Source organism: Acetobacter tropicalis, from assembly GCF_001580915.1.
Taxonomy (GTDB): Bacteria; Pseudomonadota; Alphaproteobacteria; order Acetobacterales; family Acetobacteraceae; genus Acetobacter; species Acetobacter tropicalis.
In genome coordinates this window covers 57,672-115,342 of sequence record NZ_LHZQ01000221.1, presented here as the reverse complement: position 1 = coordinate 115,342, position 57,671 = coordinate 57,672, and the positions used below count along the sequence as shown (strand labels likewise).

46 protein-coding genes (2 of these 46 cut by a window edge) are annotated in these 57,671 nt (G+C 59.1%); 25 read left to right on the top strand and 21 right to left on the bottom strand.

Going from position 1 to position 57,671, the window contains the following annotated elements; genetic code table 11:
- From aroB to AD944_RS14530, 6 genes are all read left to right on the top strand, one after another.
- Positions 1-531: the end of a 3-dehydroquinate synthase gene (gene aroB / locus AD944_RS14555; protein ID WP_082741237.1), read on the top strand. The gene continues 1,203 nt to the left of window position 1, outside the view; the window shows 531 of its 1,734 coding nt (coding positions 1,204-1,734); the start codon falls outside the window, past its left edge; it ends in the stop codon at positions 529-531.
- Positions 532-867: 336 nt separating this feature from the next.
- Positions 868-1,998 carry an OmpA family protein gene (locus tag AD944_RS14550; protein ID WP_045542368.1) on the top strand — a complete coding sequence of 377 codons (1,131 nt, stop codon included), beginning with the start codon at positions 868-870 and terminating at the stop codon, positions 1,996-1,998.
- Positions 1,999-2,146: 148 nt separating this feature from the next.
- The gene (locus AD944_RS14545; RefSeq protein WP_045542369.1) at positions 2,147-2,605 is read left to right on the top strand and encodes a GtrA family protein; all 459 of its coding nucleotides are present in this window, start codon (positions 2,147-2,149) and stop codon (positions 2,603-2,605) included.
- A 207-nt stretch (positions 2,606-2,812) separates the two neighbouring features.
- Positions 2,813-5,458, top strand: a complete 2,646-nt coding sequence (alaS, locus tag AD944_RS14540) for an alanine--tRNA ligase (protein ID WP_045542370.1) — start codon at positions 2,813-2,815, stop codon at positions 5,456-5,458.
- A 73-nt stretch (positions 5,459-5,531) separates the two neighbouring features.
- Positions 5,532-6,221, top strand: a complete 690-nt coding sequence (locus tag AD944_RS14535; RefSeq protein WP_045542371.1) for a phosphatidylserine decarboxylase — start codon at positions 5,532-5,534, stop codon at positions 6,219-6,221.
- 209 nt (positions 6,222-6,430) lie between these two features.
- On the top strand, positions 6,431-7,267 hold the full coding sequence (locus AD944_RS14530; RefSeq protein ID WP_035379471.1) for a CDP-alcohol phosphatidyltransferase family protein: 837 nt from the start codon (positions 6,431-6,433) through the stop codon (positions 7,265-7,267).
- Here the strand turns inward: AD944_RS14530 and AD944_RS14525 are convergent.
- From AD944_RS14525 to AD944_RS14495, 7 genes are all read right to left on the bottom strand, one after another.
- Positions 7,228-7,749, bottom strand: coding sequence for an NADH-quinone oxidoreductase subunit B family protein (locus AD944_RS14525; protein WP_035379321.1), 522 nt, complete (start codon positions 7,747-7,749; stop codon positions 7,228-7,230). The two genes, AD944_RS14530 and AD944_RS14525, sit on opposite strands and share 40 nt — an antisense overlap.
- Before the next feature lie 36 nt (positions 7,750-7,785).
- Positions 7,786-9,348, bottom strand: coding sequence for a hydrogenase large subunit (locus AD944_RS14520; RefSeq protein WP_236709209.1), 1,563 nt, complete (start codon positions 9,346-9,348; stop codon positions 7,786-7,788).
- Positions 9,285-10,406: a hypothetical protein gene (locus tag AD944_RS14515; protein WP_045542372.1), complete on the bottom strand. Its 1,122-nt coding sequence runs from the start codon at positions 10,404-10,406 to the stop codon at positions 9,285-9,287. Before AD944_RS14515 ends, AD944_RS14520 begins: the two co-directional genes overlap by 64 nt.
- The gene (locus AD944_RS14510) at positions 10,403-11,128 is read right to left on the bottom strand and encodes a hypothetical protein (RefSeq protein ID WP_045542373.1); all 726 of its coding nucleotides are present in this window, start codon (positions 11,126-11,128) and stop codon (positions 10,403-10,405) included. The genes AD944_RS14515 and AD944_RS14510 overlap by 4 nt, the downstream gene beginning before the upstream one ends.
- Positions 11,125-12,144 (bottom strand): hypothetical protein, encoded by a 1,020-nt coding sequence (locus AD944_RS14505; RefSeq protein ID WP_035379327.1) that lies wholly within the window; start codon positions 12,142-12,144, stop codon positions 11,125-11,127. The genes AD944_RS14510 and AD944_RS14505 overlap by 4 nt, the downstream gene beginning before the upstream one ends.
- The gene (locus AD944_RS14500) at positions 12,141-13,880 is read right to left on the bottom strand and encodes a hypothetical protein (RefSeq protein WP_045542374.1); all 1,740 of its coding nucleotides are present in this window, start codon (positions 13,878-13,880) and stop codon (positions 12,141-12,143) included. The genes AD944_RS14505 and AD944_RS14500 overlap by 4 nt, the downstream gene beginning before the upstream one ends.
- A 153-nt stretch (positions 13,881-14,033) precedes the next feature.
- Positions 14,034-14,798 (bottom strand): methyltransferase domain-containing protein, encoded by a 765-nt coding sequence (locus AD944_RS14495; RefSeq protein WP_045542375.1) that lies wholly within the window; start codon positions 14,796-14,798, stop codon positions 14,034-14,036.
- A gap of 79 nt (positions 14,799-14,877) precedes the next feature.
- On the opposite strand from AD944_RS14495, the gene gloB reads away from it, so the two are divergent.
- Positions 14,878-15,603, top strand: a complete 726-nt coding sequence (gene gloB / locus AD944_RS14490; protein ID WP_045542376.1) for a hydroxyacylglutathione hydrolase — start codon at positions 14,878-14,880, stop codon at positions 15,601-15,603.
- Between the two features lie 115 nt (positions 15,604-15,718).
- On the opposite strand, the gene AD944_RS14485 is transcribed toward gloB, so the two are convergent.
- From AD944_RS14485 to AD944_RS14475, 3 genes are all read right to left on the bottom strand, one after another.
- On the bottom strand, positions 15,719-16,906 hold the full coding sequence (locus AD944_RS14485; protein ID WP_169794919.1) for a DUF2125 domain-containing protein: 1,188 nt from the start codon (positions 16,904-16,906) through the stop codon (positions 15,719-15,721).
- Positions 16,907-17,100: 194 nt separating this feature from the next.
- On the bottom strand, positions 17,101-17,790 hold the full coding sequence (locus tag AD944_RS14480; RefSeq protein WP_045542378.1) for a class I SAM-dependent methyltransferase: 690 nt from the start codon (positions 17,788-17,790) through the stop codon (positions 17,101-17,103).
- Positions 17,791-18,232: 442 nt separating this feature from the next.
- A complete protein-coding gene (locus AD944_RS14475; RefSeq protein ID WP_045542422.1) occupies positions 18,233-18,934 on the bottom strand; it encodes a lysophospholipid acyltransferase family protein in 702 nt (233 codons plus the stop codon).
- A gap of 175 nt (positions 18,935-19,109) precedes the next feature.
- Here AD944_RS14475 and ahcY point away from each other — a divergent pair, with 175 nt between their 5' ends.
- Both ahcY and AD944_RS14465 read left to right on the top strand, forming a co-directional pair.
- The gene (ahcY, locus tag AD944_RS14470) at positions 19,110-20,399 is read left to right on the top strand and encodes an adenosylhomocysteinase (RefSeq protein WP_061474878.1); all 1,290 of its coding nucleotides are present in this window, start codon (positions 19,110-19,112) and stop codon (positions 20,397-20,399) included.
- Positions 20,400-20,861: 462 nt separating this feature from the next.
- Positions 20,862-21,269 (top strand): DUF3597 domain-containing protein, encoded by a 408-nt coding sequence (locus AD944_RS14465; RefSeq protein WP_006558582.1) that lies wholly within the window; start codon positions 20,862-20,864, stop codon positions 21,267-21,269.
- 247 nt (positions 21,270-21,516) lie between these two features.
- On the opposite strand, the gene dld is transcribed toward AD944_RS14465, so the two are convergent.
- From dld to zapE, 6 genes are all read right to left on the bottom strand, one after another.
- On the bottom strand, positions 21,517-23,235 hold the full coding sequence (dld, locus tag AD944_RS14460; RefSeq protein ID WP_045542380.1) for a D-lactate dehydrogenase: 1,719 nt from the start codon (positions 23,233-23,235) through the stop codon (positions 21,517-21,519).
- A gap of 226 nt (positions 23,236-23,461) precedes the next feature.
- Entirely contained in the window at positions 23,462-24,469 is a 1,008-nt protein-coding gene (locus tag AD944_RS14455; protein ID WP_045542381.1) for a L,D-transpeptidase, read from the bottom strand.
- A gap of 64 nt (positions 24,470-24,533) precedes the next feature.
- The gene (gene lpdA, locus AD944_RS14450; RefSeq protein ID WP_045542382.1) at positions 24,534-26,285 is read right to left on the bottom strand and encodes a dihydrolipoyl dehydrogenase; all 1,752 of its coding nucleotides are present in this window, start codon (positions 26,283-26,285) and stop codon (positions 24,534-24,536) included.
- A gap of 78 nt (positions 26,286-26,363) precedes the next feature.
- Positions 26,364-27,605: a 2-oxoglutarate dehydrogenase complex dihydrolipoyllysine-residue succinyltransferase gene (gene odhB / locus AD944_RS14445; RefSeq protein WP_006558578.1), complete on the bottom strand. Its 1,242-nt coding sequence runs from the start codon at positions 27,603-27,605 to the stop codon at positions 26,364-26,366.
- A 115-nt stretch (positions 27,606-27,720) separates the two neighbouring features.
- Positions 27,721-30,597, bottom strand: coding sequence for a 2-oxoglutarate dehydrogenase E1 component (locus AD944_RS14440; protein ID WP_045542423.1), 2,877 nt, complete (start codon positions 30,595-30,597; stop codon positions 27,721-27,723).
- A gap of 284 nt (positions 30,598-30,881) precedes the next feature.
- Entirely contained in the window at positions 30,882-32,075 is a 1,194-nt protein-coding gene (gene zapE, locus AD944_RS14435; protein WP_006558576.1) for a cell division protein ZapE, read from the bottom strand.
- Between the two features lie 131 nt (positions 32,076-32,206).
- Between zapE and AD944_RS14430 the strand changes: the two genes are divergently transcribed.
- Positions 32,207-32,545 (top strand): carboxymuconolactone decarboxylase family protein, encoded by a 339-nt coding sequence (locus AD944_RS14430; RefSeq protein WP_045542424.1) that lies wholly within the window; start codon positions 32,207-32,209, stop codon positions 32,543-32,545.
- Between the two features lie 82 nt (positions 32,546-32,627).
- Here the strand turns inward: AD944_RS14430 and AD944_RS14425 are convergent, their stop codons facing one another.
- Together AD944_RS14425 and AD944_RS16870 are read right to left on the bottom strand one after the other, a co-directional pair.
- Positions 32,628-34,850 (bottom strand): ComEC/Rec2 family competence protein, encoded by a 2,223-nt coding sequence (locus tag AD944_RS14425; RefSeq protein WP_082741222.1) that lies wholly within the window; start codon positions 34,848-34,850, stop codon positions 32,628-32,630.
- Positions 34,847-35,005 (bottom strand): hypothetical protein, encoded by a 159-nt coding sequence (locus AD944_RS16870; protein ID WP_156477262.1) that lies wholly within the window; start codon positions 35,003-35,005, stop codon positions 34,847-34,849. Before AD944_RS16870 ends, AD944_RS14425 begins: the two co-directional genes overlap by 4 nt.
- Here AD944_RS16870 and gltX point away from each other — a divergent pair.
- From gltX to AD944_RS14370, 11 genes are all read left to right on the top strand, one after another.
- Positions 35,004-36,410: a glutamate--tRNA ligase gene (gene gltX / locus AD944_RS14420; protein ID WP_045542383.1), complete on the top strand. Its 1,407-nt coding sequence runs from the start codon at positions 35,004-35,006 to the stop codon at positions 36,408-36,410. The genes AD944_RS16870 and gltX overlap by 2 nt on opposite strands.
- Positions 36,403-37,344 carry an aspartate carbamoyltransferase catalytic subunit gene (locus AD944_RS14415; protein ID WP_006558571.1) on the top strand — a complete coding sequence of 314 codons (942 nt, stop codon included), beginning with the start codon at positions 36,403-36,405 and terminating at the stop codon, positions 37,342-37,344. The genes gltX and AD944_RS14415 overlap by 8 nt, the downstream gene beginning before the upstream one ends.
- Positions 37,341-38,633 (top strand): dihydroorotase, encoded by a 1,293-nt coding sequence (locus tag AD944_RS14410; RefSeq protein ID WP_045542384.1) that lies wholly within the window; start codon positions 37,341-37,343, stop codon positions 38,631-38,633. Before AD944_RS14415 ends, AD944_RS14410 begins: the two co-directional genes overlap by 4 nt.
- Positions 38,633-39,274, top strand: coding sequence for a glycerol-3-phosphate 1-O-acyltransferase PlsY (gene plsY / locus AD944_RS14405; protein ID WP_082741239.1), 642 nt, complete (start codon positions 38,633-38,635; stop codon positions 39,272-39,274). Before AD944_RS14410 ends, plsY begins: the two co-directional genes overlap by 1 nt.
- A gap of 10 nt (positions 39,275-39,284) precedes the next feature.
- Complete coding sequence (gene dprA / locus AD944_RS14400; RefSeq protein ID WP_045542386.1) at positions 39,285-40,502, top strand: DNA-processing protein DprA; 1,218 nt, start codon at positions 39,285-39,287, stop codon at positions 40,500-40,502.
- A 32-nt stretch (positions 40,503-40,534) separates the two neighbouring features.
- Positions 40,535-43,231, top strand: coding sequence for a type I DNA topoisomerase (topA, locus tag AD944_RS14395; protein WP_045542387.1), 2,697 nt, complete (start codon positions 40,535-40,537; stop codon positions 43,229-43,231).
- A 6-nt stretch (positions 43,232-43,237) separates the two neighbouring features.
- Positions 43,238-45,487, top strand: a complete 2,250-nt coding sequence (locus AD944_RS14390) for an RNB domain-containing ribonuclease (protein ID WP_045542388.1) — start codon at positions 43,238-43,240, stop codon at positions 45,485-45,487.
- Complete coding sequence (locus tag AD944_RS14385) at positions 45,477-47,339, top strand: S41 family peptidase (RefSeq protein WP_045542389.1); 1,863 nt, start codon at positions 45,477-45,479, stop codon at positions 47,337-47,339. Before AD944_RS14390 ends, AD944_RS14385 begins: the two co-directional genes overlap by 11 nt.
- Positions 47,336-47,674, top strand: a complete 339-nt coding sequence (locus AD944_RS14380; protein WP_035379364.1) for a DUF1491 family protein — start codon at positions 47,336-47,338, stop codon at positions 47,672-47,674. Before AD944_RS14385 ends, AD944_RS14380 begins: the two co-directional genes overlap by 4 nt.
- Before the next feature lie 203 nt (positions 47,675-47,877).
- Positions 47,878-49,026 carry an OmpA family protein gene (locus AD944_RS14375; protein ID WP_035379365.1) on the top strand — a complete coding sequence of 383 codons (1,149 nt, stop codon included), beginning with the start codon at positions 47,878-47,880 and terminating at the stop codon, positions 49,024-49,026.
- A 114-nt stretch (positions 49,027-49,140) separates the two neighbouring features.
- Positions 49,141-50,256 carry a THUMP domain-containing class I SAM-dependent RNA methyltransferase gene (locus AD944_RS14370; RefSeq protein WP_045542390.1) on the top strand — a complete coding sequence of 372 codons (1,116 nt, stop codon included), beginning with the start codon at positions 49,141-49,143 and terminating at the stop codon, positions 50,254-50,256.
- A gap of 231 nt (positions 50,257-50,487) precedes the next feature.
- Here AD944_RS14370 and cysK read toward each other — a convergent pair whose 3' ends face one another.
- Entirely contained in the window at positions 50,488-51,474 is a 987-nt protein-coding gene (gene cysK, locus AD944_RS14365) for a cysteine synthase A (RefSeq protein ID WP_035379368.1), read from the bottom strand.
- 148 nt (positions 51,475-51,622) lie between these two features.
- On the opposite strand from cysK, the gene AD944_RS14360 reads away from it, so the two are divergent.
- Entirely contained in the window at positions 51,623-52,072 is a 450-nt protein-coding gene (locus tag AD944_RS14360) for an RrF2 family transcriptional regulator (RefSeq protein WP_035379370.1), read from the top strand.
- A 250-nt stretch (positions 52,073-52,322) separates the two neighbouring features.
- Here AD944_RS14360 and AD944_RS14355 read toward each other — a convergent pair whose 3' ends face one another.
- A complete protein-coding gene (locus AD944_RS14355; protein WP_035379372.1) occupies positions 52,323-52,856 on the bottom strand; it encodes an Ig-like domain-containing protein in 534 nt (177 codons plus the stop codon).
- Positions 52,857-53,303: 447 nt separating this feature from the next.
- On the opposite strand from AD944_RS14355, the gene AD944_RS14350 reads away from it, so the two are divergent.
- The 3 genes from AD944_RS14350 (at position 53,304) to AD944_RS14340 (ending at position 57,017) form a co-directional block, all read left to right on the top strand.
- Entirely contained in the window at positions 53,304-53,837 is a 534-nt protein-coding gene (locus AD944_RS14350; protein ID WP_035379374.1) for a hypothetical protein, read from the top strand.
- A gap of 182 nt (positions 53,838-54,019) precedes the next feature.
- The gene (parE, locus tag AD944_RS14345; protein ID WP_045542391.1) at positions 54,020-56,059 is read left to right on the top strand and encodes a DNA topoisomerase IV subunit B; all 2,040 of its coding nucleotides are present in this window, start codon (positions 54,020-54,022) and stop codon (positions 56,057-56,059) included.
- Between the two features lie 55 nt (positions 56,060-56,114).
- Complete coding sequence (locus AD944_RS14340) at positions 56,115-57,017, top strand: EamA family transporter (protein ID WP_035379485.1); 903 nt, start codon at positions 56,115-56,117, stop codon at positions 57,015-57,017.
- Between the two features lie 407 nt (positions 57,018-57,424).
- On the opposite strand, the gene AD944_RS14335 is transcribed toward AD944_RS14340, so the two are convergent.
- Positions 57,425-57,671 carry the final stretch of a complex I subunit 4 family protein gene (locus tag AD944_RS14335; protein ID WP_006558541.1) on the bottom strand. Its footprint extends 1,271 nt past the window's final position, so 247 of the gene's 1,518 nt are visible here — the last part of the coding sequence; its start codon lies off the right edge, out of view; its stop codon occupies positions 57,425-57,427.

The window sequence follows — 57,671 nt, the reverse complement described above, 5'->3', positions numbered from 1 at the left end:
GCCCTGTTTGAATGGTGTGAAAAGCACGGGGAATCGGTCCTGAATTTTGATCCTGAATCCCAGACGGAAGCCGTACGACAGGCCTGCGCCTTCAAAGCCCGCGTTGTGGCGGCGGATGAGCGGGAACAACAAGGCTCGGATGGGCGCGCCCTGCTGAATCTGGGCCACACGTTCGGCCACGCTCTGGAGGCTGAACTGGGTTATGACGGCCGCCTTTTGCACGGAGAAGGAGTCTCCATCGGGCTGCGTCTGGCCTTTGCGCTCTCCGTTAAGCTGGGGGTATGCCCTCAGGCAGACCTGGAGCGGGTAACTGCCCATCTGGAGACGCTGGGCATGCCTGCACGCATTAGAAACCTGCCATACTCGTTCAGCGCAACTGACCTGATAGTCCACATGCAGCGGGACAAGAAAATGCAGGACGGTCGTCTCTCTTTCGTTCTGGTGCGCGGAATCGGCAAGGCTTTTACATCACGGGATGTACCGGCTGAACTGGTGCGCGAGGTACTGCTTGAAGATGGCTGCGCGCCCTAGAAAACCGCCACTTAACTTTACCCACCTGTGGCAATTAAGTATCCACGCCTCAATTCCGCCTTATTCAGACGGGAGAGAGGCGCGGCATTCGCTAATACGCAATGTTCATAGCAGGACGTTTAAAGCTGATTACTTCCATGCAACCACGACATCTTGGGAAACCGAAATGAACTGTTGCAAAGAAAACACGGTTATGGCTTCTAATCACCAAGAGTATGAAGCTTCGGGTTTCTATTTTGGAACCGATCGTTTTATACGGCTTTAGGCATCTTGCTGGGTCTGACCGATGAATGGTTGGCGGCAGAGTCGAACAGATGAAATATTGAGGACGAAAAAATGCGTCTCCGCACGGCGTTACTTGCAACGACATTGATGGCAGCGGCTCCGGCGGCCGCATCTGCCACCACAATTACAGGCCCGTATGTTGACCTGGGCGGTGGTTACAACCTGGTCCAGAATCAGCATGCTCACCTCAATGGTGATAACCTCGCTGGATCACCTCCAGGTGGTACATCTTCTCAGCTTCGCCATAACACAGGCTTCACTGGTTTTGGCGCATTCGGCTGGGGCTTCGGCAACGGCCTGCGCGCTGAAGTTGAAGGTGTTTACAACTATTCCAATATTGATCACCGACCGGGCACGTCTCTGCCTGGTCATACCCGTGGGTCTGACCAATCTTACGGGGGCCTGATCAACCTGCTGTATGATATCGACCTGAAGCAGTTCGGTATCGATGCTCCGGTTACCCCATTCGTTGGTATCGGTGCTGGCTACCTGTGGCAGCACTACAACCCGATTGATACTAATTATGCTCACGGTGCTGGCCATACCCGTATTGGGGGCACAAACGGTGGCTTTGCTTATCAGGGCATCGTCGGTGCGGCTTATGATGTTGGCGTTCCGGGCCTGCAGATCACCACAGAATACCGTATGATCGGCCAGCCTGGTTCCTTCACGGATGGCGCTTTCCATTATTCTGGCTCAAGGGGTACTGGTGGCAATGTAAGCTTCGATCATCGCTTCAACCACCAGTTCATCCTGGGTCTGCGCTACGCGTTCGATACGGCTCCGCCGCCGCCGCCGCCAGCTCCGGTTGTTGCTGCTCCGGCTCCGCTGCCGGCTCGCTCCTACCTGGTGTTCTTCGACTGGGATAAGTCTGTCCTGACGGCTCGCGCCCGCCAGATCGTTGCTGAAGCTGCTCAGGCTTCCACGCACGTTCAGACAACCCGCATCGAAGTTAACGGTTACACCGATAACTCCGCTGCTCACCCTGGCCCGCGCGGTGAAAAGTACAACCTGGGTCTGTCCCTGCGTCGTGCTGACAGCGTGAAGGCTGAACTGATCCGTGACGGCGTGCCGGCCACCGCGATCGACGTCCACGGTTATGGTGAATCCAAGCCGCTGGTGCCGACCGGCCCGAACACCCGCGAACCTCAGAACCGTCGCGTGGAAATCATCCTCCACTAATTCGGTCTGATCTTCGTGATCAAAAGAGGAGGCACCTTCGGGTGCCTCTTTTTTTGTCTTGTTTTCCCCTTCTCCTTTCGCGTAGGCCCATGGCGTGACCCAGACCGCCCCGTCTCCCCTCCCTTTTGGCCTGACCAGAACCAAGCTCATGCGGTTGCTGAAATTCGGCACCGTAGGCGGGTTAGGGTTTCTGTGGGATTCCGGCACGGTTTACGCGTTGCGTCCAGCAATCGGGCTCAGTGCTGCAACATTGGTCGCCTATTTTGTCGCCGCCACGTTGAACTGGCTGCTCAACCGGCTATGGACCTTCAAAGGTGTTGGCCTGCATGATCACCCGCTCCTGCAATGGCTGCGCTTCCTTACCGCCAACAGTTTTGGGTTTCTGCTTAATCGCGGCACGGTTTACACCCTGTTTTATACCGTGCCCCTGTGCGTAACCTACCCGGTGTTGGCTCTGGCAGCCGGTGCGCTGGCAGGCATGTTCGCCAATTTCAACCTCAGCCAGAAAATGGTGTTCAAGGAAAAACCACCTCAGTCCGCGCTGGAACTGGCCGAACTGAGCGTGGACGTGTCAACGTCACACAAAAACCCCACATCTGAGTCTTAATATGACGATAAGGCGGGGCTGAACGCTAACCCCTTCCGGTAACGCGCCGGGTGCGCTACATCTGGCAACGGGTTAAGGAAAGCTTGGGTGCTTTCTACCTGGCCGTGAGGACTTGTCCCTGAAGCAAACTTTTTTCGGAGCATCCGGAAAAGGCAGGCTTTTGGAATTCACGCGCCCAACCAGTTTCAGGACCGTCTGCCTCACGCCATGCTGACCACAAACGAAATTCGCACCACCTTTCTGGAGTATTTCGCCGGGAAAGGGCACCAGATTGTGCCTTCCTCTTCTCTGGTGCCGCGCAATGACCCCACCCTGCTTTTCACCAATGCGGGGATGGTGCAGTTCAAGAACGTGTTTACCGGGCAGGAAACCCGCCCCTACTCACGCGCTACCACAGCGCAGAAAGTTGTGCGGGCAGGCGGCAAGCATAACGATCTGGATAACGTAGGCTATACAGCCCGGCACCACACCTTCTTTGAGATGATGGGCAATTTCTCCTTCGGTGATTATTTCAAGCCCGAAGCGATTGAACTCGCCTGGACATTGGTGACCAAGAATTTCGGTCTGCCGAAAGACAAACTGCTGGTGACCGTCTTCTCTGAAGATGAAGACGCCGCCGGACTGTGGCGCTCCATTGCGGGGCTGGATGACAGCCGCATTATCCGTATTCCCACCTCTGACAATTTCTGGCGGATGGGTGACACCGGCCCCTGCGGCCCCTGCTCCGAAATTTTCTTTGATCACGGTCCTGATGTTCCCGGTGGCCCCCCTGGCTCCCCTGATGAAGACGGGGACCGGTTTGTGGAAATCTGGAATCTGGTCTTCATGCAGTATTTTGAAGATCCGCCGGGCGTGCGCTCTCCGCTGCCCCGCCCTTCCATTGACACCGGCCTTGGTCTGGAACGCTTTGCCGCCATCATGCAGGGCAAGCGCGACAACTACGATACCGACACGTTTGTGGCTCTGACCCAGGCTTCTGCGGATCTGACCCACCAAAGCGTTGATGGCCCGTTCAAAGCCAGTCATCGCGTAGTGGCGGACCATCTGCGCTCAACAGCGTTCCTGATTGCCGATGGTGTTCTGCCCTCCAAGGATGGCCGAGGGTATGTGCTGCGCCGCATCATGCGCCGCGCCATGCGCCATCTGCACATGATGGGCACGCGCGAGCCCGTGTTCTACAAACTGCTGCCCGTGCTCATCCAGCAGATGGGTCAGGCTTATCCTGAACTGGTGCAGGGTGAAGCCCTGATCCGTGAAACCATGCGTGGTGAAGAAGAACGCTTCAAAGCCATGCTTGATCGCGGTCTGGGCCTGCTGGCGGAAGAAACCGACAAACTCACGCCGGGCGCTGCCCTGCCGGGTGATGTTGCCTTCCGCCTGTATGATACGTTCGGCTTCCCGCTTGACCTGACACAGGACGCCCTGCGCGGCAGCGGTCACCCGGTGGACGTGGAAGGCTTTGATGCCGCCATGACCGTGCAGCGTGAACGCGCCCGTGCCTCCTGGGTAGGCTCGGGCGATACGGCGCTTGAAACTGTGTGGTTTGAAGCACGTGACAAGTTTGGTGCGTCTGAATTCCTTGGCTACAGCACAGAACAGGCTGATGGCGAAGTTCAGGCCGTGGTTGTGGGCAATGGCTTTGTGAAAGAAGCCCCGGTTGGTGCGGAAGTGGCCGTGTTGCTCAACCAGACCCCATTCTATGGAGAAAGTGGCGGGCAAGCCGGAGATACCGGCACCCTTACAGCGAACGGCCTGCGCATTGCCGTAACCGATACGCAGAAAAAAGCCGGCGATCTGATCGTGCATTATGGCACCGTGACCGAAGGCACACTGCGCCCCGGTCAGGCCGTAACCGCTACCGTGGATCATGACCGCCGCTCCGCCATTCGTGCGCATCACTCCGCCACGCATCTGCTGCATGAGGCTCTGCGCCGCAAGCTGGGCACGCATGTTGCCCAGAAAGGCAGCCTGAACACGCCAGACCGCCTGCGCTTTGACGTCAGCCAGCCGCGCCCCATCACGGCGGAAGAACTGGCGGAAGTGGAAGCCGAGGTGAATCGCCTGATCCGTGAGAACTCTCAGGTAGTCACCCGCTCCATGACGCCAGAAGAAGCCGTGGCTGAAGGGGCTATGGCCCTGTTTGGCGAAAAATACGGTGATGAAGTGCGCGTGGTTTCCATGGGCGGTGCCGATGGCAACAAAAGCGCATGGTCGATCGAACTCTGCGGGGGCACGCACGTAAACCGCACGGGCGATATCGGCCAGTTCCGCATTACGGCGGAAAACGGCGTTTCTGCTGGCGTGCGCCGTATTGAAGCCGTTGCAGGCAAAGCGGCTGAAACGCTTTCCCTCGCCAATGAGCAGCGCCTCAACCAGATGGCCGCCATGATGAAGGTGAGCGTTACAGATGCACCGGAACGTCTGGCCCTGCTGCTGGAAGAGCGCCGCACCATGGAACGGCAGATTTCCCAGCTTCAGCGCCAGTTGGCAGCAGGCAATGCCGCCTCCGCCGGTGTGGAAGACGTTGGTGGCGTAAGACTGGCCAGCCGCAACGTGGGGGACACCGCCCCGCGTGAACTGAAAGGGCTTGCAGAAACCATTCTGAAGCAGGGCAATGCGGATGTTGTGGTGCTGATTTCAACAGCGGGTGACAAAGGCAGTGTTGTCGCTGCCGTGGCGCCCGAAACTGTTGAAAAAGTGGACGCCGTTGCCTTGGTGCGTGCGGCCAGTGTGGCCATGGGAGGCAAAGGCGGTGGTGGCCGCCGAGACATGGCGCAGGCAGGCGGCCCGAATGCCGATGCAGCCGATGCGGCCTTCATCGCCGTGCGTGAGGCACTGGCAGGCGCGGCCTGACCCAGACCACAAACAGGGAACGGCTGGCAGCCGCCCCTGTTCATGCCCCGGCTCACTTCATAAGGACTTCCTGATGTCTCTTCTTGGTTCTCTTAAAATGGTTATGGCCCCTCCCCACCCGGAAGCGCGGCCTTTCCTTCTGGCATCTGGTGCCGCCACACTGGCTACGCGCTATCTGGCCAAAAAACTGTCCTGCCCCAAACTGAAGCTACTGGGCACGGCCAGCGGCCTGTTCTTTGGCTTCTGCCTATATTTCTTCCGTGACCCGGAGCGCATTACCCCTCCCCGTGCGGATGTTGCGGTCGCACCGGCTGACGGGCGCATTGTTTCTATTGAAAAAGTTGCTCCTCCGGCTGAACTGGGTAGGAGCCCGGTGCCTGTGTGGCGCATTGCCACGTTCCTGTCCGTGCTGGATGTACATGTGAACAGAATACCCGCAGCAGGGACTGTGACCCGCATTGCCTATCATCCGGGCCAGTTCCTGAACGCCAGTCTGGACAAGGCGTCTGAACTGAACGAACGCAATGCCCTCAGCCTCACGCTGCCGGATGGCCGCATGATGGCGGTGGTGCAGATTGCAGGGCTGGTGGCCCGCCGTATTGTGTGCAGTGTCACGGAAGGCATGCAACTGGAAGCCGGGGAACGGTTTGGCCTGATTCGCTTTGGCTCCCGCACGGACCTGTATCTGCCGCCAGGGGTTGAGCCTCTGGTCTCCGTTGGTCAGACCATGGTGGGCGGTGAAACCGTGATGGCGCGTCTCTGATCGCCGTGACAGTGCAGCCTCCTTCTTCCACATCCTCTTCTGACAGCAATCTGCCTGCCGGTGCCACAATTACTCCGGCAACAGGAGCGCTTCCTCCCCATGCGTCTGAGAACAGTGCAAACAGCACGTCCTCACTGGCGAATGGCACCCCCCAGACAGGCACGCCTGATGGCGCGGCTGCGGAAAATGCTCAGCCTCGTCCGCGTGGCCTGAGGCGCAAGCGGTTACGGCGGCGTGTGCGGAACAAGATCAAGGGACCATCCTTCAATCGCCTGATCCCGAATATTCTGACCATGCTTGGGTTGTGTGCGGGTTTGACCGGCATGCGCTTTGCTGTGGATGGCCGGTTTCAGGCTGCGGGAATTGCCTTGCTCATTTCGGCCTTCATTGATGGTCTGGATGGCCGCATTGCCCGTCTGCTGCGCGGCTCTACCCGTTTTGGTGCGGAATTTGACAGCCTTTCAGATTTTGTCTGCTTTGGTGTCGCTCCGTCCTTCCTGCTGTATTTCTGGGCCTTGCGGGATGGCGGACGCTACGCGTTTCTGCCGTGCCTGATGTTTACGGTCTGTATGGCGCTGCGGCTGGCCCGGTTCAACGCGACGCTGGATGAAGCCGAGGAAAAACCCAAATACGCCAGCAATTTCTTTACCGGTGTTCCCGCACCAGCCGGTGCTGGTCTCGCCCTGTTTCCAATGTTTCTGGGGCTGGAAGCGGAAAAGCTGGATATTGTCTGGCTCTACAAGTTCACCCGGCTTGCCTATCTGCCCAGCTTTACCTTGATCAGCACCGCGTTCCTGCTGGTGTCTACCTTGCCGGTCTGGTCTTTCAAGAACTTCAAGGTGCCTGCTCATTTTGTGCTGCCCGTTATGCTGGGCACTGGCGCTTATGCCGCCGTGCTGGTGGCAGACCCATGGGGGGCATTGGCTGCGGCTGGCGTGATTTATATGGCGCTGCTGCCGTTAAGCCGCCTGAGCTTCTTCAAGCTGAAAAAAGCAGCGGAAGACCTTCAGGAAGACGTGGAAGACGAACCCACTCCCTCATCCTGACCGGCTGAGGCATTCTCTTCCAACCGCTTCCCAAACAGGGAAAACAGACCTTCCAGCACATCGTGCGGTGAAGGCGGACAGCCGGGAATACGCAGATCAATCTGCACCTTCCGGTCCAGTCCGCCCATTACGGCGTAGTTTTCTGTGAACATCCCTCCATCCACAGCACAATTCCCCACGCAGATCAGCCCTTTTGGAGTCGGCATGGCCTGCCATGTGGCTTCCAGAACAGGCATCATGCTGCGTGTCACTGCACCCGTTACCAGCAAAACATCAGCCGCACGGGGAGACTGCACAAACCCGAACCCCGCGCCCTGAGCATCATAGGGGCCGGTTGCCAATGCCTGGAGTTCCATACCGCACCCACCACAGCCGCCCGTATCCACATGAAACAGAAGCAGGGGCCAGCGCGGTCCCACAGGCTTGAGGCGCGCACCTCCCTGACGAAAAGTGGCATCAAACACGGCGCGAATCAGGCCCATGGGTGTTTGTCTTTCTTCACGTCCTGCTCTCCGCCATCATCCATCTTGGGCTGCGGCATTTACGCCCAACGAGGCTTTTATGAGCGCAACATCCGCAACGTTCTGGCCGGGCAGCACGGTTTCAAATGCCATCAGTGCCGGATAGGAGGGATCGCGCAGGAAAACGTGCTCCACCCGCCCATTCAGCAAACGCACCCAGTAGAGCACCCTGCCCCATGGACCTTCCGCCATGCCAATACCTTCTCCGTCCTGATAGGAAAGGTCTATGCGGCCTCCCGCGGTCAGACCAAGGCGCGGAGCCAGATCAGCCAGCATGCGCAGGCTTTCTCCAACCTCATCAAGCAGCACGGCAGTACGATCGTCCACGCTGCCCCCATGTCGGCCTGCCGTAAAACGCCATAGGCCATCATACATTCGCATATCGCGGCGGCAGTCACTATCGCCACCAGCAGCACGGGCAACAGGCCCGTCCAGCCCCAACCGTTCCAATGCCGCACGGTCTAGTATGCCGATACCTGCCAGACGTGCAGAAAGCCCCGGATACCCGCGCCAGAGTTCTGAGAGGGCGGAATAGTTTTCCTCGCCCAATTCTGCCAGACGCGTGCAAAGGTCCCCTACGTCAGACGCACTGCGCAGGCTTACGCCGCCCGGAACGCAATGATCCATCAACAGACGTGACCCCAGAATGGGAGCAGCCTCCTTCAAAAGCTGTTCCCGGAACCACATGCAGCGAGACGCAACCAGAACCGCTCCGGCCTCCTGCGCCAGCGCCGCCAGCGTGTAGAGATGCTGCACGCAACGTTCCAGTTCCAGAAGCACCACGCGCAACTGGCTGACCTCATGCCCGATCTGCTCGCCACAGGCCGTTTCTATAGCCTGACAGAACGCCACCTGATGCGCTGCGGAACATCCGGCAGCCACACGCCCGCTCAGGCGGCAGGCCTCATCCACGCGGCTGTTACGCCACCGCAAGGCCATGCCCCGATGCGCATAGCCTGTCACCGTTTCAGCACCCACAATGGTCTCACCTGCCAAGGTCAGGGCAACATGCATGGGGGCGCCTGTGCGGCCAGTGGCAGGCCCGATGCCTGCTGCAAGCCCTTCCGCTGCCAAAAAGGCCTCGGACGGTTGATATGCAATCATGCCCTTATGGCCACCTGCCGGTCCCGGCATTGACGCAAGCGGCGTGGTGCTGGTCCAGACATCATGATCAACCAGAGGCCGCACATCCCGCGCCCACATGGCTTCTGCGCCATACAGGTCAAACACCATGCGTTCATACAGGCTGGAAACCGCTCGGGCCGGAGACAAAGCGGGGTAGCGGCCATCTTCCAATGCAAGCGTAGCGGCCAGAGGCTGATTGCCATGAGGCAGAAACAGCACGTGTACGTCTGTTCCATCACACCACAGACCAACAAAAGGCAGAGCCTCCTGCTTCAGGCCATCCACCAGATCCCGCCAAGCCAGTTCTTCCAGACGAAACCGCCATGGTGTGCCGGTTTCCGCTCCAGCGCGGATATGGGCCACAGGGTCCATCAGAACGCTCCCAGCATCATGGCCAGCGGCACCAGAAACCCGGTTACCACCAGCACGGAACACGCCACGCGGCCTGCCGTATCACGGGGCCAGATATCCTGCCCGAAGCCCCCGGCAGGTACAGCCCTCACAACCGCGCATAAAATGCCCGCCACAGTGAGCACCGTGAACACCCATGACCAGTCACTCATCACGGAAAGCAGCAGCAGACACCCCACAAACGGGGCGCCAGGTGGAAAACAGGCCAGTGCCCGCGCCGCCCAGGACCGCCCGGAGCGGCTTCCGCCTGCTAAACACCAACCGCACAGAAACAGCAGCGCCGCTACATCAGCCCGCGCGCCCACGGCAATGAGCGCCAAGGCGGAAGGAAATGTGCGGAACAGGCGCAAACCATCATCAGACCGGCCTGCACACGCTGTCAGCCAGACGGAAGCCAACCCTGCGGCAACCAGCGCTGTATCAAACGCCTCTCCCCCGTGGGGACGCAGCCGCATGGAGAGCAATAATGCCGCACCGGCAAATGGCAAAAACAGGAAGGTATCATTTTCCTCACGCCACGGCTGACCGAAAGGCGTCAAACCCGCCAGCATGACAATGCCGCAGGCCATCATCAGCCCTGCCGAGGGGGAGGCCCCCGGCAACAGCAGCCCCCCCAGCACCAGAAACATGCCAACTGACCCTGTACGCACCAGCGCCCAACCCGCACGCGCCTGCCCTGCCGGACGGCCAAAAACAAACACACCATAGGCCAGAGAGGCTTCAAGAATACCAAGCCCCACCACCGGATCAGGCGTAACACAGGCAAGCCCGGCCAATGCGGTGGACACATGCGGCAGCCCGCGCAGGAAGCGGTCCGCCATATCGCGGCTTTCCAGCACTGTCAGCAGGAGCCCAAAGGCCAGCATCACACGCCCGGCCCGTTGCACGGGATCATCATCCCACCCGGCAGCCACGGCTCCAGTTGCGGGAAAAAGAAACACGGCCAACGCCAGCACACACCCAATGGCCGCCATCCACACCGCAACCTCGCGGCTGCGCACGGTAGGGGCGCTCATGACCACAACCGCCCCCAGCAAAGGCCATGCAAACGCCAGGGCGGCAAGAAAAACGGGCACCGTCATGCAGGGTCATCCTCTGCCTTAGGGGCGGGTTTGTCCGTCTCGTTCCCTTCTTCATCAGCAGGAGCTCGCGGGGGCTCTTTGGCCAGCCGCGTTGTTCCAAAAGCAGGCACGGGGTCAGAGGGTAAGGGGGCTTCCCCCCGAAAGCGCGTTTCGGCAGGTTTGCTTTTCCTGTCCGCATCCTTGCGGCCAGAGGCCCGTACCACCGCCACACGCGGCATGACACGGTGGACATACAGGCCGCCCAGAACACTGATGACGCACCCCGCCAGCGCCGCCACGCCAACGACCATCACCTGCTTTTCAATCACACCGGCCAGCATGACGCCGTTGATACATGTTAGCAGCCCGGCCCACTGCCAGATCATGGCCTGCCGGTACGTTACGGCCACCAGCCCAGCCAGAACCACACACAGACCAGCCGGAAACTGCGGCGCACCAGACCGCGCGCTGGCCAGCAGCAGCACAACCATCAGCCCTAGCGCAAAAAACGGCACCGTGGGCCCACTCCGCTCCTGCCCTCTGTCCTGCTGGTAATACGAGAGGAACCATACCGGCCCGATGGAAAAAAGCAGCACAAAAGCTGCGGCTGTTTCCTGCAGTGACGCCACGCCGTCCACCAGCATGGCGACCGCCGTCACCCCGCCCAGCACGGGCAGGAAACCCATGCCACGCGCCACCACGCACAGGGCCAGCAAAGGGGCCAGAATGGCGGCAAGTGTCACTGTGTGATTCCTTCCGCGCCAAAGGCCGGGTCCTGCACCTGGATGGCGGCTGTTTTATCCTGTGCCGTTGGTGTGGCAAGGCCCGGATACGCCGCCTGCCACGCCAGCAGGCCCAGCAGAAAGACGCAGGCCAGCCGCACCCGCGCGCGGCGGGCCGGCGGCAGAACCATCAACTGCATCCCGGCCAGCAGCAATGCAGCAATCACAAGCTTGAGCAGCCACGCACCGCCGCCCTGCAGGCAGGCCATCAGCCATGGCTCCACTCCGCCATCCGTCGGCAGAGCCAGACAGCCGGCCCACGCCACATCTCCGGCCAGCGTAACCCAGCAGAGCTGCACAATATCTTCCGCCAGCAGCCACACCCCCCGGTCAGCACCAGAGAGCGGGCAGGCCTGCGCCGCCCCGACCGAAGTACCACGCCATGCCGCAGCACCAAACAATGCAACACCCATCAGCACAAAAGGCGCGCCTGCCCCCAAGGGAGAAAGCCCCCGCACATGCGCCAGAAAAGCGGAAAGATCCTGCCCACCCACCATAACCAGCACCGGCACCAGAGAGGGCAATAGCAGGGCATCGGCCATGAACGCCATGTAGCCGCCCAGCGCGGCCTGACCGCGCAAAACCACACGTGGCAACGAGAGCAACAGGGAGGCCCCCACCAGCACGCCACAGACCAGCAGCAAACCAGGAGCCGGAAAGCCTGACGGCACCAAAGCGTAAACTGGTACAAGCCCGGCCCCCAACACGGCCAGCACAAAGGCGGCACGCGCTGCCAGACCGCTCAGGTGGTCTCCAGGCTCATGAAACCCGGGACGCACAAACTGATGCCGGATTTCCTGCCAGCGGCCACTTGCCAGATACCGGGTCTGCCCGGCCAGACGCCCGGCCAGACGCTCCACCCATCCCCTAAAAAAGGGAGCGGCAAACAGCATGAGGCCCGTCTGCACAACAAGAGACAGAGCAGACAGAAACATCCAGCCCCAGGAGAGGGTAAGCGGTGAAGGTGTTGGGGTCATTTGTTGGCAAACAGTCCCCAAACAAGCCCTGCTCCCAGAAAAAGCAGGATCAGGACCATGCCCTGCGCCTCACACCATGCAACCGTTCTGAACAGCACGCTGCGTATATACCGTCCGCCTGCCGCTGTTTTCTCCACAACAGGCCAGGACGCAGGTTTCTGTTTTTCCATACCCAGAAAAACCAGCAGCATGGTCCATAGCAAAACCGGGTCTGCCTTGGGTGCTGCCATAACTGCGCCACCGTGTGCCACCACCGGCCCGGCTTCCTGCCACTCTGCCCGCACGGCTTGCGGGTGACGGAAGGGGTAAAGCCCCAGCACGCGCTCAACAGCAACAGCCGCAGCCACACAAACCAGAAGCGCCAGCACACAGAACAAGGGCGTGAAGCTGATGGACGTATCCACAAACCACACGCTCAGCAGGGTTCGCCATGAAAAATCACGCGGGGCCGTCCCCACAAACAGATGGTCCATCAGGGCCAGCCAGCCACCGGGCAAGACGCCCACCACAGCCGCCGCTGCCAGAGCAAGACCGGCAGGCAGCAAAAGCAGCCCGTATCCTTCCGGCATGGCGTCAGCCTGCATCACCTGCATTTTCTGGCGCTCAAGGGCAGCCAGCGTCACCCGCAGCAGACCCAATAGCCCCAACACCATGAGCACGCTCGCCCCAACAAGCACCATAATGGTGCAAAGCGCCTGCACAGGCTGAGCGCTCACGGCGGCCAGTTCACCGGCGGTCAGCAAACACCACAGAACGGAAAAGCCACCCAGAGGCGGCAGGCCGGAAAGCATCAGCACCGCCACCCCCACCAACACACGCCCTGCGGGTAGTTCCGTAACAAGACTGCGGGGAGAAAAGAAGGGACCATCCAGTGCCGTTTCCCCCCGACAGAGCCAGAGAAGCGCCAGCATGGCCAGAAACGGCGCCCCGGCCCCAAGCAGGGTGGCCGTGCGGAATTGTTCCATTCCTTCAAGGCTGGTGCCCAGAGCCAGTGTCAGCAACACCACAAGCGCGCCGAACCCGGCACTTGCCAGCCCACTGGCCACACGGGCCGCATACGGTGCGCGCAGGGCCTGTACGCAGCCACCCAGCGCAACCGCTCCCCCGCTCAGCAACAGCAAGGTCTGCTGCACGGGGGCCAGAATGCCCACCTCAGCCAGCAGGCGCCCAAACAGAAACAGACCAATGCCTGCGGGCAGCATGGCTTCCGGCCCCTTCTGGGAGGATACCCCCCAACCCAGCAGCAGAACCATAAGGCACAGCAGCAACGGTGAAAGAGGACTATCGGCTGGAATACAGGCCGGAATAACGGCAACCGGCAGACACACACCCTGCCGCCCCCGATCCGCCAGCATGACAAGCGCGGTACCCGCCAGCAGCCCAAACACCAGCGGAGAAAGCGCCAGAAAGGCAAGGCCTGTCAGCATGCAGGCCATACCCCGCCGCCCCTGACTTATCATTCCGCCGGTAAACGCAAGCAAAACCAACATGGGGAGAGCAGGACCATCCAGCCCGAACACCGGGCACCAGCTTACCCCGCCTTCAACCCGCAACGCAGCGCCAACAATGGCCAGCACGCCAATACCACCCCACAGCGCGGCAAGCATTTCCGCCCGCCAGTATGCGGCTTGCCGCAAGGCACGATCTGGCAGCAACGCCAGAACACCCGCGCCAACAAACAGCACAAACAGACCGCAAAGAAGAAAAGACGTGAGAATGGAACCAGCCCCAACCACAAGAAAACGCCCAACCGCAGCGAAGTGCAGCCTTTACCAGAAAAAAGGCGGAAAGCACCATCCGCCGTATGTCATGCCCCTGCCCGCTCCCTCATTACACGGGTTCTTTAAATACAGCCTTTGTGGCGGAAATACTCCGGGGGACCGCCTCCATCAGGCATCCTGCACCGGTACCACCATTTTTGAGAACCACGCCTTGCGTGAGGCTACAGGCAACGGGCGAACGGAATGCACATCTTTCACCACCTCCACCAGCCTCAGGCTGCCCAGACCGGGAGAAAGCACCTTGCCTGCAATATCGGAGGCCTGTCCCCGTTGAAGGCTGGTACAGCCCTGCGCGGCAGGGAGGAACAGGGCCTCGTCCCGCCGCTCCACATGTAGCATGGCGTGGGCCAGAACACGGCGCAGGCTCCCCCGCGTAAAAGCGGCTTCCCGTGCAAACGGTGTGGTACGCTGGCGCAGACGGCCGCCAAACCTGTTGGGCACAATCAGCACCATACGTCCGTCGTCCCGCAACACTCGGCCTGCGGCGCGCAGGAGTGTAACGGCCTGTTCCTCATCCTGAAGGGCATGCACAAGGAGAATGCGGTCGAATGCATCATCATCAAATGGCAGATGCCGGGCATCCACAAGACAGGTCCGTTCCTCCGGCGGCACTCCGCGCCGTTCCTTTTGCTGGGTCATGACAGCAGAGGCATGAGCGGCGAGTACGGCAGACACACAGCCCGCGCCCTGTTCCTGCCATGCACCCAGATAGGGCTGTGCATACCCCACCCCCAGCACTGTCTGCTGCCGTAGGTCCGGCCAGAACCATTGCAGCCGCTCCCGCAGCAGGGCAGCACACACCGCACCTTCATGGGATTGGTAAAATGTGGTGACAGCCATGGGAGTGGCCGCCGGGGGCATGACATTGTGCATGGACCCTGCCTATCATGATCCACATGCCTGATGCCACGCTGCGACAGCCCCCTGACTGTTGGAGAGGAAGAAAACCATCATGACCCTCCTGACCCAAGCCATTCCTGTTTTATCTGACAACTACGCCTGGCTACTGCGGGATAGTGCGACCGGCACCACCGCTATCGTGGACCCCGGAGAATCCGGCCCCATTGAAGCGGTGCTGGATGCAGAAGGCGGCAGACTGGATTTTATTCTGCTCACTCATCACCATGCAGACCATGTAGGCGGCACGGAAGTCCTGCGCGCCCGCTATCATGCCCGTGTGGCAGGCCCCGCCAGCGAACAGCACCGCATGCCCGCGCTGGACATCCCCCTGCATGATGATGACAGCATTGCCATAGGAAGCTCCCAAGGGCAGGTTATTGCCGTGCCGGGCCATACCATGGGGCACATAGCTCTGTATTTTCCCGATCCTCCAACGCTGTTCTGTGGAGATACCCTGTTCAGCCTCGGGTGTGGTCGTCTGTTTGAAGGAACGCCGGAGCAGATGTTCCACAGCCTGCATCGGTTTGACGCGTTGCCACACAACACGCTGGTGTGCTGCGGGCATGAATATACCCAGAGCAACGCCGCCTTCGCCTTGCATGCAGACCCGGCCAACACCGCCCTGGCGGCGCGCGCCGAAGAAGTCACCCGCCTGCGGGCGGCTGGCAAACCCACCATTCCCTCTACACTGGGCCAGGAACGTGCGACCAACCCTTTTCTCCGGTCTGCAGACGCTACCACCCTTGGCCGCCTACGCCGGGAAAAGGATTCATTCTAAATTTTCACCGCGAGCCGATGGACTGTTGCGAACAAGATAGCCCCCCCTCTGTCATGCCTGACTGACGGATTTTTTATCTCTCGCTGCATCGGCTTCTGCCCCGAAGCCCCTTGCGTCAGTGCCGCACAGGGAGGGATGTCTTGTCCTCTCCCTGGCCATCCATGGCCTTGCGGGCGAGCCCATACAGCATGTCCACCGAGAAGCCCCCCAGTTGCAACTGCCCTTCTCTGACAGGCAACGGCACCATAAGCGGGCCATCCGGCGTTCCCTGTTTCTGTTCCACATGCTCCGAAACACGATTGAGAAAAGCCGCCTGTTCGGGGCTGAGAAGACTGTCTCGCGTCAGATCATTCACCAGCAGCCGCCAGTTCGTCAGGCTCAGCCAGCTTTCTCCTGCCGCCCCGCCCTCTGCCGGTAAAACCAGTTTAGCGGACCAGACCGCCTTCAGCCCGCGCCATTGCGCAGCCACATGCTGCACAAGCAGATTGGGCTCAAAAGGAAGCGGACTGCCCACCTTGGACGGGCTCTGCGCCACCAGAGAAGACGGAGGTCGCCCCACGCTGCCCGCCAGCGCCTGCCAGAACAACCCGGCATTTCTGACCGGGCCGGGGACAGCCAGCGCGATATCCACATTTTCAAATCTGTCTGGCCAAGGCGTGACCAACGCCTGACGGGCGTGAAGAGAAACCGCGAGCACACTGGCCTGCGGGTCTGCCTGCATATTCCACACACCATATCCGGCCACATCCCGCGCTGTAACAGGATGCTCGGCCATCTGCCCTTCTTCCCCTGCAACCCGCATGAAATCCGTTTGAAAGTCCACCCGCCCCCGTTGACGATGCGGCAAAGGAAAAAACAGTTGCAAGGGTGCGCCCGTCCGCCGGGCGACGACCCGCACCGCCTCCCCTGCATGGGGTACCTGCATGCCCGGTTCCGCCTTTGCTGGTTCCTCCAGCGGGCGAACAACTCCCCAGACCTCTCCTCCTTCCAACAGCACACGGACAGAGGCCGGATGCCAGGGGGCCAGTTCCACACTGACGGCCCCGATTGTCCCCACAATGGTTCCGGAAGACGGTGCCTCACACTGTATGCGCACAGGCTCCAACCGAAGCCGGGCGGCGAAAGGCCACCCTGCCGCGTGCTGGCGCTGCGAGACCACCGAGCATCCGGTTCTGGACTGAAGCGCTTCTACCCGGTGCCTGAGGTAGGAAACACCGCTCCACCACACGCATGTCTCCAGCAGCATGACCCCGGCCAGACCGGCTACTCCCCCAAGAAGAGCCCGCTTACGTGCTATGGTCATACTGCCATCCTCTCCAGTCTCTGCGCCGTCTGCCTGAACGGCAGAGTATGGACGGAAGAGTGTGCTCCGCTTGATGAGTTCCATGCGTCCGCAACCTACCCGGCAACGGGAAGCCTGCAGTCCTGCCACAGTCACTCATTTGGCACCCTGCACCGGCCTGTTACTAGCCAGAATGAAGCCAGGACAACGGATCTCTAAAACCGTCCAAGTTTGGTATAGCCCAGTTGCAGGGCCAGCCGTTGCATCAGGCGGCGTGGTCTGCTGGCAGGCAGTTTTCGAATAACAATGTCACAATACATGTATTCCTGCAGGGCAAAGACCAGCATTTCCCAGCCATATTTCAGCATGAATTCATGGGCAGCCTGAATAACACCGTATGGGCCGCCACCATCAGCCATAATGTAGTCATTTAGAACAATCAGGCCCGTATGCGGCTTGAGTTTACGGCTGCACACGTCAAGCTCACGCGCTACAGCCGGATAGGTGTGATCCGCATCCAGATACACCACATCCAGACTGTTATCGGGCAGGCTTTCCAGCATGGCAGCGCTGTCTCCCGCCAGAACCTCCATCTGCCCCTTTGCAATCTGCCCAGCAAACCGTTTCTGGTAAAAATCCAGATGCGTCTTGTTGGCGAACATGTCCGTGGTGGGCTGCCCCCAGACTATGGGCAGTTCATGAATGGTGAACAGATCAAGGGCGTAGAACTTTGAGGGCTGACAAACGTCCAGAATTTTCTTTGAAAAATCGCCCGTCATCACGCCCACCTCCGCAACAACGGCATTGCGTGGCAAAAGCGGCAGAATATCATCCCGATTGGGAACAATGCGCGCATTCCGCAGAAGAAATTCCGGAAGAGGGACTGCGGGTGTCATGCCTGGCATAAAAAACTCTATCTGCGTCTGTGTTCCAAGCGTGTTCTTACCAAAAAGTCATATCCGTTCCAAATAGCAGAAAAACGTGGGGAGAACAGAACAGGGAAATTGGCTGTTTTCAGGGTCATTCCAGCGGTATTTTCATTTTATCCACAAGACGGCAGCGTTTTCAAAGCGCGTGAGACTCCTGCCTTCGCTTTGAATAGCGCGCTTCACGTCATAATTTCTTCACAATTAAAAATTGCGAAATCTTGTTATTTTACCGTGAATTTCCATAAAAATCGTTATCATTTAGAAAGCGTTACACACACTCCTTCATGACAGTTTTGTTTAATGCTCACAGAAAAACGGAAGATCAGCCAAGAAGAGCACAAGAATTCAGCCACCACATCCACAACTTTATCCACAGGACGGACGCAGTTATCCCTCTCCTCCTCACGATTTCGAGAGGTCAGGAAAACTCTTTTTCCAAGGCCCGCCACTCTTTTTCAATCTGAGGCAGCAGCACCTTGCGGTTAGCTGGCCCTATGGGCGCGCCGATCGCAACATGCAGCACCCCGGAACGCTTAAAAAACGCGTTCCGGCCCCAGAACCGGCCGGAATTGGTGGCAACCGGCACAACGGGCAACCGGGTATGAGTCGCCATGGCCGCAATGCCGGGTTTGAGGGGTACGTGCTCACCGGGGGCAGTGCGTGTACCTTCGGGGAAAATGATGATCTGCTTGCCTTTCTGCACTGCGGTATCAGTCTCCCGCAGCAGAATACGCAGCGCCCGCGCGCCATCTGCCCGTTCTATCGGCATCATGCCCGTCAGGATCAACATGGGGCCAAGCAGCGGAATCCGGCGCAGCTCCCCTTTCATCACATAGGAGGGCGCTGGCACCAGCAGCATCCAGATCAGCGTATCAAAAGCGGACTGATGCTGGGACGCAATCAGCAGGGGGCCGTTGGTTGCCAGATGCTCCTGCCCTGTAATCCGCACTTCTACGCCGCAGATGGCCTGGAACAGGCGCAGCACCAGCCGGGACCACAGCTTGGCGTAGGGTAGCGCCAGCCCGTGGGCAAACCAGCGCACCGGAAACGCCCCCACCCCCATAACCAGCGTGAGCAGAAACGCCAGGACATTGAACAGGATAGAACGAAACACCGCCATAACCGCGCCAGACCACCACATTTTCAGCTTCAGACTGCCCTGTGGAGACCAGAAAAGCGCCAATCTTGCAAGCCGCAGCACAGCTTTAACCACCAACATGTTGGTTATATCTGGCCTGAGCAGGAGCCAGCCTGTATAGAAAGCCACCATATTCTCTTGGAAGAACAGGACGGACATGAGCGACTACAAGGTAAAAGACCTCTCTCTGGCAGACTGGGGCCGTAAGGAAATCTCCATTGCAGAAGGCGAAATGCCGGGCCTGATGGCTCTGCGTGAAGAATACGGTAAAAGCCAGCCGCTGAAGGGCGCACGCATTGCTGGCTGTCTGCACATGACCATTCAGACCGCCGTGCTGATTGAAACGCTGGTGGCGCTGGGTGCAACCGTGCGCTGGTCTTCCTGCAACATTTTCTCCACGCAGGATCACGCCGCGGCTGCCATTGCGGCTGCCGGTATTCCCGTCTTTGCCTGGAAAGGGCTGAACGAGGAAGAATTCTGGTGGTGCATTGAACAGACCGTGAAGGGGCCGGACGGCTGGACCCCCAACATGATTCTGGATGATGGCGGTGATCTGACCGTGCTGATGCACGACAAGTATCCCGATCTGCTGGCCAACGTGAAAGGCCTGTCTGAAGAAACCACAACAGGCGTGCATCGCCTGTGGGAAATGCAGAAAAAAGGCACGCTGAAGGTTCCGGCCATCAACGTGAATGACAGCGTTACCAAATCCAAGTTTGATAACCTGTACGGCTGCCGTGAAAGCCTTGTTGACGCCATCCGCCGTGGCACGGACGTGATGATGGCAGGCAAGGTTGCCGTGGTTGCCGGTCATGGTGACGTGGGCAAAGGCTCTGCTGCTTCCCTGCGCAACGCAGGCTGCCGCGTGCTGGTGACGGAAGCTGACCCAATCTGCGCCCTTCAGGCCGCCATGGAAGGCTATGAAGTTGTGACCATGGAAGATGCCGCCCCCCGTGGCGATATCTTTGTGACCGCAACCGGCAACGTGGACGTGATTACCGTTGACCACATGCGCGCCATGAAAAACCGCGCCATTGTGTGCAACATCGGCCACTTCGATTCTGAAATTCAGATCGAAGCCCTGCGCAACTTCAAGTGGGACAACGTGAAGCCGCAGGTGGATGAAGTTGTGTTCCCTGACGGCAAGCGCCTGATTGTTCTTTCTGAAGGGCGTCTGGTGAACCTTGGCAACGCCACGGGCCACCCCTCCTTCGTGATGTCCGCTTCCTTCACCAACCAGACGCTGGCCCAGATCGAACTCTGGACGGCTCCGGCAGGCAAATATGAAGCGAAGGTTTACACCCTGCCGAAGAAGCTGGACGAAAAAGTGGCTGCCCTGCATCTGGCAAAGGTTGGCGCGCAGCTGACCAAACTGTCCCAGACCCAGGCAGATTACATTGGCGTGCCGGTAACCGGCCCGTTCAAGCACGAAGAATATCGCTACTAAAAACGGTTCGGCGGCCTTTGCTTTCCAGCAAGGGCTGCCCTCCCCTTTTCGGTCTGGGCTGCTGCCTGCCAGACCACGCCTGCGGGCTCGCCCGTCGAAACGGCTTGTTTCTTCTGGAAACGCCTTTCCCCCGCAGCCTCTTTCTTTTTCAAAAACTCAAAGTGGCTTTAGCCTCACCAGAAAACATCGTGGATCTCGCGCGCCAGCGGGTTCTCTTTGATACTGGCTTTAAATAATGTCATGGTAATTTCATAGATTTCAGCATGAAAAGACGTCAGAAACACGGCGGTCTCTTTCTCTTTTTGAAATGAATTTGATTAACTAAAGTTAATTTTTGCTTTTCCTCAAGCACTCTATGCAACCTTTACCCCTGTTGTATGCTTGCATGCGTGTCTGGACAGGGTTTCAAGCGGCTGTTTCTCACAGCACAGCCTGTCCACTATTGCAGAAGGAAACATTAGCATGAGCATTTTCGGCTCCATTCTTTCCTCCATTTTCCACCACGCCAAGGCTGCCACCCCTGACAGCACCACCGGCGCCACTGCCGCAGCCTCCGCCGCCACCCCTGCTGGCGCACCGGCTGAAGCTGCTGCCAGCGCCACCCCGCCGGCTGGCGCACCTGTCAACATTGACGCCGTTCTGAGCGACATGGCTGCCAAAAATGGCCAGAACCTCAACTGGAAAGAGTCTATTGTTGATCTGCTGAAACTCCTCGGGCTGGACAGCTCTCTGGACTCTCGCAAGAAGCTGGCTGGTGAACTAGGCTACACGGGTGACACCAATGATTCCGCCACCATGAATGTGTGGCTGATCAAGGAAGTGCGCCAGAAGCTGGTTGAAAACGGCGGCAAGGTTCCTGCTGGCCTGTAATCCAGCCCAGACCACACAGGCTCTCCCGTTGTCATGGCGGGAAGTCTGACGTGGCCCTGATATGAAAAAAGCGTGCCGGGTTCGCCCTGCACGCTTTTTTTCTGTCTGACGTTTCGGCCTTATCTGGCCAGCTTTGTCTGGCGCTTCTTGCTGAAGGCTTCCCCCGTCAGACCACTCCTCTCCTCCTCACCAGCCAGCCTCTCCGGCTGGTAAGCAGGCTCTACCCCACAGCGTTCTTCCGGGCAGATCAGACGCTTTCCGCCACCCAGTTTTTCTTCTTGGTGGCCTGGCCAATACCGGGGTTAAAGCAGTTGCAGGGGTCCAGGCTGCGATAATGCGCCACCATATCGTCTGGCGCCTTGTACAGATGCCCTACGTTATGCTCGGCAGGGTAACGCGCGCCACGCTGATCCAGCCCCGGCAACATGCTGTGCTCAACAGCAACCGCGTTGTACCCCTTCTTCACCACGTAATCCTGATGCATCACGTGGCAAAGGAAGTGACCGTAATAGAGTTTGACGATCAGCTTATCTTCAATTTCGGGAGGTAGCGTCTCGAACCATTCACGGTCATTCCGTCGCAGTGCCACATCCAGCGCCACAATGTCTTCCGCATCCCGATGATGCACGGCGCGATATCGCACCGCAGCCCCAGCCGCCGCAAAGCGATGCAGGAACGCACGAGTGCCTTCATCTGGCGTACATTCAAAGAACTCGCCCGTCACTTTTGCAAAATACTCGGTCAGATAAGCGCGCATCTTGGGTGTGAGGGATTCCGTCACCTTGAGCATCAGATGATGTTCAAACCGATCCCGGTAATCCAGCATCCGGTCAGGCAACTGGCTGGGGATCAGCACACTCAGCGCCTGCATGATCCGATCACTCAGGTTTTCAGGCAGAAATCCGAACTGTTTGGTGAAGATATCAAACCGGGATTTCATGGCGAACATCTTCGGCAGAAAACTGGTGCCAAATTTGCGAATGACAAAGAACGTGTCCTTGCCATACTGTTCCGCAATATTGAACGCATCGCGATGGATGTATTCACCCGCAATCGGCAGTTCATCAAATGCTGTCAGCACATGGCGGCGCAGGTCTTCCAGTTCATCCGTGCTGTTCGTGCCGATATAGAAAACGGAAGAATTCTTGTTGGCCGGAAAAGTATCCAGCCGCACAGCAAACACCACCAGTTTGCCTGCACAGCCTGCGGCTTCATACCACCGGCCCGGATCAGCATTGTAACGGGCGGGCGTATCCGCATCCACTTCCCGCACATGGGTGACGTAATTGCCATCGTGCCCGCGGCCTGCATTCCAGTCGATGTCCGCTTCGCTGAACGTGCCGTTCTGCAACTTGGTCAGAATAGTTTCCGGGTCATTGCCCAACTGGATGCCCAGATGGTTAACAAGGCGGAGCACCCCATCATCCCCGACCTGACCGAACACAGCCATTTCCGTATAAGCGGGCCCGCGTTGAACAAGCGCCCCACCGGAATTGTTGCTCACCCCACCAAGCACAGACGCACCAATACAGGACGACCCGATAACCGAGTGCGGCTCCCGCCCGATCGGCGTCAGTTTGTTTTCGAGTTCATACAATGTGGCACCCGGCAGGCAGACAACCTGCTTGCCCTCACCAATCAGATGAATACCCGTCAATCGCAGGGTGCTGATCAGCACAATCTCGCGGTCATAATCATTACCATCCGGCGTGGAACCACCCGTCAGCCCAGTGTTGGCGGCCTGCATGATGATAATCTTGCCGGAAGCCACGCAAGCCTGCGCCACCTTCCACAATTCAACCAGCGTTCCCGGTTGCACAACCGCCAGAACGTTTCCTGCCCCAAAACGAAAGCCATGCCGGAAACGGTATGTTTCGGCTTCACCCGTCAAGACATGATGATGGCCGACAATGGTTTTCAGGCTGGCCAGCAACGCCTGGTCACTCGGAAGCTGTGTGGTTGTCATATTCAGGGGATCTCCACGTTCTGCTGATGCCACTTGGTTTTTGTTATAACGTTTTTTTGATACGGCACCATCTTCATCTCGGGATGCCTGCTAGGCATTCCCTCATCCCGTGATGGCGGCACCGGGCATACCCCACGCTTAATGCACCACTGCTACAAAAGTTTTGACTGAACAGTGCTTAAGCCCACCATCACGACCCAAAAGCGGCTTTGTGCGCCACATATCATCACCCTTTTACACCCGGACGGTGCGTTACGGCTTTTGCATCTGCAGTATTCACGTTCATCACTTCCGGCATATCGGATGTATCCACCACCACCACCGCAGCCCCTGCCAGCGGCGAGGCCACACGATCCTTGCGCAACAACGCCCGGAAACGAATATCAACCGTCGCCATACGCTCATATTCCGCGTCAATCAGGCCATGTTTATCAATGAACACGTTCAGGGATGCCGGAATACGAATACACCCTTCAGACGCCACATGCCCCAACCGGCTTTCCAGATACACAGGGTCGGTCGCATGCATCTCCAGACGGATCTGCCCTTTTTCACGCGATGGAAGCCAGCCTTTTTCGGCCCACTGCCAGCCAAAATCCCACACCCGCATGCCTTTGATGCCGTTACCCATAATACCGTTGGCGTTTTTGGTACCCAGTGCGCGGTAGCCCAGAATATCCGCTGTGTTCACGAACACACCAGTTGGGGTGATGTAATAGAATTTTCGGCCTGTGGTGCCAGTAGAGACTTTGGTGCTGCCGATCACCTGCCAATCTGAACTGTGAGGAAGCGCCAGCATCAGGCACAAGCGCTGCACGGCAGGATTACGGTCCACAATGACCAGCACCTGCGGGCGATCAAGCGGATAAGAGGCAAGCTCCAGTTGTTTCTGGGCCAGCGCAATCCATGCTTCCTTACGCACCGTTGGCACTTTCAAAGCCACAGGCACTTCATGTCGGAAATCATGATTCAGGCGTGTTGCTTCTTCCCGTGCTTCGTCTTCGTTCAGAACAGGCAAGGGAGGAAGATCAATCGGCAAAGGCGCTTCTACCGGCGGAGGCAGTGCTGGTGAGGGAGCACCTTCCTGATCCGCCTGAGCAGGCTGGCCCTTTTCCTTATCAGGTGTTGGGCTTGCTACGGGTACGTCCTGCTGTGCAGTAGCCCACCCGGTAGCCGGAGCAAGGAGCAAACTGCCCGCCAGCAAAAACAGTGTCGGACAGTTTACGCCTTGCATGCCACGTCTCTCCTGTCATTCATGCCAGAAGATTATGGCATTCCTTCCAGAAAGAAGGAAATCGTCAAATATTCAGAGACCGACCATCGGCCCCCAGAGCTGCTTCCTTCACTGCTTCGCTCAGTGTCGGGTGCGCATGGCAGACACGGCCGATGTCTTCAGCAGAAGCACCAAATTCAATGGCCATGGTGGCTTCAGCAATCAGTTCACCAGCACACGGGCCAATAATGTGCACGCCCAGCACGCGGTCGGTCTGCTTGCAGGCCAGAACCTTCACAAAGCCGTCCGTCATGCCCAGTGCGCGGGCACGACCATTTGCCATGAAGGGGAATTTACCGATTTTGTATTCGGTACCCTTTTCCTTCAACTGCTCTTCCGTAAAGCCGACGGAAGCTACTTCCGGCCATGTGTAGATCACGCCAGGGATGGCATCATAATTCACATGCCCGGCCTGCCCGGCCAGCAGTTCGGCCAAAGCCACGCCTTCTTCCTCAGCCTTATGCGCCAGCATGGGGCCAGCAATCACATCGCCAATGGCGTAAATGCCCGGAACATTGGTGGCGTAATGGGCATCAACAACAATACGGCCCCGTTTATCCAGTTCAATACCGGCTTCTTCCAGACCCATATTCTTGCTGGCGGCCGTGCGGCCCACAGCAACCAGAACCACATCGGCTTCCAGCGTTTCAGCCTGACCACCGGCAGAGGGTTCAACCGTCAGCACAACACCGCTTTTGGTTTTTTCAGCCTTAGTGACCTTATGGCCCAGCTTCATTTTGAAGCCCTGCTTTACAAGCAGTTTCTGGAACTGGGTGGCCACTTCATTATCCGTGCCCGGCACCAGCCGATCAAGGAATTCAACCACTGTCACGTCAGCACCCAGACGGCTCCAGACGCTGCCCAGTTCAAGGCCGATCACACCGCCACCAATCACCACCAGCCGCTTGGGCACGGATGACAGTTCCAGCGCGCCGGTGGAGGTAACAATCACCTTCTCATCAATTTCAATACCCGGCAGGTTGGCACTATCACTACCCGAAGCAACGATGATGTGCTTGGCAGTAACAGGCTTGCCGTCCACCGTAATACGGCCAGTGCCTTCAACCTTGCCGTGGCCCTTCAGCCATGTGATGCCGTTTTTCTTGAAGAGGTATTCAACCCCTTTCACGTTGGCACCAACAATATCCGCCTTGCGGGCCTGCATCTTGGCCAGATCCAGCTTCACGCTGTCAATCACCACCCCATGGGCAGCAAAATCATGGCCTGCAGCATGGAAGTTTTCAGAAGACTGCAACAGCGCCTTGGAGGGAATACACCCTACGTTCAGGCAGGTGCCGCCCAGTGTGGCGCGTTTTTCAACGCAGGCCACCTTGAAGCCAAGCTGTGCGGCGCGAATGGCGCCGACATACCCGCCGGGGCCAGCACCAATCACAATTACATCGTAATCGGTTTGCGTGGGCGCATCAGCAGCGGGTGCGGCAGCCTTGGGAGCCTGTTTGGGGGCTTCCGCCGGTTTGGTATCGCTTTTCGCGGCAGATTTGGCAGCCGCCGGTTTTGCAGAAGCCGCGTTGCCAGCAGCGCCTTTTTCCAGCGTCGCCAGAACCGCGCCAACATCCACTTCATCCCCTTCGGCTACGGCATGGCTTTCCAGCCGTCCGTCTGCCGGAGCGGGCACTTCAACGCTGACTTTATCTGTTTCAAGCTCAACAATCGGCTCATCCGCCTTGACCGCATCACCAGGCTGCTTCAGCCATTTCCCCACCGTGGCGGTTGTGACACTTTCTCCCAGGGAAGGAACCTTGATCTCAATCGGCATGAATTTCGTCTCGCTTAGCGTTCAGGGTCAGATGAAAAAAGAACAGGCCGGACATCATACCCGGCCCGTTCCGCGTAATCAGGCGTCAATCAGAAGACGACGCGGATCTTCCACATTCTGCTTGATACGCACCAGGAAGCTGACCGCTTCCTTACCATCCACAATCCGATGGTCATAAGACAGAGCAATATACATCATGGGGCGGATAACGACCTGCCCGTTTACTGCCACCGGACGTTCCTGAATGGAGTGCATGCCCAGAATACCGGACTGCGGTGCATTCAGAATGGGGGTGGACAGCAGGGAGCCGTAAATACCGCCATTGGTGATGGAGAAGGTGCCGCCTGCCAGATCATCAATCTTCAGCGTGCCTTCCCGTGCAGCCTTGCCAAAGCCTGCAATGGTTTTTTCAATCTGGGCGTAGCTCAGCTTGTCCGCATCGCGGATAACCGGAACCACCAGCCCGTTCGGGCCACCCACGGCAATGCCCAGGTTCACAAAATCACGGTAAATAACATCATCACCGTCAATTTCGGCGTTAATGGCCGGGAACTCTTTCAGGGCAGCAATCACAGCGCGGGAGAAAATGGACATATAGCCCAGCTTCACCCCATGCTTCTTTACAAAAGCATCCTGATATTCAGCGCGCATCTGCATGGCGTTGGAAAGATCAACCTCGTTGAAGGTTGTCAGGATAGCTGCCGTGTTCTGCGCATCTTTCAGGCGGCGGGCAATGGTGCGGCGCAGACGTGTCATTTTCACACGTTCTTCACGCGGGTCATCATTACGCGGCGGCTTGGGGGCAGCTTTCTGCTGCGCAACCGGCGGCTGGGACAGGAAGCCCAGAACGTCACCCTTGGTAATACGGCCATTCAGACCCGTGCCAGAGCCAACCTGCTCGGCGCTCAGGCTGTTTTCCGCCATCAGCTTGCGGGCAGCAGGAAGTGCCGCAGCGGCATCAACTTCCGGAGCGGCCTTTGCAGGAGCCGGAGCGGCTGCCGGAGCAGAGGCAGCAGGAGCAGCCTTCTTTTCAGCAGGTTTTTCAGCCGGTGCGCTCTTGGCGGCTGCCTTCGGTGCACCTGCGCCGGGTTCAAGCGTGGTCAGCAGGGCGCCTACTTCCACTTCATCCCCTTCCTTGGCCACTTCCGCGCCAAGAACCCCGGCCTGTGGTGCAGACACCTCAACACTCACCTTGTCGGTTTCAAGCTCAACAATCGGTTCATCCGCCGCAACGGTATCGCCAGCTTTTTTCAGCCATTTGGCGATTGTTGCAGTTGTTACGCTCTCACCAAGTGTCGGCACCTTGATTTCGACTGACATCCTCTATCCCCATTTCCTTCAAACAGACACCAGCAGGGTCTTTTCTATTCCCACCCTTACTGGCTTGTTCATGCCCGCCCTCACCGGGGCGGGCGGCCTTCCCAGACGGTGTGTTTCAGTCCGTTTTCTTCAAACCCAGGGCCCTTTCAACCAGATCAGCCTGCTCTGTGGCATGAATGCGCGCAAGCCCCGTTGCCGGGCTGGCTGCTGCGGCACGGCCCACATATTGCGGGCGGCCAGCCTGATGTTTCGCCGCGACCAGTGCCTTTTCAATCCGGCGGTCTGCAAAATGCCAGGCCCCACCATTTTCCGTTTCTTCCTGGCACCAGATGATCTGGGCTTTCGGGTAGCGTTTCAGCTCTTCAGCCAGCGCGCTTTCCGGGAACGGATAGAGTTGTTCAAGCCGGATAATGGCAACGTTTTTCAGTTCTTTTTCACGGCGTTCGGCCAGCAGATCATAATAGACCTTGCCCGAGCAGATCACCACGCGATCAATATCGGCATCCGGGCCCAGCGCATCAATCTCACCCAGAACCGGCTGGAAGCGCGTGCCGGGTCCGAAATCGGACAGTTCAGACACGGCCAGTTTGTGACGCAGCAGAGATTTCGGCTCCATCAGGATCAACGGCTTGCGGTAATCCAGCTTCAACTGGCGGCGCAGGGCATGGAAGTAGTTGGCAGGCGTGGTGATATTGCAGACAAACATGTTGTCTTCTGCACAAAGCTGCAAATACCGTTCCAGACGGGCGGAAGAATGTTCCGGCCCCTGGCCTTCGTATCCATGCGGCAACAGCATGACCAGACCGGACATCCGCAACCACTTGGTTTCACCCGAGGCAATGAACTGATCAATAATCACCTGTGCGCAGTTGGCAAAATCACCAAACTGGGCTTCCCACAGCACCAGCGTTTTGGGGTTGCGCAGGGAATACCCATACTCAAAGCCCAGAACACCATATTCTGAAAGGAAGGAGTTCCAGATTTCAATTTTCGCCTGGTCGTCCTGAATATGATTCAGCGGCGTGTATTGAGACTGGTTGGTCTGATCAATCAGGGTTGCGTGACGCTGGCTGAACGTGCCGCGCTGGCAGTCTTCCCCAGAAAGACGAACACGATGGTTTTCCAGCAGCAGCGAGCCAAAGCCCATTGCTTCACCGGTTGCCCAGTCAAACCCTTCACCCGTATCAAACATCTTGGCCTTGGCCTTGAGCTGACGGGCGATCTTGGAGTTCAGATCAAAATCATCCGGAACCTTGGAGATAGCAGCGCCAATTTTACGCAGCTTATCAAGCGCCATGCCGGTTTCCGGATAAGCGGCTTCCACCTTGCCCGTGGTGGGCGCAATCAGACCGGACCAGCCACCTTCAAGCCAGTCCGCCTTGTTCACCTTGTAGGACTGCGCAGCTTTGTAGTCTTCATCCAGCTTGTTGAAGAAGGCATCCCACTGGGCCTGCACTTCATCCTGAGAAACCACCCCAGCAGCCACCAGCTTTTTGGAATACAGGGTATGCGGGGTTTCGTGCGCCGCAATGGCCTTGTACATCACCGGCTGGGTGAAGGCGGGTTCATCCGTTTCGTTATGCCCATGGCGGCGATAGCAGACGATATCCAGAATGATGTCACTGGCAAAAGCCTGCCGGTAATCCTGTGCCAGACGGGAGAGGTAAATCACCGCCTCGGCATCGTCACCGTTCACATGCAGCACCGGGGCTTCAATGGATTTGGCAACATCCGTGCCGTAAATGCCGGAATGTCCATTTTCAGGGTTGGTGGTGAACCCAACCTGATTGTTCACCACCATATGGATGGTGCCGCCTGTGCGGTATCCCTTAAGCTGGGACATGGAGAGGGTTTCATACACCACGCCCTGCCCGGCAAAGGCAGCATCACCGTGAATGATGATCCCCATATGGCCAGACCGGTTTTCCGTATCTCCGGCATCGTCCTGAATGGCGCGCACCTTGCCGCATACCACAGGATCAACCGCTTCAAGATGAGACGGATTGGGCTGCAGGGCGATATGAACGGAATGACCACCCACTTCCACATCTGTGGAAGAGCCAAGATGGTATTTCACGTCACCAGAGCCAGCAACATCGTCCGGCTTGAAAGACCCACCGGCAAATTCATTGAAAATGGCAACGTAGGGTTTACGCACCACGTTCACCAACGTGTTCAGACGCCCACGGTGCGCCATCCCGATGGTGACCGAGGAAACACCCTGCGCAGCAGCCTGATCAATAATAGCATGCAGGGACGGAATGGAGATTTCCCCACCTTCCAGCCCGAAGCGCTTGGCGCCCACGTACCGCTTCTGGCAGAAGGTTTCAAACCCTTCTGCTTCCGTCAGATTTTTCAGGATGGCTTTCTGCTCATCCACCGTCACGCTGGATTGCCAGTTATCGCCTTCAAGCCGCTTACGCAGCCATTCGCGCTGTTCATGGTTGCGGGCATACATGAATTCCGCACCAATGCTGTGGCAATAGACACCCCGCAGAGCGTCCACAACGTCACTCACCTTGGCGGAAGGACCGTCCAGCAGCGGAGAAAGCAGGGAACCGATATAAACTTCGCGGCCCAGATCTTTTTCAGCAAATCCGTATGTTGCCGGGTCCAGCTCTTCCCGTGCTGTCGGCTCTTTCAGCCCCAACGGGTCCAGCTTGGCTTCAAGGTGACCATATTCACGGAACGCACGCACCAGACGGGCAATGGCCAGACTGTCTTCAGCGGCCAGCCCACCAGCGGCAGCGCCTTTGGCGCCTTTTGCCGGAGCAGCCTTTTCCTCACCCGTGATGATGGAAGGCCGTGGTGCCCATGATGCGCCAACGGCGTCCTTCAGAACGGCGGCTTCTTCATCTTCCAGAGAACCAAAAAGCGTATCAAAGGATGGATCAACGCTTTTGTGGTCTTTTGCCCACCGGGCATACAGATCTGCCAGATAAGCGATATTTGCGCCATTCAGCGCTGTGACAAGCACATCTGAAGCCGCCATGTCAGACTCCTCCCTGCTGCCGGCCAACCCTGTGCTGGCAGCCAGTTGTTGTGTCATTCCCGAACAAAACGCGGAACATTGTTTTTTTCATCCCACACCTGTGTGCAGGATGCCCTGCCTTCCCCTGTCCGGGCAGAAAGGAAGATGGCGCGCTACCTGTGGGTATCGGTTCGTTTCCCATTCCTGCCCTCACATTCGTTTTTCTTCGGCTGGAGGTCTCTCTCCGCCAGCCGCACTGTGATTTTGCTAGACCGCGCCTGCGGCAGGAACAAGAGAGCCGGCTGTCACGCTCTAGAGAGCCGATGCGCCGCCTGTGCTGCCTTGGCACCTTGCTCCAGCCAGCTTTCACTACTCATCTCAGCAAGACGTGATGCCGTACGGGCAAAGGCATCCGCTCCTTCCCCCGTTGTGAACAACTGGTCCGGGGTAGCGGCAGCCGAGGCAAAAAGCAGATTTCCGTTGTCGTACAAGGCGTCAATCAACGTTATGAAGCGGCGGGCGAGGTTGGCTTCGTCCTGTCCCATTTTGGGAATGTCATCTATGACCAGCACCGTGAACTGTTTCGCCAGGGCCAGATAGTCATTCGGGCCGCGTGGTTTTCCACACAAAGAGTTGAAATCAAAGCGCGCCACCGGGCCTGCCGCCTGATCCACCTCAAACGTGCGCCCACTGAACTCCAGCGTGACGGGTTTGGGCTGCTCGCCCTCCGCATAGCGGGCAAAAATCTCGCCCAATCGGGCTTTTGCCTGTGCATCGGCAGGCACAATCCATGTCTCGCGGTCCTGCTGGCGCCCACGCCGGTAATCCCGTGGCGAATCAAGCTCCACGGTGTCCAGCTCACGCTTGATGATGGCGATAAAGGGCTTGAACGCATCAGCACCAGGGCGGTTCTGAAACAACTCACCCGGTTCCGTGTTGGACGTGGCAACAATCACCACACCATCGGCAAACAGGGCCTCGAACAGACGCCCCAGAATCATGGCGTCAGCAATGTCATTCACCTGAAATTCGTCAAAGCACAAAAGATGAGCACGGGCAGCAAGCGCCTTGGCCAGCGGCGGAATGGGGTCCGTCATGCCCGGATTGGCGGCTTTGAGGTCATGCAGCTTCTGGTGCACATCCTGCATGAAACGCAGAAAATGGATGCGTTCCTTCAGTTTGACCGGCGCGCAACTGTAGAACAGGTCCATCACCATGGTTTTGCCTCGGCCAACCCGGCCCACAATATACAGCCCGCGTGGGCGCTGGGGCGGCGGGGGCGGCTTGATACGGCGCGCAAGCCCGGCCAGCAGCCCCTTGGGCGGGGGCGGCGGAGGCTGCATGGTGCTCAGCTCATGCCACAACTGGTCCAGCCGCTTGATAACGCGGGCCTGATCCGGATCGCTCTTCAGCTCACCCGCAGCGATACGCTGCTGATAAACCGCCAGAGGCCCCTGCCCTGACAAAGCCGAGGCCTTATTCATGCTCATATCGTTCATACCTTACGCCGATAGCTGGGGGGCGGACTGCTCCGCAAGAGCGTAAGGCTCTCCTAACCGTGTCGTGACAGACTCTGCCCGTTCTGATGCAGTCTAGCCTGTTATTTTCACAAAAGCAGGAGTGCATCATTGTGACCGACTGGAATGCCTATCGCGCCCATCTGGGCCAGAGCGTAAAAGTGCTGGCAAAGCTTTCTCCCAACACGCTGGAAGGCTTGCAGAAGCTGGAAACGGTTGCGCCAGAACACAAACATCTGGACGACAAGACGCGGGAACTGATCTCACTTGCCGTGGCTGTAACAACCCGGTGTGACGGCTGCATTTCCGTCCATACGGTTGCGGCCAAAAAAGCCGGTGCCAGCAAGGAAGAAATTGCCGAGGCACTGGGCGTAGCCGTGGCCCTGAACGCCGGAGCGGCCCTTGTCTATTCCAGCCGTGCGCTGGATGCGTTTGAGACTGTGAAAGACTAAGCCGCCGCCTGCTTTCAGAAGGCCCTCCGGCTTTTCAGAAAAAGCAGGCCATTCCGCCCACCCCCTTGCGCCCCTCCTCCCCTTATTCAGAAGGCGCAAGGGGCAGGTTGGGCATGCCGTGCCCTCCGGGTTTCATTACCCAAGGGCGCGCGCCGCGCACGGCGCGATCTGTCACGACGCGCACGCCCTGCTTTTCCAGATACACAGCCTGCGCTCCTTCCCGCCATGCGGAGAAGCGATCCAACCTGCGCGCATTGGGGCAGGAGTCGCGCAGGGGCGCGCTGCTGATCACTACATCCATGTCAGCGCACAGAGCGTCAGGCAGACGCGCCATGCCATCGGTTTTATCCACGACCCGCAGCAACGCCATTCGCCCGTTTTTGCTGACAAAACAGATATCCGGATCTCCATCTTCCCCACAACTGAGCACACCATCAGGCGTCTGCCCTTTTACAGGAAACGGTTCAGGCACACGCGCAAAAGCCTGCGCCCATGCAGCCTGCACAGCCGCAGAATCCCGCGAACGACCAGCAACCAGCAGATGGCCGCCATCCCGCACCGCCATCAGCCCACCGTCCGGGCTGATCAGAACATCCGGCTGAACCAGCAATAATGGGGACAGCATGCCTAGCGCTACAGGCACCACGCCCCACAATCGCCAGCGCTGCCGCCATAAACACAGCCAGCAGAGCCCCAGCAACACGACCCCAAGCCCCCATGTGGGCATGTGCGGCACACTCACCCGTGCAGCAGGCAATCGGGCAACCCCATGCGCCATGGAAAGCACCAGATCTATTCCCCAGCCCATGGGCATCAGTGCCATCGCTTCCACATGAAATGGCATCAGCAGCAGGGCCAGCAGCCCGAGCGGCATAATCCACACCGCCATCAGGGGCACGGCCAGCAAATTGGCGAGCACAAAAAAAGGCTGGATCTGGCCAAAATGCGCCATAACGATGGGCAACGTTGCCAGCCCGGCCAGCAGGCTGGTGAGCGCCAGCGCTATGAGATGGCATACCAACCAGTGCGCCATACCCGTTGCCCGCGCCCGATACCTGGCAAACCATGGCCCCAGAGCCTCATAACCGGCAACAAGCGCCATAACGGCGGCGAAGGACATCTGGAACGCCACGCCCAGCAGTTCCTCCGGCATGATCAGCAGCAGAAGCGCGGCAGCCAAAGCCAGCCCTCGCATAGACACAACGCGCCTGCCCACCGCTATGCCCAGCACAGCGATTGACGCCATGATCAAACTGCGGATGACGGGCAGATGCAGCCCGGTCAGCATGGCGTATCCGGCCCCGCCCACCAACGCCAGCAAAGCGGACAGTGCCTTGCAGGGCCAACGCAGGGCAGCCCATTCCCACAGGGCGAGCCCAAGCCGGAAAAGCCCCATCAGCAAGCCCATCACCAAGCCCAGATGCAGCCCGGCCACAGCCAGAAGATGCGCCAGACCAGACGCTGCAAAATCCTCCCGCACAGCGCGCGGCACACTGGCGCTTTCTCCCGTCAGCACGGTAGAGGCCACTCCTCCCACGGCTCCCGGCAGCACCACACGAATACGGGCATCCAGCGTTTCCCGCAAAGGTTCGAGAACCGTGACAATCCAGCCTCTCTGACGAGAGGATACACTGAGACGCTCAACCGGATTCAAAGCCCGGCCATACCCGGCGCTGTTGGCAAACCATGCCTCCCGCTGAAGGTCTCTCCCGCCGGGGAATGCAGGAAACGGCGGCGGCATCAGCATGACCCGCACCCACACTTCATCACCGGGGGCCAGATTCCCCATATCGTCGGGCTTCAATTTCACGCGCAGGGTGCGCTTCAGGGGCAGCATGTCCGCATCCAGCGAGGTCTCGAACCGGGCGTTCGCCAGCACAACCATACGGCCAGGCACAGCGCCATCCCGCCCTGCTACTGCGGCCATACTCTGCACCGTGCCCGTTATCTCCACCGCCCGACGCGGTAGCTCCGGCATGGGCGGATGCCGATGCGTTGAAAGCCACGCCGCCAGAAACCCCACAGCAACCGCGAGGCAGCCACCAGCCACTATGCGCCCCCAAACGCTCTGCCAGCCGCGCCACAGCCCCAACAAAGCCGCCCCAATGCAGAGCATGGGCAAAGCGACCCCGCCCCATACGGAAGGCTCCTGCCGCAACCCGAAATATCCCGCCACACCCAGCGCCATGCCAACAGGCACCCACAGCACCAGCCGCCCCTGCTCCGCCAGCAAAAGGGCCGTCACGGCGGTAAGGAGATCACTTTTGAGGAACACGATTGTTTCGCGCAGGGAGCCCTCCTTCAAAACGGAGCATCCGGCATCAGCATCCTGTGCTGCATGAAGCCCGCACCCGGAACAGCCATGCGCCCTCCGGGCAGGCCACGTGCACAGGCTGAGGCACCGGAACGCTCAAGACCATATGGCTCCCCGCGCCCGTGCGTGATAAGGAAGCGCCTCATGACGAAAATCCGCACACGTTTTGCCCCGAGTCCGACAGGCCTGCTGCATATCGGCAACGCCCGCGCGGCCCTGTTCAATTTTCTCTTTGCCCGTCATCACGGCGGCGAGTTCCTCCTGCGTATCGAGGATACCGACCGTGAGCGTTCCACCCAACAGGCAGTAGACGTTATTTTTGACGGGCTGGCCTGGATGGGCATTACGGCGGATGAAGAACCCGTTTTCCAGTCCACCCGCCAGCCCCGCCATACGGAAGTGGCGCTGGAGCTACTGGAAAAAGGCCTCGCCTACAAATGCTACTGCACGCCTGAAGAGCTGAAGCAGATGCGTGAGGACGCTATGAAAAATGGCAAACCCCCACGCTATAATGGCATGTGGCGTGACCGTGATCCCTCAGAAGCTCCAGCCGGAGCCCCCTACGCCGTGCGCATCAAGGCCCCGCGTGAAGGGGAAACCGTGATTGAAGATCTGGTGCAGGGCGAAGTGCGCGTAGCCAATGCGGAACTGGATGACATGATCATCCTGCGCTCCGACGGCACCCCCACCTACCAGCATGCCGTGGTGGTGGATGATCATGACATGGACATTACGCACGTGATTCGTGGCGATGACCATCTGACCAATACCTTCCGTCAGGCCATGATCTACCGCGCCATGGGCTGGGATCTGCCCCGCTTTGCCCATCTGCCGCTTATTCATGGGCCGGATGGCGCCAAGCTGTCCAAGCGGCACGGCGCGCAGTCCGTGGTGGAATTCCGCGATGAAGGCTATCTGCCGGAAGCCCTGTGCAACTACCTGCTGCGTCTGGGCTGGGGCCATGGCGATGCGGAAATCCTCTCCCGTGAAGAACAGATCAAGCTGTTTGATCTGGACGGCGTCGGTCGCTCCCCCTCTCGCATGGATTACGCCAAGCTGCTGCACATCAACGCTGTATGGCTGCGTCAGGCCGATGATGACCGCCTGACCAATGATGTGATGGACCGCCTGAAAGCCGTAGATGGCGTTGCAACGGACGACACCACCTGCGCCCGTGTGCTGGCCCTGATGCCCGGCCTGAAGGAACGCGCCCGCACGCTGGTTGAACTGGCGGACAGTGCCGCCTTCCTTGGCCGCCATGTGCCGCTGCCCTTCAACGCCAAGGCGGAAAAACTGCTGACACCGGAAGCCCGCACCATTCTGGATGGTCTGGCGCGTGAACTGGCCGCCGTGCCGGACTTCACCCCGGAAGAAATTGACGCCGCCCTACGCCGCTTTGCCGAGCGTGAAGGCCATAAGCTGGGGCAGGTTGCGCAGCCGCTGCGCGCTGCCGTAACCGGGTCCAACACTTCACCGGGGATCGACGCGACCCTCTTTGCCCTTGGCAAGGATGAAACGCTGGCCCGTATCGGAGCCGTGCTCAATGGCTAGCTTTTCCGGCCGTCACACACAGCATCTGCTCGGACTGGAAGGCATGACGCCCAATCAGATCGAGCCGTTGCTTGATCTGGCCGAAAGCTATGCCCTGCTGAACCGCTCCCGCAAGGTCCCACGCGATGTGCTGCGGGGCCGCACGCTGATCAACCTGTTTTTTGAAGACAGCACCCGCACCCGCACCTCCTTCGAGCTTGCGGGCAAGCGGCTGGGCGCGGATGTGATCAACATGTCCGTGGCGCAGTCTTCCGTAAACAAGGGCGAAACGCTGCTGGACACCGCAGCTACCCTCAACGCCATGCAGGCGGATCTGCTGGTGGTACGGCATGCACAGTCGGGCGCACCGGCCCTGCTGGCGCAGAAGGTGGAAGCATGTGTGGTAAACGCGGGTGATGGCACGCACGAGCACCCTACACAGGCATTGCTGGATGCCCTGACCATCCGCCGTCATTGCGGCCATCTGGCAGGGCTGACAGTAGCCATCTGCGGCGATGTCGCCCATTCCCGCGTGGCGCGCTCCAATATCCATCTGCTCACCACCATGGGCAGCCGTGTGCGCGTGGTCGGCCCGCCTACTTTGGTGCCGGGGGCCATCCGCCATCTGGGTGTGGATATTTTCCACACCATGGAAGAAGGCCTGCGCGATGTGGATGTGGTGATGATGCTACGCCTGCAACGCGAACGCATGTCTTCCGGCCTTATTCCCAGCGCGCGTGAATATTTCCGTTTCTACGGGCTGGATAACCGGCGGCTGGCGCTAGCCAAACCCAAGGCACTGGTCATGCACCCCGGCCCCATGAACCGGGGTGTGGAAATTGACAGTCAGGTGGCTGATTCAGACCAGAGCGTGATTCAGGAACAGGTTGAAATGGGCGTGGCCGTGCGTATGGCCGTGCTTGATCGGCTGACCCGCAGCAGGCACTCCGCATGAGCACCCTTCTTTTTGAAAACGTCCGCCTTCTGGACCCTTCCTCCGGGCTGGATGAACCCGGTCGTCTGCTGGTCCGCGATGGCGTAGTTGACGCCACGGACAAAGCCGGAGCCGAAGGCACGCCTGAAGACGCGCAGGTTATCAATGGTCAGGGCGCGGTTCTGTGCCCCGGCCTTGTGGACATGCGCGTTGAAATTGGTGAGCCCGGCCATGAATATCGTGAAACCATCGCCTCTGCCGCCCGTGCGGCCTCGGCTGGCGGCATCACCACCATTGCCATTCTGCCAACCTGCGAGCCCGCCATTGATAACCCCGCGCTGGTGCGTCTGCTCCGCACCCGTGGGGAGGAAACTGGCGCCATTACCATTCTGCCCTACGGCGCACTGACCAAAGGCTGCAAGGGGCAGGAACTGGCGGAAATCGGCCTGCTGCATGAAGCCGGAGCCGTAGCCTTTACTGATGGCGCACGTGCCATAGACCCCGCCAAACTGATGCGGCTGGCGCTGTCTTATGCTGGCGGGTTCGGAGCTATGGTGGTGCAGCACCCGGAAGAGCCTTCTCTGGCCGGTTCCGGCTGCGCCACGGCGGGAGAACTGGCCACCCGCCTTGGTCTGCCCGGCATCCCCCCGGTGGCGGAAGCCATCATGATTGCCCGTGATATCCGTCTGGCGGAACTAACGGGCGGGCGATTGCATTTCGGCCATGTCTCGACCGGGGAAGGCGTAAACCTGATCCGTCGGGCCAAGGCACGCGGCCTGAATGTGACGTGTGACACCGCCCCTCCTTATTTTGACCTGAACGAAAACGCGATTGGTGACTTCCGCACCTACGCCAAGTTCTCGCCCCCTCTGCGGGCGGAAGAAGACCGTCTGGCAATCTGCGCTGCGTTGGCCGATGGCACCATTGACGCCATAGCGTCCGACCATCTGCCGCGCGATGCGGATGATAAGCGGCTGCCTTTTGCGCAGGCCGCAACAGGTGGCACCGGCATGGTGACCCTGCTGGGCGTAACACTGGCCCGCGTTCATGACGGCACACTCACCCTGCCGCAAGCCATTGCCCTTCTGACCCACAAGCCGGCCGCTCTGCTTGGCACCTCGGCTGGCACCCTCGCCAAAGGAGCCACGGCTGATCTGTGCCTGTTTGCACCGGAACAAAGCTGGCTGGTGGAAGCGGGTAAATTGCCGGGCCGGGCCCAGAACACACCGTTCGATGGCCGCCCACTGGAAGGCCGTGTTCTCGGCACATGGAAAGCCGGGCGCCGCGTGTATGAGGCTACCAGCGCATGATGGAAGCCCTGCCGTCCTACGCGCTGTGGCTTATGGCTGCCATGGCTTTCCTGGGGTACGTGCTGGGAAGCGTTCCCTTTGGGCTGATCCTGACCAATCTGGCCGGTGCGGGGGATCTGCGCAAAATCGGGTCTGGCAATATTGGGGCCACCAACGTGCTGCGCACAGGCCGCAAGGACCTTGCCGCCGCCACGCTGGGGTTGGATGCCGCCAAGGGGCTTCTGGCGGTTCTGATCGCATGGATCATGACCCCGCCAGACTTTGCAGACCGCATTACCTCCGTCACCGCATTGGCGGTGGTTGTGGGCCATTGCTATCCCATTTTCCTTGGGTTCAAGGGCGGCAAAGGCGTGGCTACGGGGTTGGGCGCCATGCTCGCCCTTTCGCCGCTCACGGGGCTGGCGGGTTGCGCTGCGTGGCTGGGTGTTGCACGGGTTACCCGCATTTCCTCTGCCGGAGCCATTGCCGCCTTTATTGTCATGCCAGTGGTAAACTGTGCGCTTTATGGGTTCAGCTTTCGGGCATCCCCCAAGCCCATGGCCACGTTGCTGATCAGCATTCTGGTGCTGGCGCGGCATCACGCCAACATTGGCCGTATTCTGAACGGCACCGAACCACGGGTTGCGCCAAAACAGAAATGACGGCGCGCGTATGACCTCCCTGGCCGCCTGCCTGCGCCTGGCCCGGACCGATTCGGTAGGGCCGCGCACATGGCGGCGGCTGGTGGAGCGCTACCAAACCCCGGAAGCAGCGCTGGACGCCCTGCCCCATCTGCCAGCCCGCAACGGGCGCACTCAACTTATCCCTCCATCACCCACGCACATTGAGGCGGAAATAGACGCCACCCTGAAAATAGGGGGCCAGTTTCTGACTCTGCTCGATGCCACCTACCCTCCCTTGCTGCGCGCCTGCCCGGACGCACCGCCTGTTATCAGTGTGTTGGGAGATGCCTCCTGCCTGAGCAAACCGGGGGTGGGGTTGGTGGGCGCACGAAATGCCTCGGCCCACGGCGTCAGACTGGCGGAAAGTCTGGCCACGGAACTGGCTGAAGCTGGGCTGGTGGTTATTTCCGGATTAGCGCGCGGCATAGATCGTGCGGCCCATATGGGGGCGTTGCACCGGCACGGTCTGACCATTGCCGCCATTGCGGGCGGACTGGACTGCCCCTACCCGCGTGAAAACGCCGCCCTTCATGCCGAAATTGCAGAAAAAGGCGTGCTGGTTACAGAAGCACCCTTAGGCACCACACCCACGGCCCGCCATTTTCCACGCCGCAACCGCCTGATTGCTGGGCTGGGGCTAGGCTGTGTTGTGGTGGAGGCTGCGCCCCATTCCGGCACCCTGATTACTGCCCGGCTGGTGGTGGATTATGGCCGAGAACTGTTTGCCGTGCCCGGCTCACCGCTTGATTCGCGCTGCCGAGGCAGCAACAATCTGCTGCGCCAGGGTGCCATTCTGACCGAAAGCGTAGCGGATATCCTGCCCAATCTGCCCGCCATTCCTGCATGCCCTGAAAAAAACCCTCCCCTCTTCCCCACGCAACCCGACCCGGTGCAGGAAGGGAGTGTAAAAAAGGGATCAACTGCACAAAAGCAGAACAAATCCGCCATTCAAAGCGCATTTTCCCTGCCTCTTCCCGCACCGGCAGAACGCTCCGGCGGGGCACCAGTCAGCCCCGAAAACGTGCGGGAAAAAGTGCTTGATCTTCTCTCCTTTACGCCCATACCGGTTGACGATCTTGTTAGGCACTGCCAGTTCTCAGCTTCCACTGTCTTGACCGTGCTCACGGAACTTGAGCTTTCCGGCTGCGTAGACTCCCTCCCCGGTGGGCGGATTGTTCTGGCAGCACCGCATGGAAAAGACGGCTGATCAAGTGCTGCTTCCGGCAGGTCGGAGAGAGTATGACTGACGTTGTGGTGGTCGAGTCGCCCGCAAAGGCGAAAACGATCAACAAATATCTTGGCGATGGCTACACCGTGCTGGCCTCCTTTGGGCATGTACGCGATTTGCCGCCCAAAGATGGTTCCGTACGCCCGGACGAAGGCTTTGCCATGTCCTGGCAGTCTGATGAGCGTGGCACCAAGCAGGTTGCCGCCATCATCAAGGCGTTGCGGGGCGCCAAGCACCTCTATCTGGCCACTGACCCGGACCGTGAAGGCGAGGCTATTTCCTGGCACGTCCGGTCCATGCTGGAAGAAAAGAAAGCCCTGAAAGGGGTGGAGGTGCAGCGCGTCACCTTCAACGAGATCACCAAAAGCGCCATCAAATACGCTATGGCGCACCCGCGTGAGCTCGATTTCCCGTTGATCGAAGCCTATCTGGCCCGCCGCGCGCTGGATTATCTGGTGGGGTTCACGCTTTCTCCCGTACTGTGGCGCAAGCTGCCGGGCTCCCGCAGTGCTGGCCGCGTGCAGTCCGTCGCCCTGCGGCTGATCTGCGAGCGTGAGGCGGAAATTGAAGTTTTCCAGCCGCGTGAATACTGGACCGTTACCGCATCCCTCACCACGCCTTCTGGCGCACCGTTTACAGCCCGGCTGACACATCTGGATGGCAAGAAGCTTGACCAGTTTGATCTGGCCAACGCCGAACTGGCCGAAGCTGCCCGCAAGGCTGTGGAAGCAGAAAACCTTTCCGTCAAATCTGTTGAGCGGCGGAAGGTGCGGCGCAATCCGCAGCCGCCTTTCACCACCTCCACCTTGCAGCAGGAAGCCTCCCGCAAGCTGGGCATGGGGGCGCAGGTCACCATGCGCACAGCCCAGCAGCTTTATGAAGGCATTGATCTGGGCGGGGAAACCGTTGGTCTGATCACCTATATGCGAACCGATGGTGTGCAGATGGCAGGAGAAGCCATCGGGGCCATTCGCTCCCACATTGGCAAGCATATTGGTGAAAATTACGTTCCGGCGCAGCCGCGCCATTACACATCCAAAGCCAAAAACGCGCAGGAAGCGCATGAAGCCATTCGCCCCACGGATGTCTTCCGCACGCCGTCCTCCGTTGCCTCCCATCTGACGCAGGACCAGCGCCGCCTGTATGAGCTGATCTGGAAACGCGCGGTGGCCAGCCAGATGGAATCGGCAGCCCTTGATCAGGTTGCGGTGGATATTGCAGGCCCCTCCGGCAAAACCGTGCTGCGCGCCAATGGCTCCATCATCACGTTTGATGGCTTCCTGCGCCTTTATACGGAAGGGCGGGATGACAGTGACAAACCGGCGGATGACGAATCCCGGATGCTGCCCCCCATGCAGGAGCGTGACCCGCTCAAGCGTGAGGATGTAAAGGCCGATCAGCATTTCACGCAGCCGCCGCCGCGTTTCTCGGAAGCCTCACTGGTCAAGAAAATGGAAGAAATCGGCATTGGCCGCCCTTCCACTTACGCTTCCATTCTTACCGTGCTGCGTGACCGCAATTACGTCACGCTGGAAAACCGGCGCTTTGTGCCGGAAGCCCGCGGGCGGTTGGTCACGGCGTTCCTTGTCTCGTTCTTTGAACGCTATGTGGACACCAAGTTCACCGCCAGCCTTGAAGAACTGCTGGATGATATTTCTGGCGGCCGTGCGGAATGGAAGCAGGTTCTGGCCTCCTTCTGGCACGATTTCTCCAAGGCGGTGGATGACACCAAGGAACTGACCATCACTGATGTGCTGAACGCACTGGATCAGGATCTTGGGCCGTTCTTCTTCCCGCCGCGCCCGGACGGGTCTGACCCACGCCACTGCACGGCCTGCGGCACGGGGCGGCTTGGGCTGAAGCTGGGCCGTTATGGCGCGTTCATTGGCTGCTCCAACTATCCTGAGTGCCAGTACACCCGCCGCCTTTCTGCTGACAGTGCAGAAGACGGTGACGGCAGCAGCGCGCTGAAGGATGGTATGCGCGTTCTGGGTCAACACCCCGAAACGGGTGAGGATATCACCGTGCGTCAGGGCCCATGGGGCCTGTATGTGCAGCAGGGTGAACCAGACCCGGAAGACAAGAAAGCCAAACCCAAACGTGCTTCCCTGCCCAAAGGGCTGGATGGAGAAAAGATCACGCTTGATCAGGCCGTGGGCTTGCTCTCGCTACCACGTCTGGTTGGCATTCATCCTGAAACAGGAGAACCCATTCAGGCCGGACTGGGGCGCTTTGGCCCGTTTGTGAAAATGGGCGCGGTCTATGGGTCTCTGGATAAGGACGATGATGTTCTGACCATTGGCCTGAACCGGGCTGTGGATGCGCTGGCCAAAAAGCTGGCCTCCATCCGTACGCTGGGCAACCACCCCAAGGATCAGGAACCCGTTATGGTGCGCAAGGGCCGGTTTGGCCCCTATGTGCAGCATGGCCAGATTGTTGCGACCCTTCCCCGTGGCACGGATATGGACGCGGTTACGCTGGATGAGGCACTGGCGTTGCTGGCTGAAAAAGGCAAACCCCTGAAAGCCAAAGCGGGAGCCGCCAAAAAGAAAACCGCGGCCAAAAGCACCACCAAGGCCGCACCGAAAAAAACGGCTACCAAAAAGACAGCAAAAACCGCTGAGGGTGAGGCTGCTCCTGCCCAGGAGAAGAAAGCAGCGCCCAAAAAACCACGCGCCACCACCACACGGAAGAAAAAGGCGGAGTAGCCCATCATGCCCAAGGGCATCGGGGCCTCGGCCCTGCCCGGACATGAGGTCATTCGCCAGTTTCTGGAGGCAGACAGCGCTCCCGTAGGGCCTACGGACATTCTGCGGGCACTCGGCTTGCCTGCGCGCCTGAAGGCGGCCCTCCGTGCAACGCTGCATGATATGGCACTGGCAGGTGATCTGGCCTGCCTGCCGCCGGGTCGCCTGAAAGGCGTAACTGGTCTGCCTGAAACCGTGCGGGCAACCCTGACCCGCCTCCGATCAGACGGGCAGGCTTACGCCTCTCAGCCCGATCATCCCGGCACCTCCATTCTACTGACGGCAACCCTGCCAGATGGCACATTGCTTCTCCCGGGCGATGAGGTCATTGCCCGCTTGCGGCCTCGCCTCTCCCTGCGCGGCAGACGGGAAGGGCGCCCCCTGCACCTGATTTCCTCTGCTCCACGCTACTTCCCCGCAACAGTACAGGCGGCTCCCACACCGCCGGGCAAGGAAGCTCAGGCGCATACCCTTCTCCCTCGCGTTTCAAATGGTGGAAGCCTGACCGCACCGCGAGCGGCATCAACCGCTCCCTCTCTCGATACCTCGGAGCAGAGCGAACAAATAATCAGGCTCATCCCGTGTGATCGTCGATTCGATCTGGTGCTTCACACAGTTTCTGAACCTCTGGCACCTGATACGGTGGTACTGGCTGAAATACGGGCACAGCAGCAGACCGGAAATCCGCCGGAAGCCGATATCCGCTCCGTTCTAGGGCCTGTGGATGCGCCAGGCATGGCCGCCAGACTCGCTGTTCTTACACACCCCATGCCCTCTGCCTTCTCCCCGGAAGCGGAGGCAGAAGCACATCTTCTGGCAGCCCGCCCTGTTGATGCAAAGGCAGCAGCCTCCACCGTCACAGATACACCCTCTCTCTCTGATATTCCGCGCAAGTTACCGGCTCACCCATCTGGTCGTCGGGATCTGCGCAGCATTCCGCTTGTCACGATTGATGAGGAAACGGCGCAGGACTTTGATGACGCCATCTGGGCGGAACGCACGGATGATGGTTTTCACATCCTCATCGCCATTGCGGATGTCGCCCATTATGTCCGTCCTGGTTCGGCACTGGATCAGGAAGCCAGAAATCGGGGCAATTCGGTCTATCTGCCCGGGCAGGTGGTGCCCATGTTGCCGCTGGCGCTTTCTGCTGGGCTGTGCTCGCTCAAACCGGGAGAAGACCGGCTGTGTGTTTATATTGATCTGCAGATCACGCCTCAAGGGCAACGGATATCAGGCACGTTAGGACGAGGTTTGATGCGCAGCGCCGCACGCCTGACCTATCAGGCCGTGCACGCAGCCCTTGAGCCTTCTCCTCAGCCAGCCTCTTCCTCATCGTCTCCCCTGCCCTCCGGGTCAGACGCCTCTTCTTCTCTCCCGCCAGATCTGCTGCCAACCCTTATGGCCGCCGCCCAAGCCTTGCGGCAGGCGCAGTCACCTCAGGCGGCGGACGTCACGCCAGAAGAGGAGTTTGTGGTCACACTGGACGCCCAAGGCCTCCCCACCGCCTTTACCCCCCGGCAGCGACTGCCTGCACATGAGCTTGTGGCCAGTTTCATGATTGCAGCAAACGGCTTTGCCGCGGAGGAACTGGACCGCCGCATGGCCCCGGGGCTGTTCCGGGTGCATCCGGCACCATCCCCCACCATGGGGCTGGGTCGCCAGATGGCGCGCTATGCCCCGCGCCCTGCGTGGCATGATGGGCTGAGGCTGGCCTGTTATACCCATTTCACCAGCCCCATCCGCCGATATGCGGATCTGGTGAATCACCGCGCCCTACTGGCAACACTGGAGCCGTTTAACACCACGCCGCAGACCGGTAGCGAATCAGACACCCTTTCAACTCGTGCGGCGCATGCTCTGGCCGGGCATCTGCATCTTGCAGAGCGCCGTGCTTCTTCTGCCACACAAGCGTGCTATAATCGGTTAGCAGCCCTCTTCTTGCGGCCTTTTATCGGCCAGATCCTGCATGCACGTGTAACCGGAACAACACGGACCGGCGCTACCGTGACATTGACGAAAACCGGAACTCCGTCTTTCCTTTTTTCAAGCGCCTTGCCGGATGAATTACGGATGAATGACGACTCGCCTACCCCATGCACAAGCTTACCCTCTGAAGCCGCGCTTCAGGTGGGCGCTGTGGTGCCTGTTGTCCTGATCTCAACCAATCCGGCGCAAGGCACGCTTGATCTGGCTCTTGCCCGCAATGCGCGCTGAAGCAGCCTTACGCCTTGTGCCACCCATACGCCGGGTGCTGCCCTGTGTTCTGATTGCCACATTACTGGTGTGCCAACCCGTGCCGCTTAAAGCACAGTCAGGCAACACGCCACCCCGGCCAGACACACTCCCCTCCGCTCCGCCGGATGCACAGAAAGCCGCCCAACCTGCACAAGCGCCGACGGCACCAGCCGCTGCCAGTGCGGCACAGGCAGCCTCTTCTTCAGGCCCTTCCAACACCACGGTAACAAGTGCGGCCAACACGCAGGAAGACGCACATGCCGCCCAGCCGGAAGCCGGAGCCGGGACGGAGGCCGCGCCGAAGCAGGCGGCTTCCGCCTTGCCTGATGCTGTTCAGCCCCCTCCCGCCGCGCCCCCGCTGGATATGCCGCTTGTGCATTCCGTGATTGCGACCGCGCTGGAATTCCTTGGCCCGCGCACACTTGAACAGCATTCCAGCCGAGACTTCGCACTATGGGGGCTTGGAAGCCTGACCGCACTGGATCCCACGCTGACCCTCGATTCCCGAGGCGCTGATATCCGCCTGCTGTCCGGACAGACACCCCTGCTCACGCGCCCTGCCCCCGCCGCCCAAAACGATGAGGCATGGGCTCAACTTGCGGTGGATTTCATGGCCGCAGCCCGTGACCATTCAGAAGGTGTGCGCACCGCCACACGGGAAGAACTGGTGCAAGCTTTTTTTGATGAACTGTTCAACCATCTGGACCCCTACTCCCGCTATATCGGCCCGTCCTCCGCCACAACGGACCGCGAGGCCCGCGTAGGAGGAGAAGCGGATGCTGGTATCACGCTGGCCCGCAAGGGACGGGATATCGTCATTTCCGCCGTCAATGCCAACGGGCCTGCATGGTCGGCTGAGGTGGACACCGGGGACAAGCTTCTGGCGGTCAATAACCGGCTGACGGCGGGGCAATCAGTAGAGACCGTCACCAACTGGTTGCGCGGTGAGGAAGATTCCCGTGTAACATTGCGATTGCTCTCACCCGGTCGGCGCAGGGGGCATACGGTTGTGCTGCACCGCGCCAAGGTGCCGCCCGAAACCGTGTTCGCCTTCGCCAGCGGATCTCTGGTGGTGCTGCGCGTGACGGCGTTCTCCTCTGATACGGCCGAGGAAATGAGCCAGTATCTGGATCAGGCCACGCAAGACCCCGGCCTGAAGGGGCTGATTATTGATCTGCGCGGCAACCGGGGCGGTGTGCTGCAACAGGCTGTAACCGCCGCCGCCCTGCTGCTGGACCGCGGCGTGGCGGCCGTCACCGATGGGCGGGACGCGCAAGCCAACCATATCTGGGCTGTTCAGGGTGGAGACATGACGAACGGTCTCCCTATTGCCATTCTGGTGGATGGGCGAACGGCAAGTGCCGCCGAAATTCTGGCTGCCGCCTTGGCCGACCACAAGCGTGCGGTTGTCATCGGCAGCTCTACACTGGGCAAAGGGCTGGTGCAGACCGTGGCGCAGTTGCCTGATGAAGGAGAGTTGTTTGTGACATGGAGCCGCGTGATCGCGCCGCTGCATTGGCCGTTGCAGGGGCTGGGTGTCATGCCGCAGATCTGCACCAGTCTTGGTGAAGCGGACAGCACACGCCAGATGCATGACCTTGCCCATGGCCAGCTTGATAACCAGCCTGCCGTGCAGGCCTCCCGCGCGGCGCGTTTTCCCCTGCCGGTCTCGCGAATTCTGGCTATCCGCAAGGCCTGCCCGGCTGCATTGGGCAGTGATCGGGACCTGACGGTGGCGCGTTCCTTACTGGAAAACAAGGCGTGGTACGCCACGGCCCTTTCCGCCATACCCGATGACCCCGCCGCCATGCCCACTACGGTACGCGAATGACCAGTTCCCGCCTGCGTTCTGATTTTGTGGCACGCGCCATCCTGCGCCAGAGCGCGCAGGATGGGCGCTCCGCCATGCTGCTGCGCAAGGGAGACCCGGATGCTGGAAGTATTTTAGTCCTTTTGCAGGAACGGGATGGCTCTACTGTTGTTCTCAGCCAGACAAGAACAGCAGAAGGCGAGGCCGCGTGGCTTCGTGCATCAGGTGAAACACCGCTTACGCCAGAAGAAACGGCCCTCTATATTGAACGCCAGACACGTTTTGATCCGGATATCTGGGTGCTGGAACTTGAAGCCCCCGGATTCAGACCTCCGTTTGAAGCAACTCTGGTCTGAAATAACCTGAAGGATGTGTGACTTATGTCACACGCAGAGCGGCCTGATGACACACAAAACCCCTGTGTTTTTGAAATCTGCCGTCCCTGCCTGTTGCACACAACGCAAGTTTACAGCAAAGAAGGCAGGCATATGTGCTTTATACGCACCAATATCGTGATGCCCGGTCACTGCGGAAACAGTGCCACAGCAGGGAGAAGAACATGAAGCTGCGCCAAGGCCTCCTCGCGCAATCACTGCTTTCTGCGCCGCTTGTCGCTGGCTTCCTGCTGTTTGCCGCCCCGGCAATGGCTCAGCCCGTGCAGGGGCTGTATATTGCAGGTGAAGGCGGAGCCACCTTCAATCAGGATCAACGCGTCAGAACTTCCCCCATGTTTCCTGATGGACGGGACCGCTGGCACACCGGCGGCACCGGAATCGGGTCTATCGGCTACGGTCTTGGGAATGGGTTCCGCGTTGAAGTGGAGGGGGATTACCGCTCCATGGCGTATTCACGCTTTGTCACCAACACGCTGAGCAGCCGTGCTGATGGGCGGCGTGAGACCTATGGCGTAATGGCCAACGCCCTGTTTGACATGGATATCGGCAAGCCCTGGCTGTTCCCGTATTTTGGAGCAGGCATCGGGTATGGCTGGACCCATCTAAACACCACCGTGACCGCACCGGGTAATCAGTTTAACCAGCATATTGGCGGCACGTTCGGCAATTTTGCGTATCAGGGCATTTTTGGTCTGGCCTTCCCCACCCCATGGGTGGTTGGCCTGTCCTTTACGGCGGAATACCGGTTCTGGACCATGCTTGGTCCGCAGTCTCATGGCGCAACGGCATGGGGCACCATTGGGGGGGCCAACCAGAGCAAGCCATACAGCTTTGCCAGCGGCAACCGCGACACAAAAACCGATTTCAACCACTCGCTGATGCTGGGCCTGCGGTACGAATTTAACCCTGCACCGCCTCCCCCGCCGCCGCCTGCTGAACAGGCTGCTCCGGCTCCACAGGCGGCGCGCAGCTATCTGGTGTTTTTTGACTGGGATAAATCGGACCTGACAGACCGCGCCCGTTCCATTGTCTCTGTTGCCGCGCAGGCTTCTACCCACACCAACCTGACGCGCATTACCGTTTCAGGCTATACGGACAACTCTTCCGCTTTTCCGGGTCAGAAACGTGGGGAGGCTTACAACATGAAGCTCTCTCTGCGCCGTGCGGAAATTGTTAAAGCCGAACTGATGCGGGACGGTGTGCCCGGCGCCACCATCGATATTCATGGCTATGGGGAAAGCAATCCTCTGGTGCCAACAGGCCCCAATACCAAGGAACCGCAGAACCGTCGGGTGGAAATTATTTTCCGCTAAAACGGGCGTCTGCCTCCTCCCTTTTTTGAAAGCCGCTCTGGTGCCCTGCCAGAGCGGCTTTTTAGTCTTGCGCCCTGCATTGCTCTCCTCGTCCGTTCCTGCCATTCAGACGCCATGACAAAACAGGCTGATTTCGAGATTTTTCTTGCCACCACACCGGGTCTGGAATCCGTGCTGTGCTCTGAAGTGCGCCTGAAAGGGTTCAAGAAACCCGCGGCTGTCCCCGGGGGTGTCACCATAAAAGGGGGCTGGCCAGAAGTCTGGCGCGCCAATTTATGGGTGCGTGGCGCAAGCCGCGTGCTGGCGCGAATCGTCTCTTTTCCAGCCTTGCACCTCTCCCAACTGGAGCGCCGTACGCGGCAGGTGGCGTGGGCGGATATTCTACGGCCTGATGTTCCTTTCCGGGTAGAAGCCTCCTGCGCAGGCTCGCGCATCTATCATGCAGGAGCCGCCGCCGAGCGCATTGCCAACGCCATTGAAAAAACGTTGGGCGCCCCCCAGGCACCAGATGCGGAAATTGTGCTGAAGGCCCGCATTGAACAGAATGTCTGCACCATCAGTATCGATACATCAGGCGATCTCCTGCATAAGCGCGGCCATAAAGAGGCCGTCAATCGCGCCCCTTTGCGAGAAACCATGGCGTCCCTGTTCCTGCTCCAATGTGGGTACACCGGCGCGGAACCTGTGCTGGACCCCATGTGTGGATCTGGAACCTTTGTGATTGAAGCGGCAGAAATCGCGGCACGGCTCAATCCGGGCCGCACCCGCCATTTTGCCTTTGAACATCTGGTCTCGTTCAACATTGAGGCATGGCAGCAGATGCGCGCTGTTAAAAGCAGCCGCACACCCACCGCCCATTTCTACGGTAGTGACCGTGATGCCGGAGCCATAGCCATGAGCCGCGCCAATGCGGAACGAGCTGATGTGACCGGCTGCACCACCTTTACCCAGCAAACAATAAGTACCCTCACACCTCCAGACGGCCCGACAGGATTAGTCATCACCAATCCGCCTTACGGCACCCGGCTGGGAGACAAGGCGCAACTTGCGGCTCTCTATCGGGCGTTTGGACAAACCATGCGAGAGCGCTTCTCCGGCTGGCGGGTAGGAATGGTGACCAGTGAGCCGACCTTGGCCTACGCAACTGGCCTGCCCTTCCTGCCTCCTGCCGCACCAGTGCCCCATGGAGGGTTACGCATCACTCTGTTCCAGACTGCTCCCCTTCCCTAAAAGAAAGGCGTCTTACACACAGGCTCAAGCACCATGGTTGAGAAGGCCTCCACAAGTCCCCCTCCACCCCAGCCAGAGCGGAAACGCAGCCAGCCGGTGTCTGGTGATGGAAAAGGATGCCGAAAAAGACAGTGCGAGAAGGGACGATACCCAGCGCGGAAAGATCGTGGCGCACAAAAAACGCTGGCCCCGTAAGGGAACCAGCGTTTTTCAGGCAAACAGGTGCTGTTTTTACAGTCCGTTAAACAACGATGTGGAGAGATAACGCTCCGCAAAAGACGGCGTAATCACAACAATGGTCTTGTTTTTATAGGCAGGCTTCTGGGCAAGCTGGAGCGCGGCATGCAAGGCTGCACCGGAAGAAATACCCACCGGAATACCATCCAGACGCGCACACCGCCGTGCTGCGGCAATGGCTTCACGTTCGGACACCGTCAGCACGCCATCCAGAGATTTGGTATGAAGCGTAGCCGGACAGAAACCGGGGCCGATGCCCTGAATACCGTGTGGGCCGGGTTCATCACCGTTCAGAATGGCACTTTCAACTGGTTCCACCCCAAATACCTGCAAACCTTTGCGGCGCGGCTTTAGAGCTTCTGCGATGCCGGTTGCGGTGCCGCCGGTGCCAACACCAGCCACAACCACATCAACCTTGCCATTGGTATCCGCCCAGATTTCTTCTGCCGTAGTGGCAGCATGCACGGCCGGGTTAGCCTCGTTATCAAACTGGTCCGGCATCCATGCGTCCGGCGTTTCGGCAACAATCTCGTTAGCGCGGGCAATCGCACCGGCCATGCCAAGGCGTGAGGGGGTGAGTTCAACCTGTGCGTCCATCAGGCGCAACATCCGTCGGCGTTCAATGGAAGCGCCTTCTGGCATGGTGACAATCAGGCGGTAGCCACGGGCCGCAGCAACAAACGCCAGAGAAATACCGGTATTTCCAGAGGTAGGTTCCACCAGCACCGTGCGGCCGGGAACAATGCGCCCTTCCCTTTCCGCAGAAAGAATCATGGCCGCACCAATACGGTCCTTTACTGATCCGAGCGGATTGAAAAACTCGAGTTTGAGCAGCACGCGGGCCTTCAGCTTGTCTTCCTCTGTGATGTGCGGCAGCGCCACCAGCGGCGTTCCCCCAACCACATTGACGATAGACTCGTAAATCTGTCCGCGCGGTGCGGCAAAACCGTAGTTTTCAACAGAACGATCAGAAACTGTCATGAACCCGCCTTTTTATTTGTCAGCACAACTGGCATCAGTATAATACGAATGAACTACGTAGATAAATCTGACTTCCCCTGCTATATGTCAAGCTAACGAAGACATACCACTACATTTGCCTTTTTTTGAGGTGAAAGGAAACAGGCCCATGATCCTGCGCCGTGATAGAGCCATGACTGCCGTGCTTATCATGCTGGATGTTGCTTTCCATGCCGGACGTTCTGGCACAGTCAGCGCAGCCGATATTGCAGAACGATCCAATCTGGCCCGCCGGGGTATTGAACCCCTTCTTCAGGCGCTTTCCCGTTCCAGCCTGCTGGAAAGTATCCGTGGCCCCCGTGGCGGGTATCGGCTTGGCCGCCCCCGGCGTGATATCTCTCTGGTAGATATCATCAATGCCGTGACACAGGATGATCAGGGGGGAGATGATGGACCACAGGGGCCCCTGTTCACCAAAGTCATTGAGCCAAGCTGGAAGCTGTTTGACAAGGAACTGACCATCCAGATGAAAAAGACCAGTCTGGATGATCTGGTGAAAAAAGCGGAAAGCTCTGGCCTGAAGCGTCCGTTGAGCGAACCCATCACGTTCTCAATCTAAGACACTCTCCAGTGTCAGACGTGCTTTTCTACATCTGACACCACTCTTTTTCGGCCCACTGCCTCAGGCATTCTGCCTTTGAGGTCAGTTATCTCTCGTCAAGCCCCCTCCTCACGCGTGGTTTTGGAAAACGCGTTCGGGCGGAGGGGGAAACAAAAAAAGCGCGTCTGGGCTACAGGAAGCCAGACGCGCTTTTTTGTAACCGCAGAACACTGACAGAACAGACCTCGGCCTGCTCTGTCAGAAAAAATTATTTCTTGCGGGCCGTTACACGACGGCGTGTCGTGGTGGTCTTCTTGGTTTCGGTGGGGGCTGTTACCGCTGGCACAACAGGGCGGGGCAGCACAACACCAGTTGCATCAACCTGAGCCGTTACCGTCAGGCGGGTCCGTTTTTCACCCTGCCCCGGCACCAGAATAACCGTGAAGGTATCCGTGCCCGCATACCCCATGGTGGGGGTGTAGGTTACGTGGGTGTCCCGATCCAGGCTGTACAGAAACGCCTTACCGTGTTCCGGCGCAGGGGACACACCGAAGGAGGCATAAGACTTGCCTGAAGGCTGCGAGATTTTCAGCTCGCACAGTCCATCATCGGACCGGACAGTCATGGTTGTGGACATCTGGCCATCCGCACCCGTCTTGATGGGTGTTGTGCTACATACGGCCGACTTCTTCATATACCCGAACGGGTTGGGGGTTCCAACCTGAACAGGGCCGCTTGTTGTCGCACAGCCGGCAAGCATACCACCAGTTAGCGCCAGAACGGCAATTCCTCGCAAGCGCACTCGTCAGCTCCGGTTAAATAATAAAAAGGATGAACCCTGCGCGTTCCAAGGTCTATCGACAGATGCTCTCGCCCTGCCCCGATGCCCTGCACGCCATGATTCGCTTTTGCGTTTAGAACATCCCGCGCAAGGAAGAAAGAGGCATAAGAGGCCCCATCATCACACATCAGGTTCCCGCCTGCCGCCGGAACAACAAAAACATTATTTTGCCCCAAATTCGCGCTTTGTGTCCGTACGTATGACCATCTGCCGCACCACCCTGCTCTGAAGGCGGAAACGCCCTTCAGAAAAGCTGAGATGCGGTATGAAAAATTACCTGTATCTTTCTCTGCTGAATACGCTATTTCGTTTCGTCAAACCTTGAAGAGACCGTTACATACGCTGCGCGACAGGGAACACCTTAAAGTGATGAGGGAGGCCCGTTCCAGCATATATCGGAGGAACCGCATGTCTTCTTTTTCCCGTCTTCTGGCCGCCGGTGTGTTTGCTGCGGGCGTGCTGCACAGTTCTTACAGCCTTGCCGCAACCCCCTGCGGCCACTCCTCCGCGCATGAAGCTTTTGCGGTGCAGGCTCTCAAAAGCGAACTGATGGTAACCGCTCTCTCCTGCAACGCGCAGGAACGCTACAACTCCTTCGTTGCCAAGTTCCGCAGCAATCTGCTGAATGAAGAACAGAAGCTGAACACCTATTTCCGCTCCACCTATGGCCGCAGCGCCCAGCGCGAGCATGATGATTACATTACCCAACTGGCCAACGTGCAGTCAGAAAAAGGGCTTTCCGCGGGCACCATCTTCTGCCAGCAGCGCATGGCCATGTTTGATGAAGTCAACGCGCTGGACACCACGGAAGATCTGTCCAACTACACGGAAGCCAAGGACATCACGCAGCCTGCGTCCTTTGAAACCTGTGCCGCACCGGCTTCCAACAGCAGCCGCCCCTCCCGCCCGGCACGCCGTACACGTAGCACCCGCCGCGCCTGAACCGGGCTCTTTCACGACCAGACACATTTAAGGCCGCTCTCATGCGGCCTTAGTTTTTTTGTGGGCTGCTGTTTTCCGCCCGGTTTTTCAAAAGCATTCCTCTTTTTCCGTCCGCCCTATTCCGCAAACCTGTTAATGCTTCTGCTTGACGAATCATCGGCAAAGCGGGACAGACCTTACCCATGAGCGACCTGTTTTCCGAGCCCCCTCCGCCCCGTAAACCTGCCGGAAAGACGGCGGCCTCTTCCGCCGCCAGAACAGAGGCAGGCAACACGCAGGCCTATGACGCCAGCGCCATTGAAGTTCTTGAAGGGCTGGAGCCCGTACGCCGCCGCCCCGGCATGTATATTGGCGGCACGGATGAAACCGCCCTGCACCATCTGGCTGCGGAAGTTCTTGATAACGCAATGGATGAAGCCGTGGCGGGCCACGCTTCCACCATTGATGTCTCTCTGGACCCAGGAGACAAGTTGACCATACGGGATAATGGTCGCGGCATTCCGGTTGATCCTCACCCCCGCTTTCCAGATCGCTCCGCACTGGAAGTTATTCTGACCACCCTGCATGCAGGCGGAAAGTTCTCCGGCAAGGCCTATGCCACATCAGGCGGCCTGCACGGAGTAGGGTCCTCCGTAGTGAACGCCCTGTCCTCCCGCATGGAAGTGGAAATCGCACGTGACCGCGCTGTGTGGCAGCAGGTGTATGAGCGCGGTATTCCCGTCACGCCGCTGGAGAAAATCGGCCCGACCCAGAACCGGCGCGGCACACAGATTTCCTTTGTGCCGGATTCCCAGATTTTTGGTTCTCACCATTTTTCACCCTCCCGGCTGTATAAGCTCTGCCGTTCCAAGGCGTTCCTGTTCCGTGGCGTAACCATCCGCTGGACCTGTGATCCTTCCCTGATCAAAAGCGGGGATGACACCCCCACCGAGGCCGTTCTGCACTTTCCCGGCGGGTTGGCAGACAGCCTGACGGATGAACTCGGCCCCAAAGCACCGCTGCTCACGCCTCTGTGGGCGGGGGATGCTGCCCTCCCTCCAGCAGCCGATGGCACGGATAATGGCCGCGTAGAATGGGCTGTCGCCTTTCTGGAAGGCGGCACAGCAACGCTGGCATCCTACTGCAATACCATTCCCACCCCACAGGGTGGTACGCATGAGAACGGATTCCGGAACGCGCTGGTAAAGGGACTCCGCGCATGGGGAGACCAGCGTTCTAATAAGAAAGCTGCCTCCATCACGGCAGAAGACGTGTTGGGCATGATTTCCGCGAAGCTCTCCGTCTTTATCCGTGACCCTCAGTTTCAGGGCCAAACCAAAGAAAAACTGACCTCTTCAGAAGCCAGCAAGCTTGTTGAAACCGCTCTGCGAGACCGTTTTGACCACTGGTTGGCACAAAACCCTCCTCAGGCGGATGCTCTGCTGGGCTTTGTGATTGAGCGGGCGGAAGAACGCCTGCGCCGGCGCGAACAGAAGGACACACCGCGCAAAAGCGCCACCCGCCGCCTGCGCCTGCCCGGCAAGCTGACGGACTGCACCCGCGAACGTGCGGATGAAACCGAAATCTTTCTGGTGGAAGGCGACTCGGCTGGCGGCTCCGCCAAGCAGGCTCGTAACCGCGAAACGCAGGCCGTTCTTCCCCTTCGTGGTAAAATTCTGAACGTGGCCAGCGCCACCACGGAAAAACTGCGGGCGAATCAGGAACTCCGCGACCTGATTGAAGCGCTTGGCTGTGGGTCAGGAGATCGGTTTGACCTTTCCAAGCTGCGCTATGGCCGTGTGATCATCATGACTGACGCGGATGTGGACGGTGCCCACATCGCCTCCCTGCTCATGACGTTCTTCTACCGTGAACTACCGGATCTGATCCGTAACGGGCACCTCTACCTTGCCCAGCCGCCCCTCTACCGGCTGACACAGGGCGCACGTTCCGTTTACGCCATGGATGATGCAGACCGTGAACGGAAGCTCAAGACCGAGTTCAAAGCCAAAGGCAAGATTGATGTGTCCCGTTTTAAAGGTCTGGGGGAAATGCCCCCGGCTGATCTTAAAAACACCACCATGGACCCATCCCGCCGCACCCTGCTGCGCGTTGTGGCCCCTCCGGAAGATCGTCTGGCTACCCGTGAACGGGTAGAAAGCCTTATGGGCCGCAAACCGGAGCTTCGCTTCGCCTTCATTCAGGAACATGCGCAATCCGTGGGTGAATTGCTGGACGTGTAACCCGCCCCTCCACCTGAAAGCTTCTGTTTATGGCTCTTTTCTTCCTCTCCACCATATGAGCACCACGCCGAGCCCTATATCGGTCAGGGAACGGGTTACGGCGCTCAGCCAGTTGATTGGCAGCATGATCTGCCTTCAATTCGGGTCTTCTACCGCCAAATTCCTTTTCCCGGTCTTTGGTGCGGAAGGCATGGTAGGGCTGCGTACCTGCTTCGCGGCTGTTGTGCTGGTGTGTGTGTACCGAAGCTGGAACGTTGTGTCCTGGCGCGCCTTGCGGTTTGTTTTTCCCTACGGGCTGGCAACGGCTGCCATGAACCTGTGTTTCTATCTGGCACTGGAACGCATTCCGCTTGGCATGACAGTCGCCATTGAATTCACCGGCCCACTGCTTCTGGCCTTTATCGGCTCCCGCCGCCTGAGCGATGTGGCGTGGCTGGCTGTCACCATCGCGGGGTTGGTGCTGTTGCTCAGGCCCTCTTCCTCCACACCGCCTGATCTGATTGGCGTGCTGTTTGCTCTGGGGGCGGCCCTGTTCTGGGCGCTTTATATTGTTTTTGGAAAACGGCTGACAGGCAAGCTTTCTGCCGGGAACGCCTCTGCTCTTGGCCTGCTGTGTGGCAGCATCGTTCTGTTTGTGCCCTGCTTTCTGCCTGCCGTGGCCATAGGCGTCATGCAGCCCTCCATGTTGGCGCTTAGCGTTATCGTCGCCATCTGCTCATCGGCTCTGCCTTACGCACTGGAAATGCAGGCCATGCATCGCCTTTCCGCCCGTGATCTAGGAGTGCTTTACAGCCTTGAGCCTGTCTGTGCCGCACTGGCCGGGATTTTACTGCTGCATGAAACGCTCTCCCTGCCTCGGCTGGGTGGCATTCTGCTCATAGCCATGGCTTCTGCCGGAACAGTCCTGACGCCGGGCAAGAGATCCTCCCTCCCCGATCTGCCTGAAGCACCGCAATAACGATCCCGCTCCTATAGGTCATACAGCAGGAGCGGAGCCCCTCCCTCTTCCCTCCGCAGCCCTTTCTTCCAGCTTCGGCTTCGGCTTCGGCTTCGGCTTCGGCTTCGGCTTCGGCTTCGGAAGAATGATAAAATAGGATTTTTAAATAAAGACAGTTTCTCCGCACACCCTCAATGCTCCCCAGACCTGCGTGGATAAAGCAGCAAGAGACTGGTTGAGCTATCAAACTGCAAAATATTCAGGATTTTTTGAGCAGAGGCAGAAAGATGGGACGGAAGCCCCACTTATGTCTTCCGACTTGGCTGTTCAGGTCCTTCTTGCATCCTTACGGATATCCAGTCCAACCACCACGGCAGACAAGCCTCTAACCCGCAAGCGGGTGCAGAAAGCACCCTTGCTTAACACCGTTACCGAGCTGCAAGTTGGGTAGCCGCATGGGCTGATGCAGCCGCCACATTTTGCGCACCGGTCGCCATGCTCTGCATGACCACGGGATCAAAGAGGCGGGTGAAGCTGCCCGGGTGAATACCCATCCAGAGAGTGACAATAGCCAGCGGAGCCAGCACAGCAATTTCTGCCGGGGTCAGATCCCGCAGCAGCCCAACAGTGCCTTTGACGCTGCCAAACAGCACCCGACGATACAGGCTGAGCATG

What these genes read in the sequence shown, in the direction of transcription:
- AD944_RS14550 (WP_045542368.1), top strand. Translation starts at nt 868, where the DNA reads ATGCGTCTCCGCACGGCGTTACTTGCAACGACATTGATGGCAGCGGCT.
- AD944_RS14545 (WP_045542369.1), top strand. Translation starts at nt 2,147, where the DNA reads ATGCGGTTGCTGAAATTCGGCACCGTAGGCGGGTTAGGGTTTCTGTGG.
- alaS (WP_045542370.1), top strand. Translation starts at nt 2,813, where the DNA reads ATGCTGACCACAAACGAAATTCGCACCACCTTTCTGGAGTATTTCGCC.
- AD944_RS14535 (WP_045542371.1), top strand. Translation starts at nt 5,532, where the DNA reads ATGTCTCTTCTTGGTTCTCTTAAAATGGTTATGGCCCCTCCCCACCCG.
- AD944_RS14525 (WP_035379321.1), bottom strand. Translation starts at nt 7,749, where the DNA reads ATGGGCCTGATTCGCGCCGTGTTTGATGCCACTTTTCGTCAGGGAGGT.
- AD944_RS14515 (WP_045542372.1), bottom strand. Translation starts at nt 10,406, where the DNA reads ATGACGGTGCCCGTTTTTCTTGCCGCCCTGGCGTTTGCATGGCCTTTG.
- AD944_RS14505 (WP_035379327.1), bottom strand. Translation starts at nt 12,144, where the DNA reads ATGACCCCAACACCTTCACCGCTTACCCTCTCCTGGGGCTGGATGTTT.
- AD944_RS14495 (WP_045542375.1), bottom strand. Translation starts at nt 14,798, where the DNA reads ATGCACAATGTCATGCCCCCGGCGGCCACTCCCATGGCTGTCACCACA.
- gloB (WP_045542376.1), top strand. Translation starts at nt 14,878, where the DNA reads ATGACCCTCCTGACCCAAGCCATTCCTGTTTTATCTGACAACTACGCC.
- AD944_RS14485 (WP_169794919.1), bottom strand. Translation starts at nt 16,906, where the DNA reads ATGACCATAGCACGTAAGCGGGCTCTTCTTGGGGGAGTAGCCGGTCTG.
- AD944_RS14480 (WP_045542378.1), bottom strand. Translation starts at nt 17,790, where the DNA reads ATGCCAGGCATGACACCCGCAGTCCCTCTTCCGGAATTTCTTCTGCGG.
- AD944_RS14475 (WP_045542422.1), bottom strand. Translation starts at nt 18,934, where the DNA reads ATGGCGGTGTTTCGTTCTATCCTGTTCAATGTCCTGGCGTTTCTGCTC.
- ahcY (WP_061474878.1), top strand. Translation starts at nt 19,110, where the DNA reads ATGAGCGACTACAAGGTAAAAGACCTCTCTCTGGCAGACTGGGGCCGT.
- AD944_RS14465 (WP_006558582.1), top strand. Translation starts at nt 20,862, where the DNA reads ATGAGCATTTTCGGCTCCATTCTTTCCTCCATTTTCCACCACGCCAAG.
- dld (WP_045542380.1), bottom strand. Translation starts at nt 23,235, where the DNA reads ATGACAACCACACAGCTTCCGAGTGACCAGGCGTTGCTGGCCAGCCTG.
- AD944_RS14455 (WP_045542381.1), bottom strand. Translation starts at nt 24,469, where the DNA reads ATGCAAGGCGTAAACTGTCCGACACTGTTTTTGCTGGCGGGCAGTTTG.
- lpdA (WP_045542382.1), bottom strand. Translation starts at nt 26,285, where the DNA reads ATGCCGATTGAGATCAAGGTTCCTTCCCTGGGAGAAAGTGTCACAACC.
- odhB (WP_006558578.1), bottom strand. Translation starts at nt 27,605, where the DNA reads ATGTCAGTCGAAATCAAGGTGCCGACACTTGGTGAGAGCGTAACAACT.
- AD944_RS14440 (WP_045542423.1), bottom strand. Translation starts at nt 30,597, where the DNA reads ATGGCGGCTTCAGATGTGCTTGTCACAGCGCTGAATGGCGCAAATATC.
- zapE (WP_006558576.1), bottom strand. Translation starts at nt 32,075, where the DNA reads ATGAACGATATGAGCATGAATAAGGCCTCGGCTTTGTCAGGGCAGGGG.
- gltX (WP_045542383.1), top strand. Translation starts at nt 35,004, where the DNA reads ATGACGAAAATCCGCACACGTTTTGCCCCGAGTCCGACAGGCCTGCTG.
- AD944_RS16870 (WP_156477262.1), bottom strand. Translation starts at nt 35,005, where the DNA reads ATGAGGCGCTTCCTTATCACGCACGGGCGCGGGGAGCCATATGGTCTT.
- AD944_RS14415 (WP_006558571.1), top strand. Translation starts at nt 36,403, where the DNA reads ATGGCTAGCTTTTCCGGCCGTCACACACAGCATCTGCTCGGACTGGAA.
- AD944_RS14410 (WP_045542384.1), top strand. Translation starts at nt 37,341, where the DNA reads ATGAGCACCCTTCTTTTTGAAAACGTCCGCCTTCTGGACCCTTCCTCC.
- plsY (WP_082741239.1), top strand. Translation starts at nt 38,633, where the DNA reads ATGGAAGCCCTGCCGTCCTACGCGCTGTGGCTTATGGCTGCCATGGCT.
- dprA (WP_045542386.1), top strand. Translation starts at nt 39,285, where the DNA reads ATGACCTCCCTGGCCGCCTGCCTGCGCCTGGCCCGGACCGATTCGGTA.
- topA (WP_045542387.1), top strand. Translation starts at nt 40,535, where the DNA reads ATGACTGACGTTGTGGTGGTCGAGTCGCCCGCAAAGGCGAAAACGATC.
- AD944_RS14390 (WP_045542388.1), top strand. Translation starts at nt 43,238, where the DNA reads ATGCCCAAGGGCATCGGGGCCTCGGCCCTGCCCGGACATGAGGTCATT.
- AD944_RS14385 (WP_045542389.1), top strand. Translation starts at nt 45,477, where the DNA reads ATGCGCGCTGAAGCAGCCTTACGCCTTGTGCCACCCATACGCCGGGTG.
- AD944_RS14380 (WP_035379364.1), top strand. Translation starts at nt 47,336, where the DNA reads ATGACCAGTTCCCGCCTGCGTTCTGATTTTGTGGCACGCGCCATCCTG.
- AD944_RS14375 (WP_035379365.1), top strand. Translation starts at nt 47,878, where the DNA reads ATGAAGCTGCGCCAAGGCCTCCTCGCGCAATCACTGCTTTCTGCGCCG.
- AD944_RS14370 (WP_045542390.1), top strand. Translation starts at nt 49,141, where the DNA reads ATGACAAAACAGGCTGATTTCGAGATTTTTCTTGCCACCACACCGGGT.
- cysK (WP_035379368.1), bottom strand. Translation starts at nt 51,474, where the DNA reads ATGACAGTTTCTGATCGTTCTGTTGAAAACTACGGTTTTGCCGCACCG.
- AD944_RS14360 (WP_035379370.1), top strand. Translation starts at nt 51,623, where the DNA reads ATGATCCTGCGCCGTGATAGAGCCATGACTGCCGTGCTTATCATGCTG.
- AD944_RS14350 (WP_035379374.1), top strand. Translation starts at nt 53,304, where the DNA reads ATGTCTTCTTTTTCCCGTCTTCTGGCCGCCGGTGTGTTTGCTGCGGGC.
- parE (WP_045542391.1), top strand. Translation starts at nt 54,020, where the DNA reads ATGAGCGACCTGTTTTCCGAGCCCCCTCCGCCCCGTAAACCTGCCGGA.
- AD944_RS14340 (WP_035379485.1), top strand. Translation starts at nt 56,115, where the DNA reads ATGAGCACCACGCCGAGCCCTATATCGGTCAGGGAACGGGTTACGGCG.